This window comes from Glycomyces endophyticus, assembly GCF_039531525.1.
GTDB classification, from domain to species: domain Bacteria; phylum Actinomycetota; class Actinomycetes; order Mycobacteriales; family Micromonosporaceae; genus Glycomyces; species Glycomyces endophyticus.
On sequence record NZ_BAAAQF010000012.1, the window covers coordinates 57,672 to 106,912 of the forward strand.

Below are 49,241 nucleotides of genomic sequence, written 5' to 3' on the forward strand. Positions count from 1 at the left end.
ACCACCGCGACCGCGGCGGCGGTGAGGACCGCGGCCGCGCCCAGCAGGAGGAGGCGGGTGCGTTCGAGGCGGACGCCCAGCGTGCGCGGGGTGTCGTCGTCGAGCGCGAGGAGGTCGATCTCCTTGCGGTGCGCGAGGATCAGCGGCAGCACCACCACGAGCGCGGCGGTGAGCGGGATGAGCCGGTCGGCGGTGCGGCCGTATGTGGTGCCCGACAGCCAGGTCATCGCCTTCGGCGTGTTCCACGGGTCCGAGGCCAGGATGATGAGGGTGATCGCGGCCATGCCGATCGACCAGACGCCGATGCCGATGAGGACCAGCCGGGACGTGTCGAGGCCGCCGCGCCAGGCGAGCGCGTACACCAGCGCGAACGCGCCCAGGCCGCCGACGGCCGCGACGCCCGTGACCGCCCACGCGCCCGACGACGGGGCCCAGGTGATCAGGGAGACCGCGCCGACGCCCGCGCCGGCGGTGACGCCGAGGAGGCCCGGTTCGGCGAGCGGGTTCCGCAGGATGCCCTGCGTCACGGCCCCCGCGCACGCCAGGGCGGCGCCGGCGAGGATCGCGGCGAGGACGCGCGGGTAGCGCTGCTCGATGATCCACGTGTAGCTCGCGCCGGTCTTGCCCGCGATCCAGTTGACGAGGTCGCCGCCGAGGAGCATCGTGTCGCCCGCGAGCATGCCCGCGAACAGCGCCCCGACCGACGCGGCCGCGAGGCCGCCGAGGATGAGCAGGAACGCCAGGCGGCCGCGGTTCGCCGCGCCGTGCAGGATCGCCGGCCGGTCCTCCGAGCCCGCGCTCGTGACCGAGCGCGCCAGCCACACCATGACGCCCGCGCCGAGGATCGTCGTGGTGACGCCGACGGGGATCTCGATGCTCTTGTCGGCGCCCAGGATCGCGCGGACGGCGAGGTCCGAGGCGACGATCACCAGCGCGCCGCACAGGGCGCTGAAGGGGATCAGGGCCCGGTGCGCGAGCAGCGCCGGGAAGCGCCGCGCGATCTGGCGGGCGATGACCGGGGCCGCGAGGCCCACGAAGCCGATCGGGCCCGCCACGGTGACCGCGCACGCAGCCAGCACCAGCGAGCAGATCACGACCGCCGTGCGGGTGCGCCGCACGTGCACGCCGAGGCTCGACGCGGTGTCGTCGCCCAGGCGCAGCAGGTCCAGGCGCGGCGCGACGAGCATCGCCGCGACGATCGCCAGGAGCACCAGTGGCGCGGCCTGCGCCATCGTGTCGAACCCGGCCAGGTTGAGACTGCCCGAGCCCCAGGCGAACAGGCCGGTCGTCTCCTCCTGGAACAGCAGGATCAGCAGCGACACCAGGGAGTTCGCGGCCATCGCCGTCGCCGAGCCGGCGAGGATCAGGCGGGTCGTCGCGGACTCGCCGCCGCCCGCCGACAGCGCGAGCACCAGGCCCGCCGTCAGGAGCGCCCCGGTGAACGCGACGCCGAGCCCCGACAGGAACGGCAGGGTGATCCCGAACGCGGCCACCGCGGTCACGGCCAGGTACGACCCGGCGTTCACCGCGAGCGTGTCGGGACTGGCGAGGGCGTTGCGCGCCACCGACTGGAGCAGCACGCCGGACGCGCCGAGCGCGATCCCGACGAGGACCGCGCCGGCGAGGCGCGGCAGCCGGGCGCCTTCGAGGACGTTCCACACGTGCTGGTCGGCGGTGCCGGCGACCAGCCGCAGCAGGTCGCCGGCGTCCACCTCGGACGTGCCTTGGGTGAGGTGGAGGGCCGCCAGCGCGAGCAGGGCCGCCACCGCGGCGGTGAACACCGCCGCGGTGGGGAGGAGGCGCGGGGCCCTCCGGGCCGCGGCCTCCGGTCGCGCCGGCGGACTCAGGGTGCTCAACTCGCGTAGACCTCGGCGAAGTAGTCGAGGATGGCCTCGGAGGACTTGGGGCCGCCGAAGGTCCAGGTGCCGGCGGGGAGCTCGTAGACCTCGCCGTTCTTGACGAAGGTCAGGTTCTCCCAGATCGCGTTGCCGGCGACGCCGTCGGTGAAGATGTTCGTGCCGTCGGCGTTGTTGTTGATGAACTTCATCTCGGTGTCGGTGTACTGGGCCATGCCCTCGACGTCGGTGCCGCCGAGGCCCCAGGCGCCGTCGGTCTCGCCGGTCCAGGCGTTGGTGAGGCCCACGGCGGTGCCGAGGGACCCGACGAGGGACCCGGCGCCGAAGGGGCGGATGGCGACGGCGTCGCCCTCGATCCAGCCGTCGGCGAACAGGTAGGGGACCGAGCCGGTGCCGGCGGCCTCGATGGCGGCCTTGGTGTCGGCGACCTTGGTCTCGAAACCGGCCCAGAGGGCGTCGGCCTCGTCGGTCTTGCCGAGGAGGGTGGCGATCATGTCGAGGTCGCTCTTCATGCGGCCGACGTTGTCGGTCTCGTTGGAGCCCTCGGTGACCAGGACGGGGACGAACTCCTCGATCGAGGCGATGAGCGCCTCGTCGTCGGTTTCCATGACGACGAGGTCGGCGCCGAGGCCGGCGATGGCGTCGATGGACGGCTCGGAGCGGGTGCCGACGTCGGCGACGGACTCGTCGAGCGGTTCGACGGCGCCGACCCAGGTGTTGTAGCCGGCGAGGTCGGCGACGCCGACGGGGGTGACGCCGAGGCTGCTCACGATTTCGATCTCGGCCCATTCGAGGGCGACGACCTTCTCGGCGGGGGCGTCGAGTTCCACGGTGCGGCCGAGGAAGTCGGTGACCGAGACGGGGTCGGACTCGGTGCCGCCGGAGGACTCGCCCTGCTCGGTGGTGCCGCACGCCGAGGCGGCGAGGACGGCGGCCAGTGCCGCGGGCACGGCGAACGTCTTGAGGTCGGGAATGCGCATCGGGATCCTTCTATTCGGTGGTGGTGCCCGCGAACCTGCGGGTGTGGCGGCCGATGGGCCGGGCCGTGAGCAGGCCGGTCGCGGGGTCGGCGTCGACGCGGATGTCGATGCCGTATGCGGCGGTGAGGTTCTCGGCGGTGAGGACCTCTGCCGGGGTGCCTGCGGCCTTGACGCGGCCTTCGTGGAGGAGGACGGCGCGGTCGGCGACCGCGGCGGCCTGGTCGAGGTCGTGGAGGACGACGCCGACGGCGGTGCCGTGCTCGTCGGCGAGGTCGCGGACGAGGTCGAGGATCTCGACCTGGTACCGCAGGTCGAGGTGGTTGGTGGGCTCGTCGAGGAGGAGGACGGTGGTGTCCTGGGCGAGGCAGGAGGCGAGCCAGACGCGCTGTCGCTCGCCGCCGGAGAGGGCCTCCATGCCGCGTTCGGCCATGTGCTCGACGCGGCAGATCTCCATGGCGCGCATGACCTTCGCGGGGCCTTCGGGGTCGCCGTGGCGCCAGCGGCCGCGGTGGGGGTGGCGGCCGTAGCCGACGACGTCGCAGACGCGGATGCCGCCGGGGACGGGGCGCGACTGGGAGAGGAGGGCGAGGCGCTTGGCGAAGTCCTTGGGGCTCAGGGCGGCCGCCTCGGTGCCGTCGGGGAAGGCGACGGCGCCCTCCTCGGGCTTGTGGAGGCGCGCGAGGGACCGCAGGAGGGTCGACTTCCCGGACCCGTTGGGGCCGAGGAGGGCCGTCACCTCGCCGCCGCGCAGGTCGATGTCGGCGTCGTGGACGACGGTGTCGCCGAAGTAGGCGAGTCGGAGGGCGCGGCCGCTCAAGCCTGCGTCATCTGGCATGTAGGTAAGGCTAACCTACGCCGATCTCGATTGCATCTCGCGAGGTCACAGAGTGGGAACACTCGGTGGAGGTTGCATTCCGCGCGAATCCGTGGCAATGAATCCCGTTCGCGCCCAAACGGTCGCTCATCCGGTGAGGACGCGCACACCACGCGTAAGAGTGAATACCGGCGGGTCGCTCTGGACTCGGACGTGCCGCGTGGGGTCGACTGGTCCTTGGCAGCGTCGTGCCGATGCACCCCGTGTCGGCGCGGGACGCCGGAAAGGACGAACATGACACCGAATGCGAAGGTGGGGCCTTCGAGTGTCGCCACCATCGACGACATCTGGACCGTCGAGCGCGTCAAGTCGCTCGGCGTGATGACGAACGTGGAGACGGCCGCGCAGATCCTGGGGATCGGGCGGACGGTCGCGTACCGGCTGGCGAAGGACGGCGACTTCCCCGTCCAGGTCCTTCGGATCGGCCACAGCTACCGGGTCCCGGTACTCCGACTGCTGGAGGTGCTCGGCGCCGACGGCGACCGGATCGACTGAGCCGCAGGAGGCCCGGTCACAACCGCATAGGCGAACGCGACGCGGCGGCGCAGCCCACGGGGAGGAAGGCTGCGCCGCCGTCTGCGTCCATCATCGCTTCTTGCGCTTGTCCTTGTGCTGGAAATGCACGAAAAGTCTGCCGAAGTTCTTGGAGTCCTTGTCGACCCGGTGGTACAGGGCCTTGATCTCCTTCTGGTCCAGGAACCGCAGGACCTTCTTCTTGAGCTGGCCCGAGCCCTTGCCGGGGATGATCTCGACGAGGTCGATCCGCTTGGCGACGGCTTCGTCGATGACGTCCCGCAGGGCCTTCTCGATCTGGTCGCCCTTGTTGAAGATGTCGTGGAGGTCCAGCACCAGTTTCGCCATGGCCCGAGCCTATGCGCCCTCGGCGGCCGGGGCGTCCGTGCGGCGGATGTCCGGCTCGATGTAGATGAGCTTCGCCTTGGGGACGGCGGCGCGGATGCGCGCCTCGGCGGCGTCGATCTCCGCGGCGACCTGCTCGCCGGTCTCGGTCCGGTCGATGGCGACCTTGGCGGCGACGAGCAGCTCGTCGGGGCCGACGTGCAGGGTCTTGAGGTGGATGAGGGAGCTGGTGCCGTCCTGCTTGATCGCGCCCTCGATGGCCGCGATGTCCTCGTGGGTGGCGGACTCGCCGATGAGCATGGAGCGGATCTCGATCGCCAGGACGATCGCGATGCCGACGAGGAGCACGCCGATCGCCATGGTGCCCAGGGCGTCGAAGACGACGTTGCCGGTGATCCAGGAGAGGCCCACGCCGAAGAGGGCGAGGATGAGGCCGACGAGCGCGCCGATGTCCTCCAGGAGGATCACGGGCAGCTCGGGGGAGCGGGAGCCCTTTATGAACTGGACCCAGGTCTGCTTGCCGCGCACCGCGTTCGACTCCTTCACCGCGGTCCGCAGCGAGAACGACTCGAGGACGATCGCGATGACCAGGACGACGACGGCGACCAGCGGCGTCTTGAGGTCCTCGTGGTGGGAGATCTTGTGGTAGCCCTCGTAGAGGGCGTACACGCCGCCGATGGAGAACAGGACGATCGAGACGATGAACGCGTAGATGTAGCGTTCGCGCCCGTACCCGAACGGGTGCGCCGGGCTCGCGGCCTTGCGCGAGGCCTTCCCGCCGATGAGGAGCAGGACCTGGTTCGAGGCGTCCGCGACCGAGTGCACGCCCTCCGCCAGCATCGACGCGGAGCCGGTGATCCCCGCCGCCACGAACTTGCTGATCGCGATGCCCGTGTTGGCCAAGAGGGCCGCGACGATCGCCTTGGTGCCGCCTTCTGCTGACATGCGCCCGTTCTTCCTTCCGGTAACCGCGCACGCAGCATGCGGCGCAGCACGAGTCTGTCATGGCTCCGCCACCCCGCGGCATGCGCAGGGCTCGCGTCCCATGCCGTCGTGAACGCTACAGGCGCATCGGTGGACGGTGGGGTCCCGCGGGCTCTACCCTTGGATCAGGCGACGCCCCGGAGGTGCAGTACGACCCCGGCCAGGGAGATCGCCCGTACACCGCCAAGGGGACCTCAGCTCCCCGGCAGACCGCCTTCCGAGGCGGCCGGCCCCTGTACGGGTCGAGCCCGTGTCACCTGCGCACGGACCGAGTGGTGGACCGGTTCCGGCAATGACGACCCGCAAGGGTCCTGCCGAGAACCGACTCTGCACCGCTTGGAGCGCCGCCGTGACCACCCTCGACCGCCCCGTCCCCTCCGTCGACGCCCGCGACGCGGCCGCGCCCGAGCGCGCCACGCCGAGGCAGTGGCTCGCCGTGGCCGCCGTCTCCCTCGGCGTCTTCGTCGTCATGACCTCCGAGGTCCTCCCTGTGGGCCTCCTCACCCCCATCAGCGGCGAGCTCGGCGTCTCCGAGGGCACCGCCGGCCTCATGGTCACCGTCCCCGGGCTCGTCGCGGCCGTCGCCGCGCCCCTGAGCATCGTCCTCACCCGCCGGCTCGACCGCCGCCTGGTCCTCATCGGCCTGGCGCTGCTCGTCGCGGGCGCGAACATCGGCGCGGCCACCGCCACGGGCTTCGGCCCGCTGCTGGCCGCCCGCGTCCTCGTCGGCATCGCGATCGGCGCGTTCTGGGCCGTCGCCGGCGGCATCGCGCTGCGCCTGGTCCCCGCCCGGGACGTGCCCCGCGCGACCGCCGCGGTCTACGGCGGCATCGGCGCGGCCACCGTCCTCGGCGTGCCGCTCGGCACGCTCATCGGCGACCACTTCGGCTGGCGCGCCGCCCTGGCGGCCCTCATGGTCCTCGCCCTGGTCGCCATGGCCGCGATCGCGCTGCTCGTGCCGAAGCTCCCGTCGAACACCTCGGTCTCGTTCGCGTCGCTCCCCAAGCTGGTGCGCCGCAACAAGGCCGTGCGCACCGGCCTGGCCCTGACGTGCTTCATCGTCACCGGCCACTTCATCGCCTACACGTTCATCAGCCCGATCCTCCAGGCGAACGGCGTCGCCGCCTCCCAGGTGAGCGGCCTCCTCCTGGCGTTCGGCGCGGCCGCGCTCGTCGCCACGGTCGCCTCGGGCTCCCTCATCGGCAGGCACCTGCGCGGCACGCTCGCCGCCCTCGGCGTCGCGATGGCGCTCGGCATGGCGCTCATGGCGTTCGCGGTCGGCGACCTGTTCTCCGCCACCGCGGTCCTGCTGCTGTGGGGCGCCGGCTACGGCCTGGTCTCCCCGGCCGTCCAGACCTGGTACATGAACGCCGCCGAGCCCGGCGAGGTCGAGATCGCGACCTCGCTGAACACCGTCATGTTCAACCTCTCGATCGCCGCCGGCTCGTTCGCCGGGGGCTTCGTCGTCGACGCGGCGGCGCCCGGCGCCGTCCTGTGGATCGGCGCCGCCCTGCTCGTCCCGGTCGTGGTGATCGCCCTCAGGTCCGCGCGGCGGCCCGCCCGCGCGTGAGGGCCCGGTCCGCCCACTGCGCCAGCGCCGCCAGCACGAACGCGGCTAGGAGCACCGTGGCCGTGTTCAGCGCGGCCCGCTGCCAGCCGAGTTCCGCGGCGTCGAGGAACGGGTACGGGTACCAGCCGGTCCGCGCCCCGCGCGCGAACGTGTACGCGATCCACGCGGCCGGCCACAGGAACGCCAGCCACGCGGTGCGCCCGTCGGCCTGCCCGCGCGGTCCGAACACCAGCCAGCCGAGCAGGAATGCGACCGGGCTGACGTAGTGGAACGCGGCGTTCACGGCCCACGCCACCCCCACCGGGTGCACCAGCGGGGCCAGCACCAGGGCGAAGACGATGCCGGTGATGACGATGCCCAGCAGCGCGTCGAGGTGCAGCACCCGCCACAGCCGCCCGTCGCGGTCCGGCCGCGCCGCCAGGAGCCCGGAGGCGAGCAGCACGAGCACGTTGCTCTGGATCGTGAAGTAGCTGAACAGCCGCACCAGCCGCTCCTGGGTGCCGACCGGGCCCGCGGCCTCGGCCGCGTTCACGTCGGTGCCGCCCTGCACGACCAGGACCGTCTGGATCACCAAGGCCGCCAGGACGATCGCGAAGAGCCCGCCGTGCCAGGCCCGGCTCGCCCGCCGCCGCTTCGCTCTCATGGCCCCTCCCACCCGTCAGCGGGAGCGTAACCGAGCGCGGGCGCCGGGGCCGGGATTCGCCGCGGGAGCACCGCATCGGAGGAGCCCGGCCTCCGAGGAGCGCGGTTCTAGAGCAGCACCGGTTCGCGCCGGAACACCTCGTCGGCGGGGTCGCACGCCGGGACCTGCTTGCGGAACTGGCCCGGCGGGGTCCCGAAGTCGCGCTTGAACGCGGCCGCGAACGCGAACTCCGAGGCGTACCCGACCCGGCGGGCGACCGCCGACAGCGGCGCGTCGGTGTCCGCGAGGAGCCGCGCGGCCAGCGTGAGCCGCCACGACGTCAGGTACCCGAGCGGCGGCTGGCCGACCAGCTCGGTGAACCGCCGCGAGAACGCCGAGCGCGACAGGCCCGCCCGCTCGCCCAGCGACGCCACCGTCCACTGCCGCGCGGGGTCGGCGTGGATCGCCTCCAGCGCGGCCGCGACCGCGTCGTCGCCGAGCGCCACGGCCCAGCCGCCGGAGCGGCAGTCGCCGGTGTGCGGCCCCAGGAGCGCCCGCAGCAGGTACATGAGGACCGCGTCCACCAGGGCCGGGACGAGGACGTCGCCGCCGCGCAGCTCCGAGGCGAGCTCGTTGTCCAGCATGGCGATCGCGTTCGCGAGCTCGGGCCGCGCGGCCGGGTCGGCAGGGACGTGGACGAAGTCCGGGAGCGTCGCGATGAGCGGGTGGGTCCGGTTCGGCGCCATCTCGTACGCCATGCAGAGCATGACGTGCGAGGCGCCGGGGTCGTCGGAGCGGATCACCGCCCCCGACGGCTGCCGGCCCGGCTCGCACGCCGGCCCCGGCGGGGTCGCGGCCGAGTCGGCGACCAGGTGCGGGGCGCCGTGGGGGACCACGAGCAGGTCGCCGGGGCCGAGCGTGAACGTCCGGCCGTCCTCGGCGACCGCGACCGCGGTGCCGCGCACCATGATCTGGAGGCCGCAGCCGTTCGACCGGCCGCCGTGCCGCACCGACCAGGGGGCCGACCGCGCGAAGCGGGCCGCGAAGGGCCGGCCGGTCCGCAGCACCGTCATCACATCGCTGAGCACGTCCATCTCCGAAGCCTAACCGGGGCGGGACGATCGGACATGAAGCGAGGACGCTCGCGGATTGGCGATGTCGGCCCGTCCCTCTACCGTCGACGGTGTCCACCGGAATCCACACCAATGCAACGGAGACCCCCATGTCCGACACCGACACCGCCGCGCCCGCGACGACCGCCCCCGTCTGGCGCGCCCGCCTCATCGCCCTCGTCGCCGCCGCCGTCGCGGCCGGCCTCACCGCCGTGATCGCCGCCGCGCTCGGCGTCGAGATGCAGGCCGCCAACCCCGGGCAGGACCCCATCGAGGTCGGCTTCGTCGCGGGCGCCTTCATGACGCTCATCGCGGGCGGCCTCGGCTGGATCGCCCGCGCGCTCCTCGACCGCTTCGCCCCCCCGCAAGGCCGTGCTGCTGTGGCTCATCGGCGCCGGCGTCGTGTTCGCGGTCGAGATGGTCCCGCCGTTCTACACCGAGGCCACCACCGGCACGCGGATCGTCCTGATCCTCATGCACGTGGTCGTCGCGGCCGTCCTCGTCCCGGTGTTCGGCCGCCGCCGGCCCGACCTCGCGGCCTGAGACGGGTGCGGGCCGGCCGGGGATCCCCGGCCGGCCCGCGTTCTCATCCTCAGCAGTAGAGATTGGCGCCCGTGCCGACCCCGAGGATCGACGTGAAGGACGTGTAGTTGTTGACGCGGCTCTGGACCTGGGCGGGGTTGCCGCCGTTGCACTCGATCGAGCCGTTGATGGACCGGATGGACTCGCCGAAGCCCGCACCGGAGGTCATCGCGGTGTGGCCGGTCATGGAGCCCGGACCGCTCTGGGTGTTCCAGTACCAGAGGGCGGTCTGCCAGGCGACCGTGGCGTTCTGCTCGACCAGCCACGGGTTCGTCAGCAGCGGCAGGCCGAGGGCGGCGCCCGCGGCGTTGTAGTTGAAGTTCCAGCTCAGCTGGATCGGCCCGCGGCCGTAGTACGCGGCCTGGCCGGCCGGGCAGCCGTAGGACTGGCTCCAGTCGCAGTAGTGGGGGTAGTTCGCGGTGTTCTGCTCGACGATGTGCCAGAGCCCGCCGGTCTCGTGCGAGACGTTCGCGAGGAACGCCGCGACCTCCTGCTTCTGGACGGTGGCGCTGCCGGTGTTGCTGAACGCCGGGTAGGACGCGGTCGCGTTCACGAAGCCCTGGTAGGTGTAGAAGGAGTTCCGGTTCGGGAACATCTGGTTGAACTGGGCCTCGGTGACGTCGAGGCCGTTCGGCGTGCCCGGGCCGGGGCCGGTGCCCCCGCCGCACGGCACGGGGTTGCGCCAGACGCCCCACTGGCCGGTGGTGCCGGGCGTCTCGCCCTGCGTCCACCACTGGGCGGTCCAGTTCTGGCCGCCGTGGGAGGCGACGTTGCCCTGGGTGTAGACGGCGCCCGCGCTCCAGGCCGCGGCGCAGGCGGTCTGGGCGCTGGCGGAGGACGCCGAGATCCCGGTCGCGAGCGTCACGGCGAAGACGAACGAGCCGAGCAGTGCGAGCAGCTTCCGGCGGGGTCGACGGAGCATTCGATCACCTCATATCATTAAGAAGCCTTCCTTATAGATAAATGTAACTTTTTCATCGGAACGGCACAAGAGCCTGAAAACGATGTCTTCCTGAACGCCTACCGCTCGGGCGGCCCGAACCGCACCGGCACGCCCGGCGAGTACAGCACGCTCACCGGCGCACCGGACGTCTCCAGCCCCGCCGCGGCCACCAGGTCCTCCTCGCACTCCAGGAGCTCGGCCCGGTGCAGCGGCCACCGCGGATGCGCGTTCGGGATGAACCGCAGCCCGCCCGCCGCCGCCGTGTGCAGCCCCCACCGCGCGGTCAGGAAGTGCTCCAGCGCGCTCGGCTCCGCCAGCGGCGCCCCCGCGCGGACCGCGATGCGGCAGCGGGCGCCCCGCGGCCCCGGCCAGCGCCGCGAGCTCCGGTACGCGACCGTGCCGCCCTCCGCGCGGATCCGCATCCGCGACCACACGTACGGCAGCCGGAACCCGATCCGCGCCGCCAGCACCGGCACCAGCCGCGACGCGTCCAGGGACCGGAACACCACGCCCCGCCGGCCCTCCCCGTCCACCGAGTACAGCCGCACGTTCGTCTCCGGGAACGACCCCAGGTACGGCAGCCCCGGCAGCCCCAGCCACCCGATCCGGTGCATCCGGAACGGCACCAGGCCCACATAGGCCGCGCCGTCGAACAGGTCCGGCACCGTCCCCTCCGGCAGCAGCCGCGCCACCGCCGCCGGATCGACCTCCCAGTGGAGGAACGCCAGCTCCAGCCACGACTGGGTCATCAGCGGCCGGCCGATCCGCCGCGGCGGATCGGGCGTGACGGGCTGCGGAAGCGTCATGCGCCCAGCATCGCAGGCCCCGCTAGGCCGGGACGGCCCCCGTGTCCGGGTCGCGGGCGGTGATGCAGTACTCCAGGCCCGCCGGGTCGCGCATGACCTGCCACCAGTGGTGCCGCCGGACCGCGGTGGCGCCCAACGCGACATGGCGCTCGGTCTCGGCGTCCACGTCCGAGCACGCCAGGTCCACGTGCGCGGCGGTCGACTGCCCGCGCTCGGCGACGTCCAAGCGCTGCAGCAGGAACCGCAGCGGCACGTCCGGAGGCGAGAGCAGCCGCCGGAACTCCGCCGAGCGCGTGCCCGACTGCGGCCAGCCGGTGAGGCGCTGCCAGAACACCAGCTCGTGGTCGAACGCCTGCGGCGGCACGTCGACGCACAGCTGGTCGGTGCGGCTGCGCTGGCCGCCGGGCCAGGACTCGGGGGCGGGGACCTTGGCCTCGCCGTGGTGGTCGACCAGGCAGAACGCGAAGCCGCCGGGGGAGCGGAGGACGGTCAGGCCCGGTTCGGCGAAGACCACGGCCGCGCCGAGCACCTGCGCCCGTTCGGCCTCCGCCTCGACGTCGTCGACGTGCAGGTCGAGGTGGTTGCCGCCCTTGCCGTCCCGCACCCGCTGCACCCGCAGCCAGGGGTCGCCTCCGGGGGGCACCAGGGTCGCGAAGTCGCCCTCCGGGCCGCGGCGCGGTGACAGGGTCGAGCCGGTCGCCTTGAGCCAGAAGGCGATGCCCGTCTCGAAACCGTCGGCGGGGAAGTCCCAGAACGCGGTGGTCCATCGAATCGCCATGCTCCGAGACTAGTACGGATGGCGACGCGGCCTCGCGTTCTCGCCCCTTCGGGCACCCTCCGGTGCTATGGGCGGGGCGGCTGGACCGGGCGTTTTCCCAGTTCCAGGCCCGGGAAGCGGTTAGGTTGAGCGAGTGGACGATTTCAAGAGGGCGGGCAACGCCGTCCACGGCGCGCGGCGCGTGTGGGTGCCGCTGGCCGTGGTCGGCGCGCTGCTCGCGTTGACGGCGGTCGAGGGCCTCCTCGGCCGGGCCCTGCCCGAGGCCGAGGCGCTCGCGCCGGGCACGGTGGTCGAGTTCGGGGCCGACCGGCAGGTCTCGGCGCAGGTCGGCGAGGGCTGGACCCTCGACGAGGCGGCCAGCGACCTGAACACGGGCGTCACGCTGCACAAGGGCGACGTGACGGTGCGGCTCGACCTCGTCTCGTTCGACGCCGGGAAGCCCGACGGCGTCCGGGAGATGTGGGACGGCATGGCGCAGGTGCTGAAGATCGAGCAGTACGCGGGCGAGGACGTGTGGCTCGGCGACCCGATCGCCTTCGACACGAAGTGGATCTCCGGCGCCCTCTACGGGAACCTCCAGGTGGGGACCGACATCGGGACCGCGTTCGTGATGCCCGCCGAGGACGGCGGGCAGGCGGTCGAGGCGAAGATCCTGGGGCCGTTCGACGCCGACCAGGGCGACTGGGCCGAGGCCACGGCGATCATCGACTCGGTGGACTTCGAGGACGAGGAGGCGGACGCATGAGCGCCGTCCACGCCGCGGCCCTGCCGCGCCGCGCGGTCGACTTCCGGTCGGTCGCGTTCTGGTGCATGATCGCCGTGTCCGCCTTCGGGGTGTGGACCCTGAAGCGGAACATGGTGCCGGCGATGCTGGCGTTCCCGGCGAGCGCCGCCCTGAACGTCGCCGTGATGCTGGCGTGCCTGGCCGTCGGCGTGTGGCTGGCGCGGCGCGTCATGCGGCCCGTGCAGGCCCCGCCGTGGTCGGGCACCTGGCTGGCGCTCATGTGGGGCGGCCTGGCCGCGTGCGGGCTCGCGGTCGTCATGAACACCCGCCTGCTCTCGGTGTGGTCGCAGGTCCTCGGCCTGGAGGCGTCCGCGTCCTGGGCGGCCGCCCTGACCGCGCCGCTGAACGAGGAGGCCGTGAAGGTCGCGGGCGTCGTGCTCCTCGCCGCGGTCTCGACCCGCCTGGTGCGCAGCGCCGCTGACGGACTCGTCTACGGCGCCCTCGTCGGCTTCGGGTTCCAGATCGTGGAGAACTTCACCTACGGACTCAACGGGATCGTCCTGGGCGGCGGCGTCGAGCCGTTCGCGGTGTCGTTCCAGACCCTGTGGATCCGGATCGTGCTCACCGGGATCGGCTCGCACTGGGCGATGAGCGCCGTCGCCGGCGCCGGCATCGGCTACCTCGTCAGCGCCTCCGGCCGGTCGGCCGCGCGGCGGGTCTGGGTCGCGGTCGGCTGCATGCTCCTCGCGATGGGCATGCACTTCCTGTTCGACAGCCCGATCCTGGGCGGGATCGCCGGGACGCTCGCCAAACCGCTCATCAACTTCGCCGTCGTCATGGCCGTCTACGTCGTGGTCCGGCGCCGCTTCCGCGCCCGCTGGGCGGAGGTCTCGGCCGAGGAGACCGCGGTCGGGGCCCTCACCGAGGACGAGGCGCGGAGCCTGTCGCGGCGCGGTTCGCGCCGCCGCCACCTGCGCGCGTTCAAAGGCCCGGACCGCACGGCACAAGCGCACGTGCAGGCGCTCCAGCTGGCGCTCCTGGAGGAGCGGATCCCGCGGCGGCTGCCCGCCGGCGCGGCGCGGCCCTGGCGGGAGGCGGTCGCGGCGGCGCGGCCGGTCAGCGGAACGTGAACGACGCGGCGTCGAGCTGCACCGACCTCGGGCACAGGAACGAGCCCTGCACCTTCGTCCCGGTGTAGGGCCCGCCCGCGTAGACGCGCGTGTCGCCCTCGCGGTGGAAGACGACCTTCGACGCCTCGTAGCCGCAGGTGAGCCCGAGCCTGCTGCCGACGATCCGCACGACGTCCGCCGTAGCGGTGCCCGCGGCGTCGTCGAAGGACACCGTCGCGTCCCGGCCCAGGCGGAAGCCGATGCTCCCGGAGCAGTCGAACACGACGTCGTCGGAGTCGATGCGCACCTGCGCGGGCGGCGCGGCCCCGACCGGGACGCCCTCGGCCGCGCAGGCGCCCTTCCGCTCGGCGAGCACGAGGTCGGCGGCGTGGCCGGTCCCCTGGGCCGCGGCGGCGGACGGCAGGAGGAGCGCGGCGGCGGCCGCGGCGATGAGCGGGAGGCGGAGTCGCAAGGGGATCGGTCCTCTCTCGTGCGGCGCGCGGCGCGCGCCCGGAACGAACGGATCGTAACCACCGGATGTCCGGTTCATCCTTGTTTCAAGGGAATCAGGGCCTCGCTCGGCGATACCGAAGGAGGACCCGCCGCGACTTCGGTATCGCGCGCCGCTTCCATTCCCCTCCTTTGGAACTAGTCCTTCAGGATTGCGTTTTCGCAGGTGGGAAGGCATGTTATATGCTGAGTTCATTCTCGTTCAACGGAAAGGCGGCGGCCCGATGCCCACCGAGCACCTTCACGGCGACCGCACCGTCGTCGCCGACCCCGCCTGGGTCGGACCGGCCGTCCTGGCGGCCCTCCCGCTCGTCGGCGCCGGCCTCGGCTGGGGCCTCGTCCTCATCGCCGAGTGGATCACCGGCCTCGCCTGGTTCCCGTTCCAAGGCCTCTTCGAGCTGGTCGCCGACCTGCCCCGGACCGTGCAGATCGTCGGCGGCACCGCGCTCGGCCTCGTCGCCGGACTCGTGCTCGCCCTGTGGGTGGTCTCCGAGATGCTCGCGGTGACCGTCGGCCGCGACGCGGTCGGCCTCAAGCGCGGCGACCTCGACGAGACCGTCCCCCGCGCCGACATCGCCGCGGTCTTCGTCGAGGACAAGCGCCTCGTCGTCCTCGGCCACCGCCGCCAGGAGCTCGCCCAGGTCCCCTTCGACCTCGACCGCGAGGCGCTCGCCGCCGCCCTCCGCCGCCACGGCTACGGCCCCATGCCCGACGGCGACCCGTACCGCGGCGAGCTCAAGCGCTGGGTCCCCGGCGCCGACGGGCTCCCGCCCGGGGCCGACGCCCTGCTCAAGGCCCGCGAACGCGCCCTGGAGAAGTCGAACGAGGGCGACCTGCGGGAGCTGCGCGAGGAACTCGCCGCCATCGACGTCGTCGTGCGCGACCGCGGCAAGAAGCAGTACTGGCGCCTCGCCGACCCCGCCCGGCCGTAGCCGGACCCGGTACCCCGACCCGGTCGATCGCCCGATGCGGCCCCGCCCGCGCGGTGGCACCATCGGAGGCGTCCACCGAAAGGGGCCACCCGTGACCGCGCTGCTCGTCTTCGGCCTGGCGATCCTCCTCGCCGCCGTCGTCCCCGGCCCCGACTTCGCGATGGTCGTGCGCAACACCGTCGTGTCCGGCCGCGGCAGCGGCATGTGGACGGCGGCCGGCATCGGCCTCGGCATCGCCGTCTGGGTCGTCGCGACCTCGATCGGGCTCGCCGCGCTCCTCGCGGCCTCCGCGCTCGCGTTCACCGCCGTCAAGCTCGCCGGCGCCGTCTACCTCGTGTATCTCGGCGTCCGCGCGATCGTCGCCGCGGTCAGGGAGCGCCGCCGCCCCGCCGCCGCGATCGAGCTCGGCCGCGGCATGAGCCGCTGGGCCGCGTTCCGCTCCGGGCTCCTGTGCAACCTCCTCAACCCCAAGGCGGTCGTGCTGTTCACCGCCCTCATGCCGCAGTTCCTCGACACCGGCGACGCGCTCCGCATCGTCGAGCTCGCGGCCGTCGGCATGGCCGTCTGCGCCGGGTTCTACCTCGCGCTCGCCAACCTGATCGGGCTCATGCGGACCTTCCTGGAACGCCCGCGGGTGCGCGCCTGGCTCAACGGCGCGACCGGCGCCGTCATGGTCGCCCTCGGTGTCCGCGTCGCCGCGAACTGACACCTGATCCGCTGCGGCCCATGGCGGGACCGACTCCCGGGGGAGCCCCGCGCCGGGGCCGCGAGGCGATGGGGTGAGATAGCACTGCGGCGGCCAGCCCACCGGACCCGCGCGCTTGCGGGAGTGCGCGGAACCGGCAGACCGGCCGCCGTTCCCGTGCGCGCGCACCGGAATCCGGTGGCGTGAACGCGGCCGCCTCGGCAGAATCGGCCCATGAGCGAATACGAACTCGAATCCGAGATCGCGGCCTACTACGAGCGCGGCGGCGAACGCGACCGCCTCGTCCACAACGCGCGCGGCCGCCTGGAGTTCGCCCGCATGCAGGACCTGCTGCGGCGGCTCCTCCCCGGCGACGGACTCGACGTCCTCGACGTCGGCGGCGCGACCGGCGTCCACGCCTCCTGGCTCGCCGCCGACGGCCACAAGGTGACCCTCGTCGACCCCGTCCCCGGCCAGGTCGCCGTCGCCGCGCTGCTCCCCGGCGTCGACGCGAAGGTCGGCGACGCCCGTGCCCTCCCCTGCGGGGACGGCGAGTTCGACGCGGTGCTGCTCATGGGCCCGCTCTACCACCTGACCGACCGCGCGCAGCGCGTCCAGGCGGTCGCGGAGGCGCGCCGGTGCGCCCGCCCCGGCGGGACCGTCGCCGCCGTGACGATCAACCGCACCGCGGGCTGGTGCGACCACCTGCTGTTCCGGGCCGGCGGCCGCGACAAGGGCATCGGCGCGGAGGCGAGCCTGCGGGTCATGCGCGAAGGGGTGCTCCGCTACACCGACCAGGACATATTCACCACCGCCTACCTGTCCCACCCCGGCGAGGTCGCGTCCGAGTTCGCGGACGCGGGGCTCCCCGAGCCGGCGCAGTACGCCGTCCAGGGCTTCCCCGGATACATTCCCGAGCTGGAGGCGCTCATCGACGACGAGGACGCCCGCGCCCACCTCATGGAGGGGCTGCGGGTCATCGAGCGCGAGCCGTCGCTGATCGGCGCCAGCAACCACCTGCTCACGGTCGCGACCGTCCCCGCCTGACGCCGCGCGGGGCGCCCGCCACCGGCTGGGACGGCGCGCCCCGCCCGCTCGAAGAGGCGATACCCTCGAATCCCATGTGGAACCGAAGTTTTCTCATCCTCCACGGCGTGGAGAACCGCCGCCAGGGCGGCCACTGGCAGAACGAACTCGCCCTCGACCTGCGCGGACGCGGCGAGCAGGTGTTCTACCCCCAGCTCCCGGACACCGACCGGCCCTCGCTGGAGGCCTGGGTCGAGGCCGTCCTCGCCGAACTCGAGCTGATGCGCGGCGAGAAGGTCGTCGTCTGCCACAGCCTCGCCTGCACCACCTGGCTGCACGTCTCGGCCGCCGTGCCCGCCGCCGCCGACCGCCTCCTGCTGGTGAGCCCGCCCGGGCCCGGCGTGTTCGACTGGGACGTGATCGCCGGGTTCGACCCCGCCGCCCTCGACCTCGGCCGCCTGAAGCTCGCCGCCGCGACCCCGCGCCTCGCCTGCTCCGACAACGACCCCTACTGCCCCGAGGGCGCCGAAGCGGTCTTCGGCGGCCCGCTCGGCTGCGACGTCGACCTCCTCCCCGGCGCCGGCCACATCACCTACGACGACGGCTACGGGAACTGGCCCTCCGCCCTCGCCTGGTGCCTCGACCCCGCGGAGCGGTTGGCGCACAACCGCTGACGCCCCGCCCCGGGGGCTTCCCAACCCGGTGCGGCGGTGCCAGACTGGACGGGCACCGCCACCGGACGCAGGGGAGCCGCCATGCGATGGGCCAGGATCGCCGTCATCGGCGCGTTCCTCCTCGCCGCCGGCACCGCTGCCCTCACCGGGAGCATCGCCGGAGCCGGGGACCGCGAGGACCCAGCCGGCCCCGCGACGGCCGCACCATCCGCCGCCCCCGACCTCACCGCGACCGCCGAGATCCGCCGGTCCTTCATGGCCCCCGGCGTCGTCGCGATCGCGGTGACCAACCACGGCGACGCCCCGGTCCGGGTCCGCGGCCTCGAACTGCTCGGCGAGTCCTTCGCGCCCCTCGGCGTCCAGGAGTTCGACGACGAGGTGCCGCCGAGCGAGAACCCCCGCGACCTGTTCGCCTCGTACGGCGAGGCCCGCTGCCCCGACGGCGTCGACTCGGCCGCCGCGCCCGCCGCCGTCGTGCTCGACGTCGAGACCGAGGACGGCGCGGCCCACGAGGTCGTCGCCGCGCTGCCGCACCCCAGCGGCACGCTCGACCGGCTGCTGCGCGAGGCCTGCGCCGCGCAGGCGATCACCGCCGCCACCGCGATCGAGCTCGGCGACCTCACCGAGGCCGCCGACGGCACGCTGGAAGGCGGGCTGACGCTGCGGCCGCTGGACGGGGCCGCGCTCGGCGCGACCGAGGTCCGCGGGAGCGTCCTGTTCACCGTCGAGTCCGCGGCCCTCGCGGCCGGGCCCGTCGCGGGCGCGCCGGGGGAGTCCATCGTGGTCCCGGTCGTCTTCGACGCCTTCCGCTGCGAAGGCCACGCCGTGGGCGACGCCAAGCAGCCCTTCGGCTTCACCGTCTGGGTCGTCATCGACGGCGGCGACCCCATCGCCACCCCGCTCCCCGTCCCCGACCCGCAGCGCGAGGCGCTCTGGGCCATGCTCGACGCGCGCTGCGGCCGCACCGACTGACCAGGGCGGCGAGCAGGCGCCCGCACCGCGCCCCCCTCCGGGACGCGCCCGGCCCGCCCCGGGCGTGGCGGGGATCTCGGGGGCAGAAGTGGAGGAGGCGGACATGGCACATCGGACGTACGCTTGACTTGTGGGTGATCACATCGATACCTCCGGTAACGAAGCGCATAAGATGCGAACCCGCCTCGTCGGCGGCCTGCGCACCAGCGGGGTGCTCCGGAGCGAATCGGTCGAGACCGCCATGCTCGCCGTCCCGCGCCACCGCTTCCTCCCCGAGGCCACGCTCCGCGCCGCCTACGCCGACGACGTCTACGTGACCAAGCGCAACAGCGACGGCGACGCCGTCAGCTCCGCCTCGCAGCCCGCGATCGTGGCCGAGATGCTGGAGCAGCTCGACGTCCGGCCCGGCCACCGCGTCCTGGAGATCGGCGCGGGCACCGGCTACAACGCCGCGCTCCTCGACGCGCTCGCCGGGCCCTCCGGCTCGGTGACCACGGTCGACATCGACGCCGACACGGTCGAGCGCGCCCGCCGGGCCCTCGACGACACCGGCTGCGGCCGGGTGCGCACCGTGCGGGCCGACGGCGAGCTGGGCTGGCCCGACGGCGCCCCGTACGACCGCGTCATCGCCACCGTCGGCACCTGGGACCTGCCCCCGGCCTGGTGGGACCAGCTCGCCGACGGCGGCCGCCTCGTGGCGCCCCTGAGCATCCGCGGCTGCGAGCACTCGGTGGCCTTCGACTACCGCGGCGGCGTCATGCGCAGCCGCTCGATCGTCAGCTGCGGCTTCATGCCCATGCGCGGCCTGGGCTCCCACGAGGGCGCCACCGTCGAGCTCTCCAGCGGCCGCATCCTCACCTTCCACGTGGACAGCGAGGTCGAGGCCGCCGGCGCCGAAGGGGCCCTCGACGGGCGCGGCTCCACGGTCTGGACCTCGGTGCGCCTCAAGGTGAACGAGGACGCCTCCCAGCTGTCGCTCTGGCTCGCCTGCGCTTTCCCCGGATACGGGCGCATGAGCGCGCCGTTCGGCGACCACGGCCTCCAGCGGCTGCTCATGCGCTGGGCCAACCCGGCGGTCGTCGAGGGCGCCGACTTCGCGTACGTCGTGTGCCGGAAGGTCCCCGGCGGCAACGAGATCGGCGTGCGCGGCCACGGCCCGGACGGCGCGGCCCTCGCCTCCCGGGTCGCCGCGCAGGCGAAGCTGTGGGACCGCGAGTGCCGCGACGGCGTGAGCCTGCGGATCACCGCCTACCGCACCGGGTCCGAGGCCGCGGCCGGCCTGCCCGCGGACGGCGCCGCGCCGCGCTTCACCGTCCCGAAGCGCCACACCCGCTTGGCGATCCGCGTCGCGCCGGTGGCCGAGACCGCCGGATAGCGGCCCGCCCGCTCCGGTCCCGCCGCCCGCTCTAGGGTGGATCGGTGATCGCCCCCGGCCCTCGCGACGTCCCTCCGCGACTCCTCCGGCCCCGGGTGACCACGAGTAGTGAATTCGCTTCGACCGGTCGCAGTGGACGCAATGCGCTATCAATGGTCGACGCCCCGAACACCTCCCGACCCCACTCGCCTCCGCCCCGAGTCGGTCGGACGACACATGCATTCTGAGAAAGGACGCCCCCGATGTCCGATCCGACATTCAAGCAGCGGGCTCGCTATTGGTTCGACAACACCATGTCGAAGGGTACGAAAGCGCTCATCGGATGGCTCACCGTCATCACGCTCGCACTCACCGCCATCGGTGCCGCATTCCTCCTGATCGCAGGGCAGGGCAACGGCTTCGGCGGTACTCTGTGGACCTCGTTCATCCACATCCTGGACGCCGGGACGATCACCGGGGACGGCGAGAACGGCCCCTACATGGTGATCATGTTCATCACCACCATCGGCGGTCTCGTCATCCTCTCCTCGCTCGTCGGTGTGCTCACCACCGGTCTCGACGCGAAACTCGAGGACCTCCGCAAAGGCCGCTCGCTCGTCGTCGAGAAGGACCACACCGTCATCCTCGGCTGGTCCGATCAGGTGTTCATCGTCATATCGGAACTGGTGGAGGCCAACGAGAGCGAGAAGCGCGCGGTCATCGCGATCCTCGCCGACCGCGACAAGGTCGAGATGGAGGACGAGGTCCGCGCGAAGCTCCCCGACCTCAAATCCACGCACGTCGTCTGCCGCACCGGCGACCCCGCCGACCCCGACGACATCGCGATCGTCAACCCCGGGCAGGCCAAGAGCGTCATCCTCCTCACCTCCGCCGAGGACGACCCCGACGCGCAGCTCGTGCGCAGCCTCCTCGCGGTCACCCAAGGGGGCCAAGGGGACCTGAAGTGCCATGTCGTGGGCGCGGTCGCCGAGAGCCGGAACCTGCCCGCGGCGCGCCTGGCCGGCGGCCGCGGCGCGCACGTCGTCGACGCGAACGACCTCATGGCCCGCCTCATGGTCCAGACCTGCCGGCAGTCGGGCCTCTCGGTCGTCTACACCGACCTGCTCGACTTCGGCGGCGACGAGATCTACATGGTCGAGGAGCCGAACCTGTTCGGCCGCCCGCTGAGCCAGGCGCTGCACTCGTACCGGACCTCCTCGCTGATCGGCGTCCTCACCAAGGAGGGCCGCTGCATCGTCAACCCGCCCTCGAACGCCGCGCTCCAGCCCGGCGACAAGCTCATCCTCATCGCCTCCGACGACTCCGCGATCCGCCTCGACGGCTCCCGCCCGGTCATCGACGAGTCCGCGATCGTGGCCCGCGCCGAGGCCAAGAACCGGCCCGAGCGCACGCTCATCCTCGGGTGGAACGCCAAGACCCGCATGGTCCTGGAGCAGCTCGACCAGTACGTCGCGCCCGGCTCGGTCACCGACGTCGTCAGCGACCACCCGGACGCGGCCGAGGCGATCCGCAAGATCGGCCCGACGATGCGCGTCCAGGGCCTGAACTTCAAGCAGGACGACACCACCGACCGGCTCCTGCTGGAGTCGCTCAACCCCGGCTCGTACGACCACATCATCGCGCTGTGCTCTGACGACGTCGCCCCGCAGCTCGCGGACTCGCGCACGCTCGTGACGCTGCTCCACCTGCGCGACATGTCCCAGCGCTCCAACACCCGCTTCAAGGTGGTGTCGGAGATGGCCGACGACCGCAACCGCACGCTCGCGCAGGTCACGCAGGCCGACGACTTCATCGTCAGCGACAAGCTCATCAGCCTGCTGCTCACCCAGACCGCCGAGAACCCGCACCTCTCGCACGTGTTCGGGAACCTGTTCAGCCCGGAGGGCTCGGAGATCTACCTCAAGCCCGCCGACCACTACGTGCGCCCGGGCGTGCCGGTCAACTTCTACACGGTCGCGGAGTCGGCGCGCCGCCGCGGCGAGACCGCGATCGGGTACCGGGTCGCCGCCGAGGCGCAGCGGGCGCCGAGCTACGGCGTCCACCTGAATCCGGACAAGTCGGTCCAGATGCTGCTCCAGTCGGGCGACAAGATCATCGTGCTGGCCGAGGACTGAGGGTCTTACGACCTCCGGTGGAGTCCGAATTACTCCCTGAAGCGGAGGTCGGTGTCGGTCGTCCCGGGTAGCTTCGACAGAGTCCGCGACACCCGGCGGACGCAGCGCAGACGCTGCATCTGAAGAAGGAACCAGGATGACCGACACCACCCGGGCGGCTCCGGCCGCCGACACCACCGAGGCCCCGGCGCGGGCCCCGATCGGCCGATTGTGGGTGTACGCCAGGCAGCACCTGCGCCTGCTCATCATCGGCGGCGCGCTCTCCTTCGCCGGCGGGATCGTCGGCCTCGTGCAGCCGCTCATCGCGATGGACGTGATCGACACCCTCGCCGCGAACGAGTCGCTCGCCCGGCCGCTCCTCTACCTCACGGCCGTGGTCGTGGTCGGCGGCGCGCTGACCGCCGTCGGCCCGTACCTCATGCAGATCGCCGGGCAGGACGTCGTCCTGACCGTGCGCAAGGACCTCATCGGGCGGCTCGTGCGCCTCCAGGTGGCCGAGGTCGACCGGCTCAAGCCCGGCGACCTGGTCTCCCGGCTGACCTCCGACACGAACCTCCTGCGCACGGTCGCGAGCACCACCGTCATCGGCGGCGTCACCGACGCCTTCATGATCATCGGCGGCATCGGCCTCATGGCCTGGCTCGACCCGGTCCTGTTCGGCACCACCATGGCGATGGTCGCCATGGTCACGGTCATGATGCTGTTCATCATGCCGCGCATCCAGAACGCCACGGTCGACTCGCAGAAGGCCCTGGGCGACATGGGGTCGCTGCTGGAGCGCATCTTCAGCGCGTTCCGCACCGTCAAGGCCTCCGGTGCGGAGGACCACGAGATCGCCCGCCTCGAAGGGGCGGCCACCACCGCCCGCGACAAGGGCGTGAAGGCCTCGCTGTGGGAGGCCCTCGCGGGCGTCGCCGCGTTCATGCCGGTGAACATCGCCTTCCTGCTGGTCCTCGGCGTCGGCGGCGCGCGTGTCGCCTCCGGGGCCATGGAGGTCGGCACCCTCATCGGCTTCCTGCTGCTGCTGTTCTACCTGATGGGCCCGATCAGCGGCCTCGTCGCTTCGCTCTCCCAGCTCCAGACCGGCCTCGCCGCGATCCACCGCGTCGAAGAGGTCGCGAACCTCGACTCCGAAGCGCCCCAGGGCGAACCGCGCACCGCGGCCTCGGCCGGGCCCGCGCGGGTGACGTTCGACGACGTGACCTTCCGGTACGCCGAGGACCTGCCCTACGTGCACCACGGCGTCACGTTCGCGTCGAGCGGGCGCGGCCTCACCGCCCTCGTCGGGCCCTCCGGCGCGGGCAAGACCACGGTGTTCTCGCTGATCGAGCGGTTCTACCCGGCGACCACCGGCAGCGTCGCGGTCGACGGCGTCGACGTGCGCGACTGGCCGCTCGAGGACCTCCGCGGCATCATCGGCTACGTCGAGCAGGACGCGCCGGTGCTGGACGGCTCGCTCCGCGAGAACCTCGTGATGGCGGCCCAGGACGCCACGGAGTCGGAGATCGAGGAGGTCGTGAAGACCGCGCGCCTGACCGAGCTGGTCGAGAAGCTGCCCGACGGCCTCGAATCGCGCATCGGCTACCGCGGCACCACGCTCTCGGGCGGCGAGCGCCAGCGCGTCGCGATCGCGCGGGCGCTGCTGCGCAAGCCGCGCCTGCTGCTCCTCGACGAGGCGACCTCGCAGCTCGACGCCGCGAACGAGGCCTCGCTGAAGCAGGTCATGCTCGACGCGGCCGAGCGCACCAACGTGCTCGTCGTGGCCCACCGGCTGTCGACGGTGACCAGCGCCGACCAGATCGTGGTCTTCGACGCCGGCGTCGTCCGCGCGGTCGGCACCCATGCCGAACTGGTGGAGAAGGACGACCTCTACCGCGACCTGGCCGCCTCGCAGCTGCTCACGGCCGCATAGCGATCGACGTACGACAGGGCCGGGCCGCGAAGCGGCCCGGCCCTGCGACGTGTGCGCGGGGGATCGATATCCGCGGGCTTCTTGACGTTCGGCGGCGAATGTATGAAGATGTGATAGAAAGCGGTTCCTATCGCTTTTCAAGGCTGAACAGAGTGGTTCTCCCTGTACAGGCGTCTCATGTGGCGCTGAGATCAGAAACCGGTTCCAGAATCATCGGAACGGTACCGCCGAACCGCTCCGCTCGGCCCGGGCCGCCGCCCCGGTGACCGGACCGATGGTCGCGGTGGCGCATGCCGGGGTGGCCGCCACCGCCGGAGCGGCGGCCCGCGAGCATCTCCCCGAACCGGCCCGCCCGTCGGTCCCGTTGCAGCGCATGCGACCGACTCCCCGGACCGGGATGCGGCGGTGTCGCGCGAGCACCCGCCCGCACCCGGGCGCGGCGGCGCCCCCTGAACGCCGCGGCGCGGCGCACCGGTGCGCGCTGTCGGTCCCCGTTTCGGACGTCGGCGCGTCGTAGGGTGAATCGCCCGATTTCAGCCAGGCTTCAAGTGCCGTTCAGCTGACTTTCAACCCTGAGGCGGCGCGAATACGGGTGCGCACGGTTGGCTGAGGGTTACCCGGGCCCATCGGGCCCTCCCCCCGAGAAAGGCGGACGCACATGTCCCGCAAGGGCGCCCTCCTTCGATGCGCGGCGGCGATCGCCGCCGCCGGCGCGCTGGTCGGCCTGATCGCCGCCCCGGCCGCCGCCAAGCCGCACCACCCCGGCCACGGCCACCACGACGACCCCATCGTCATCGCCCACCGCGGCGCGAGCGGCTACCTGCCCGAGCACACGCTCGAGGCGTACGCGCTGGCCGTCGAGCTCGGCGCCGACGTCATCGAGCCGGACCTGGTGCTCACCAAGGACGGCGAGCTGCTGGCCCGCCACGAGCCGGTCCTGGACGAGACCACCGACATCGCCCAGCACCCCGAGTTCGCGGACCGGAAGACCACTAAGCTCATCGACGGCGTGCCCGTCACCGGCTTCTTCGCCGACGACTTCACCCTCGCCGAGCTCAAGACCCTCCGCGCCGAGGAGCGCCTGCCGAGCGTGCGCCCGCAGAGCGCCGCGCACGACGGCGAGTTCGAGCTCGTGACCTACGACGAGGTCCTCGACTACGTGGACGACCTCGACCGCAAGGTGATCACCTACCCCGAGATGAAGCACCCGTCCTACTACGAGGACAAGGGTCAGAGCATCGAGGACGCGCTCGCCGACCTGCTGGAGGAGCGCCGCCTCGACCGGAAGCGCTCGCCGGTGTGGATCCAGTCGTTCGAGTACCAGAGCCTGCTCAACATCGCCGAGCGCGTGGACAACCGCATCGGGCTCAACATCGACGGCCAGGGCGAGATCCCCGACGCCCAGCTGGACGAGTACGCCGACACCCTGGACACGGTGAGCCTCAACAAGAACCGCATCATCCCGCGCGACGCGAACGGCTTCCTGCTGGAGCCGACCGACGTGGTCGAGCGCGCGCACGACCGCGGTCTGGACGTGCACGTGTGGACCTTCCGCAACGAGAACCAGTTCCTGCCCGCCGACTTCCGCACCGGCGGTGGCGGCGCGGCGTGGGGCGACTTCGCGGCGGAGTACGAGCTGTTCTACTCGCTCGGCGTCGACGCCGTCTTCAGTGACTACCCGGACAAGGCGCTCGCAGCCCGCGACTGCTGACGACCGGGTCGCGAACCCAGGATTCGCAACCGAGAAAGAAGGGCCGCCCTGCCGCCGGGGCGGCCCTTCCTCGTGCAGGAGGACGGGTCCGCGCGATTCGGGTGGGGGGCCGTCCCCCGAGGTCGGGTGTGTCCGATCTGGACCGCCCCCGGTCTCAAGGGTGCCTTCGGGGTGCGACATCGCGGGGCGTCGGCTCCGATGCGCGGGGCCGGGCTGGTCTCCAGGGTCGGGCTGGTCTCCGGGGTCGGGCCGGCCCCCGGGGCCGGGTGTGTCCGATCTGGACCGCCCCCGGCTTCAAGGATGCCCGGAGGGTCTGACGAGGCGGGGCCGGGCGGCGGGGGATTCGGTCTTGACCGGGGGCGGTGGATCAACTAGTTTCGATATGTGAACGAGTATTCGCATGGCGAACACTCGGTGCCGTCACCTCACTCCTCCTCGGAAGGCACCCTCATGAAACGTCGATCCGCGCTGTCAGCCCTCGCGCTCGCACCCGTCGCCGCCGCGGCCGCCGCCTGCGGCGGGGAGGAGGACGACGGAGGAGGCGGCGTCGACGCCGTCTCGGTCGGGGTGATCCCGATCGTCGACGTCGCGCCCATCTACCTCGGCGTCCAACAGGGCTTCTTCGAGGCCCGCGACATCGAGGTCGAGCTGACCGCCGCCCAGGGCGGCGCCGCGATCGTGCCCGGCGTGGCCGCCGAGGAGTTCGACTTCGGGTTCTCCAACATCACCTCGCTGCTCCTCGCCCAGTCCTCGGGCCTGCCGATCCAGATCGTCGCCAACGGCGTCGCCTCCACCGGCGTCGAAGGCGAGGACTTCGGCGCCGTCATGGTCGCCGCCGACAGCCCGATCCAGACCGCCGCCGACCTCGCCGCCGCCACCGTCGCGGTCAACACCCTCAATAACATCGGCGACACGACCATCCGCGAGTCCGTGCGCCTCGCCGGCGGCGACCCCAGCGGCATCGGGTTCACCGAGGTCGGCTTCCCCGACATGCCCGCGCAGCTCAGCGTCGGAAACGTCGACGCCGCCTGGGTCGTGGAGCCCTTCAAGTCCATCATCGAGGCCGAGGGCGGCCGGCCCGTCGCCTGGAACTACGTGGACGCCGCCCCCGACCTCACCGTCGCCGCCTACTTCGCCACCACGAGACTCGTGCAGGAGCGACCGGACCTCGTGCAGCGGTTCGCCGACGCCATCGCCGAATCCCTCCAGTACGCCACGGACAACCCCGAGGCCGTCCGCGATATCCTGGGCACTTACACCGACATCAGCCCCGAGATCCGCGCGGCCCTGACCCTGCCGGCCTTTCCCGCAGCCGTCAACCGGGACTCCGTGGAACGCCTCGCCGAACTCGGCGAAGCCGACGGCATCTTCGAGAATCCCCCGGACGTGGACGCGCTCCTGCCATGAGTCCACAGCGTTCCCAAGACGCTGAAGCCATGGGCGTCAAGCGAATCCACTCTCCCAGACCCCGGCCGCGTCCAGTCCCACCGCTGCTCCTCGGCGCGGCCGGGGTCGCCGCGGCCCTGCTCGCCGGACAGCTCCTCCCGCTCACGCCCCTGGTGAACCCCCGCTACTTCCCGACGACCGGCGCCGTCCTCGGCGCCCTCGCCGACGACCTCGCGCGCGCCGAGTTCTGGCGGGCCCTCGCCGACACGCTCATCGCCTGGGCCGCAGGCCTCGCCATCGCCGTCGCCGCGGGCGCCGCCCTCGGCATCCTCATCGGGTCGCTCCCGCCCGTGCGCGCCGCCACCGCCTCCACCATCGAGTTCCTCCGCCCGATCCCCTCGGTCGCCCTGGTGCCCCTGGCGGTCCTGCTGTTCGGCACCCGCCTGCCCTCCACGCTCCTGCTCGTCGTCTACGCCGCGTTCTGGCAGGTCCTCGTGCAGGTCCTCGCCGGCGTCCGCGACGTCGACCCCGTCGCCGCCGACACCGCGAAGAGCCTGCGCCTCACCGCCTGGCAGCGCCTGACCCGCCTCGCCTGGCCGACCGCCCTGCCCTACCTCATGACCGGCGTCCGCCTCGCCGCCACCGTCGCGCTCGTCCTCGCCGTCACCGCCGAACTCGTCATCGGCTCGCCCGGCCTCGGCCGCGAGATCGCCGTCGCCCAGACCTCCGGCGCCGCCGAGCGCATGTACGCGCTCATCCTCGTCGCCGGCGCCCTCGGCGTCCTCGTCAACCTCGGCGTGCGCGCCCTCGAACGCCGGGTCCTCGCCTGGCACCCGGCCGTGCGGGGAGGCTCCCAGTGGTGACCGTGCTCCGCAGGACGCTCCTGGCGCTCGGCCTGCCCGCCTTCCTCTTCGCCGCCTGGTGGATCGCCTCCGCCGGGTCCACCAGCTTCTACTTCCCGCCGCTGTCGGCGATCGTCGCCGAGTTCGGCGAGACGTGGACCGCTGAGCGCTGGCGCGACGACGTCCTCCCCAGCATCGCCCGCCTCGGCGCCGGATACGCCGCCTCCTGCGCCGCCGGCGTCGGCCTCGGGCTCCTCATCGGACGGACGCGCTGGCTGTTCCACCTCACCGAGCCCGTCCTCGAGTTCGCGCGCGCCGTGCCCCCGCCGGTGCTCGTGCCCGTCATCATGCTGTTCGCCGGGATCGGCGACGGCATGAAGACCGCCGTGATCGTCTCCGGCTGCGTATGGCCGATTCTGCTCAACACCGTCGCCGGCGTCCGCTCCGTCGAACCGGTCCAGCTCGACACCGCCGCCGCGTACCGCCTGGGCCGCACCAGGACCCTCCTCGCGGTGGTCCTGCCCGGCGCGAGCCCCCGCATCGTCACCGGCATGCGGCAGGCCCTCGCGATCGGCGTGATCCTCATGGTCATCAGCGAGATGTTCGCCGCCCAGTCCGGCCTCGGCTTCGCGATCGTCCAGTTCCAGCGCAGCTACGCGATCCCCGCGATGTGGAGCGGCATCCTGCTCCTGGGCGGCCTCGGCGCGGCCCTCGCCGCGCTGTTCGCCCTGTTCGACCGTGCCGTCCTGCACTGGTACCACCATCAGCGAACCGAGGAGGCCTGAGTGCTCGAAGTCGCCGGGATCGGCAAGGACTACCGCGTCGACGGCCGCGTGCACACCGCCGTCGACTCCCTCAGCTTCCAAGTGGCCGAAGGGGAGCTGGTCTGCGTCGTCGGCCCCTCCGGATGCGGCAAGACCACGCTCCTGCGCATGTGCGCCGGGCTCCTCGCCCCCACCCGCGGCCGCGCCCTCGTCGACGGCCGCGAGGTCGACGGCCCGCCCGAGGACACCGCCGTCGTCTTCCAGGAGTACGGCCGCAGCCTCTTCCCGTGGATGCGCGTCGGCGCCAACGTCGAACTCCCGCTCAAGCGCCTGCACCTCACCCGCGCCGAACGCCGCGACCGCGTCGCCGAAGCCCTCCGCCTCGTCGACCTCGAAGGGAAGGAACGGGTCTGGCCCTGGCAGCTCTCCGGCGGCATGCAGCAGCGCGTCGCCATCGCCCGCGCCGTCGCCTTCCGCCCCCGCCTCCTGCTCATGGACGAGCCCTTCGCCGCCGTCGACGCCCAGACCCGCGCCGACCTCGAAGACCTCATCCGCGACCTGTGGTCCCGCCTCGGCATCACCGTCGTCTTCATCACCCACGACATCGACGAGTCCGTCTACCTCGGCCAGCGCGTCCTCGTCCTCTCCTCCCCGCCCACCACGCTCCGCGCCGAGATCCACATCGACCTCGGCCCCGACCGCGACCAGCTCGAGACCCGCTCCGGCCCCGCGTTCGCGAAGCTCCGCGGCGCCGTGTGGCGGGAGATCCAGGCCGCCAAGCGGGGCGGCGCGTGAGGAGGCACCGGTGAAGACCAGCGTGGCGATCATCGGCGCCGGACCCGCGGGGCTCCTCCTCGCGCACCTCCTGGCCTCCCAGGGGATCGACGTCGTCGTCGTGGAGCGCCGCAGCCGCGCCCACTGCGAGTCGCGGGTGCGCGCCGGCGTCCTCGAGCAGGGCACCGTCGACACCCTCACCGCCGCCGGCGTGGGGGAGCGGATGCGCGCCGAAGGCCATGTCCACCACGGGATCGAGCTGCGCTTCGGCGGCGAGGGCCACCGGATCGCCTTCGACGAGCTCGTGCCCGGGCGGGCCATCACCGTCTACGGCCAGCAGGAGGTCGTCAAGGACCTCGTCGCCGCGAACCTCGCCGCGGGCGTCGACCTCCGCTTCGAGGTCGAGGACGTCGCGATCGGCGGCCTCGACACCGACCCCTGGCTCGCCTTCGGCGGCGAGCGCCTCGACTGCGACTTCATCGCCGGATGCGACGGCTTCCACGGGATCTCGCGCGAAGCGGTCGCCCCGCACCTCGCCGTCTTCGAGAAGACCTACCCGTTCGCGTGGCTCGGCATCCTCGCCGACGTCGCGCCCTCGGCCCCCGAGCTCGTCTACGCCGCCTCCGAGCGCGGCTTCTCCCTGCACTCCATGCGCAGCGACACCGTCAGCCGCTTCTACCTCCAGGTCCCGCCCGAGACCGCCCCCGAGGACTGGAGCGAGGACGCGATCTGGGCCGAGCTCAAGGCCCGCCACGAGACCGTCCCCGGCTTCACCCTCGCCACCGGGCCGATCACCGCCGTCGACGTGGCCGCGATGCGCTCGTTCGTGGCCGAGCCCATGCGCTTCGGCCGCCTGCTCCTCGCGGGGGACGCCGCGCACATCGTGCCGCCCACCGGCGCGAAGGGCCTCAACCTCGCCGTCGCCGACGTGCGGGTCCTCGCCCGCGCCCTGGGGGAGCACTACCGGACCGGCGCCGACGGGCTCCTCGACGCGTACTCGGCGACCTGCCTGAAGCGGGTCTGGCGCGCGCAGCACTTCTCGTGGTGGATGACGACGCTCCTGCACCGCTTCGACGGCGCGGACGCCTACGACCGGCGGCTCCAGCGATCGCACCTGGAGTTCACGGCGCGCTCGAAGGCGCAGGCGACCGCGCTGGCCGAGAACTACGTGGGGCTGCCCTACGAGGACTGACCGGGCAGCGCCAGTTCGAAGTGGACGGTCTGGAACGGCTCGCCGCCGTCGCCCGCCTCGTTGACGGCGGAGCGCTCGTCGAACAGGACCCGGCCGCGCCGCGACCAGAACTCGACCGCGCCCGGCGTGCGCGCGTCGGTGTGCAGGTACACGCCCGTGTACCGGTCGCGCGAGGCCGCGAACGCCAGGCACGCGTCGACGAGCGCGCCCGCGAGGCCGCGGCGGCGGTGCTCGGGCCGCACGTACACGCGGTACAGGCTCGCGGTGCGGCCCTCCTCGAAGCGGGCCGCGACCTCGGGCGGGTGCGGCGGGGATGTCGGGGTCTGCCCGCGCACGCCGGCGGTCGCGACGACCGCGCCGCCCTGCTCGGCGATGAGGAGCGTGTTGTCCTCGGGCGCCAGGTAGAACGCCTCGAGGTCGATGATGTCGGAGTGCCACTGCGGCAGGTAGCCGTGCCCGAAGTCCCGGTAGACGGTGTCGAGCATCACTGAGCGGGCCTGGGCGAGGTCTGACGGTTCCGCTTGGCGCAGAACGTAACCCGATACACCTCTGACGTCACTCGCGGTTGCGGTACTCGACATGTGTGCCATTATTGCACTCGATTTGCAATAAGCAGGACATCGCGACGAGAGACGAGGCCCACTCCCATGCCGCTGCCCGAGAAGGCCCTGTCCCGGCGCGCCCTGCTCGCCGCCACCGCCCCGCTCGGCCTGGCCTTCGCCGCCTCCGGCTGCTTCGCCGCCGACGAAGGGGGCGCCGGCCGACTCGTCCTCGCCAACGCCCTCACCCCCGCCGCCGGCCTCTCGCCCCACTCCGAGGACGCGTTCCTCCTCGCCCGCTGGTCCGTCGCCGAGACCCTCCTCGGCCTCGACGACGACGGACTGCCCGTCGCCTTCCTCGCCACCGACTGGGCCCAGGCCGAGGACGGCTCCTGGGACCTGACCCTCCGCGACGGCGTGCGCTTCCACGACGGCACCGCCCTCGACGCGGCCGCCGCGGCCGCGGCGCTCACCGCCGCCGCGAACGCCGCCGCCGCGCCCCGCGTCATCGACGGCATCGGCCTCACCGCCGAGGCCACCGGCGACCTCACCCTCCGCGTCGCCACCGCCGCCCCCGACCCCGTCCTCCCGCAGCGCCTCTCCAGTCCCCAGCTCGCGATCCTCGCGCCCGCCGCCTACACCGGGGAGACCGTCGACCCCGTCGGCCACGCCACCGGGCCGTACGCGATCGCCGAGTCCACCTCCACCGGCGTCGAACTCGAACGCCACGACGACTACTGGGGCGAGCCCGCCGCCATGGCCGGCTACCGCGCCGACTACGTCCCCGACGCCGCCACCCGCGTCGCCGCGCTCCGCTCCGGCGAGGCCCACGTCATCGAGGCCGTCCCCTACGCCCAGATCGCGAACCTCGACGACTCCCGGCTCCAGGACGCCCCCACCGGCCGCACCGTCAGCCTCTACCTGAACACCGGCGGCGGCCCCCTCGCCGACCCCGCGCTCCGCGCCGCCGTCGCCGCCGCGATCGACCCCGCCCCGATCGTCGACGACATCTACGAAGGCCGCGCCGACGCCCCCGAAGGCCTCTTCGGCCCCGCCCTCGCCTGGGCCGCCGACCACCGGCCCCACACCCTCCCCGCGGCCGCCGCCCCCGGCGGCGAGACCCTCACCCTCGCCACCTACTCCAACCGCGCCGAGCTCCCCGAGGCCCTCACCGTCCTCGCCTCCCAGCTGGAGGCCGCCGGGTTCGCCGTCGCCACCGAGGTCCGCGAGTACAACGACATCGAGCCCGACATGCTCGCCGGGGCCTTCGACCTCTTCCTCATGTCCCGCTCCGTCGTCCAGGACTCCGGCGACGCCTACACCTACCTCGACTCCGACTTCACCGGCGACGGCGGCTTCAACGTTTCCCAGCTGCGCGACCCCGCCGTCGACGCGGCCGTCGCCGCGATCGCCTCGGCCGCCGACCGCCAGAGCGCCGTCCTCGACGCCGAAGCGGTCGTCCTCGCCACCGTCGCCGTCATCCCCGTCGCCCACGAGCGCCTCGTCACCGGCGTCGCGACCGGCGTCACCGACGTCGCCAGCGACCCCCGCGAACGCCGCATCATCACCGCCGCCACGAGCCTCGGATAGCCCCGTGAACGGTCCTCGCCGGGACGCCGACCGCGACGACGGGACGCGCGCCCAAGCGGCCGCCCCGGACCGCCGCACCGCCACGGACCTGCCGGGCGACTCGGACCGGCCGTTCGCCGCGAATCGGCCCGGCCTCCCTGCCCGGCCCCGCGACCTGGATTTGTCCGGCACCGTGGACCACCCCGTCGCAGTGCGCCGCCCCGCCGCCCCGGACCGGCCGTAGATGGCGCTGCTCCGGGGGCTCCTGACGCGGGTCGCGGTCCTCGCGGCCGTGCTCGCCGCGATCGGCCTCATGCCCTGGCTCGCCCGCCGCGACCCCGCCCTCACCGTCCTGCGCGCCCGGTACCCCGGCCGCGAGGCGACCGACACCGCCCTCGACGCGATCCGCGCCGACCTCGGCCTCGACGCCGGACCACTCGCGATCCTCCGCGACCGGGCCGCCGGCCTCGCCCGCGGCGACCTCGGCACCTCCTGGGTCAGCGGCGAACCCGTCGCCGCCACCGTCCTCCCCGCCTTCGGCACGTCCCTGACCGTCATGGGCGCGGCCCTCGCCGTCGTCCTCGCCATCGCCTGCGCCGCCGCCGCACCCGCGCTCCGCCGCGGCGCCGACGGCCGGGCGGTCGGCACCGGCGGCATCGCCGTCGCCGGACTCGCCGCCCTCCCCGAGTTCCTCGTCGCCGCCCTCGGCGTCGCCGTGTTCGCCGCCTGGCTCGGCCTCCTCCCCGCCTACGGCTTCAGTGGACCGCAGCACCTCGTCCTCCCCGCCCTCGCCATGGGCCTCTCCGGCGGCGGCGTCCTCGCCCGCCTCGGCCGCGACGCCATCGGCCAGGTCGCCGCCGAAGACTGGGTCCGCCAATGGCGCACCGCCGGGTACACCCGCCGCCGCATCGCCCGCGGCCTCCTGCGCCGCGCCCTCCCGCCCCTGCTCCCGCAGTTCGCGATCATCGCCGTCTCCATCACCGGCGCCGCCGTCGCCGTCGAGACCGTCTTCGCCGTCCCCGGCCTCGGCCGCGCCGCCCTCGACGCCGCCGACGCCCAAGACCTCCCCGTCCTCCAGGCCTGCACCGCGCTCCTCGTCGGCCTCGGCTTCGCCGCCGGGCTCGCCGCCCGCGCCGCCGCCCACCGCCTCGCCGGACCCGACGGCACCACCGCCCCCGCCGTGCCGCCCGTCCGCGGCTCCCGCCGCGCCGGCGCCCTCTGGATCGCCTGCACCGCAGGGCCCCTGCTCATCGCCGTCGCCTACGGCCTCGCCCGCTCCGGCGCCGTCGCCACCGGCTCCCGCCTCGAAGCACCCGCCGCCGCGCACTGGCTCGGCACCGACGAACTCGGCCGCGACGTCCTCGCCCGCCTCGGCCAAGGAGCACAGTGGACGATCGGTGCGGCGGTCGCCGCCTGCGCCCTCTCCTACCTCCTCGCGCTGGCCCTCGGCTTCGTCCCGCGCCTCGCGCACCCCCTCGCCGAAGCCTGCAACTCGTTCCCCGTCGCCATCGCCGGGATGCTCGTCGTCGTGCTCCTCGGCCGCGGCCCGTGGGGCGCCGTCCTCGCGGTCGTCGCCGTCTCCTGGCCCCCGCTCGCCGCGCACGCCGCCGAACTCGCCGCCCGCGCCCGCACCGCCGGGCACCTCGAAGCCCGCCTCGCCCTCGGCGCCGGCCGCTGGTGGGTGCTGCGCCGCCACACCCTCCCGCTCGTCGCCGGACCGCTCGCCTCCCACGCCGGACTCCGCCTGCCCGGCATGGCACTCGGCATCGCCTCGCTCGGCTTCCTCGGCCTCGGCGCCGGCCCCGACTCGCCCGAATGGGGCGCGAGCCTCGCCCGCTCCCTGCCCTACCTTGAACGCGCGCCCCTCGCCGCCCTCGCCCCGGCCGCCGCCATGATCGCCATGACCCTCGCCGCCATGGCCGCCGTCTCCCTGCCCCGCGCCCGGCGGCGCTGACGGCGCCGACGAAGGCCCCGCCGCGGCGGGGCCCTCGATCACACCGCTACTCCCAGGGACGCGGCGAGTGGACCGCCACCACCGTGCCTCCCGGCGCCGCGACGCCCGCGACCCGCAGGCCCGGCACGTCCATCGGCTCGGCCGCCACCGAGCCGCTCAGCTCCTTCGCCCGCGCGCACACCGCGTCGGCGTCCTCCACCGCGACCATGACGCTCCACTGCGGCGGCAGGCCCTTCTCGAACCCCTCCGCCGCATGGCAGCCGCCGAACTCCGCGCCGCCCGAGCCCGGGCTCAGCGCCGCGTACGGCCGCTCGTTCGCCGGGTCCTCCCACGGCGGGGTCACCGCGTTCCAGCCCAGCAGGTCCGCGTAGAAGCGCATCGCGTCGGCCGGGGCGCCGTCGAAGTGGTACTCCGCCCAGGACACCGACCCCGGCTCGCCCCACACACCGAAGCCGTTCGCCGGGTCGATGGCCTCCATGATCCCGAACGCCGCCCCGTTCGGGTCGTTCACCATCGCGAAGCGGAGCATCCCCGGCACCTCCTCGGGCCCGTGGACCACGGTCCCGCCCAGGCGCGACGCCAGTGCGGCGGAGGCCGCCGCGTCGGCGACGGCGAAGTACAGGTTCCAGCTGCGCGAGGGGTCCGTGCCCGGCGGGCACGGCGCGATGCCCATGACCGGGCGCCCGCCGAGCGAGAACGTCGTGAACTCGCCGAACTCCTCGCCGGCGTTCTCGGAGTCCCAGCCGAACAGGCCCTCGTAGAACGCGGTGTCGGCCGCGAGTTCGGTGGTCATGGAGTCCGACCAGATCGGTGCTCCCAGTGGAATCGGTGCCATGGCTCGCTGCTCCTTCGCAGGGTCGGTCGTGACCCTGCCACCGTCGCACAGGGGTGCGACACGCGAGCGCGAAACGGCGGGACCGGGCACGGCCCGCCCGCGGACACCGGCGGTCGCGGCGCCTACTCCCGCGTCGACATGACCGTGAAGAACGCCCCCGTCGGCGACGCCAGCACCGCCATCCGCCCGCCCGGGTCGTCCACCGGCGCCACCGCGACCGACCCGCCCAGGTCCACCGCTTTCGCCGCCGTCAGGTCCACCGAGTCCGTCCCGAAGCACACCGCCCAGTGCGGCTTCATCTTCAGCTCCGGCCCCAGCGCCATCCGCGCGCCCCCGAACTCCACCCGGTGGCCCGTGATCGCATGCCCCTCATGGGTCCACAGCCCCACGTACGGCGCGTCCCGCGCCGGCTCCGCGCCCTCCGGGTCCTTCAGCGACCAGTTCAGCAGCTCCGAGTAGAACTGCATCGCCTCCACCGGCGCCCCGTCGTACACGTACTCGAACCACACGACCGCGCCCGGCTCGTTCCGGGCCGTGAACCCCACCTTGTCGCTCAGCGGCTCGAACAGCCCGAACGCCCCGCCGTCGGGGTCCTTCAGCGCCGCGTACACCAGGTCGTCCCCGACCCGGATCGGGTTGCTCGTGATCACCGCCCCCAGCTTCTCCGCCTCCGCCACCGCCCGGACGCAGTCGCCCGCGTGGAACGCCACGCCCCACGACGAGCCCGGCTCGCCCGACGGGCGCTCGGCGATCCCCGCCACCGCCCGCGCCTCGGACACCGTGGAGCCCAGGCACAGCTCCGTGTAGTGCCCGAACTGCTCGCCCGAGTCGAACGCGGCCCAGTTGAACAGGCGCATGTAGAAGTCCACGTCCCCGGACAGGTCCGGGGTCACGGCGTCGGCCCAGATCGGGGCGCCCAGGGGAATCGAGGTCGGCATGGCGGCGGTCCTCCAGTCGAGGTCGGTGGCGTCCAGCCTCCCAAACCGGTGCGGCACTGGCAAGGGGCGGCGGCCGGGGGGATGCCCCCGGCCNGGCCGCCGCCCCCGAAACCGGCGCTACAGCCCCCCGGGCCCGGACGGGCCCCGGCCTTGGCGCTGCTCGCGCAGCAGGTCGCGGATCTCCTCGAGCACCACCACCTCGCGGGCGAGCTCCTCCACGACCGCCTCCTCCGGCGGCGCGAACCGCTCGCGGAGCTTGTTCATCGGCAGCACGATCACGAAGTACACGGCGAGCGCCGTCAGGAAGAACACCAGCAGCCCGTTGATGAACACGCCGTACGGGAACTCGACGCCGTTGACCGTGAAGCTGCCGCCGACGTCGCCCCCGCCCGTCACCAGGGTGATGAGCGGGTTGAGGAACGCGTCGCCGAACGACGCCACGAGCGCGGTCATCGCGGCGCCCATGACCACCGCGACGGCCAGTTCGACCACGTTGCCGCGCATCAGGAACTCTTTGAAGCCTTTGATCATGCCCCCGAGTCTCGCATCCGATTCCCACCGATTCGCGCCGTGGTCCGCGGTGTCGCTGTGACCGACGAGATACCACCCGTCCGGGAACATTCCGCCCCGCCCCGGCGGTTGGACCGTGCACCGAAGCACTGAGAGAAGGCATCACCATGAGCGACATCGTCATCGGCGGCGACCTGACCGTGAACCGCCTGGGCTACGGCGCCATGCGCCTCAGCGGCGACCCCGGCATCTTCACGCCGCCGAAGGACCGCGCCGCCGCGATAGCGGTCCTGCGCCGCGCCGTCGAGCTCGGCGTGAACTTCATCGACACCGCCGACTCGTACGCCCTGGGCGACAACGAGAAACTCATCGCCGAGGCGCTCCGGCCCTACGCCGACGGCCTCGTCGTCGCCACCAAGGGCGGCAACACCCGCCCCTCGCCCGAGGAGTGGGTCCCGTTCGGGCAGCCCGCCTACATCCGCCAGCAGGTCGAACTCAGCCTGCGCCGCCTCGGCGTCGAGACGATCGACCTCTACCAGCTCCACCGCCTCGACCCCGCCCTCCCGATCGCCGACCAGATCGCCACGGTCGCCGACCTCCAGCGGCAGGGCAAGATCCGCCACATCGGCCTCTCCGAGGTCACCGTGGCGCAGCTGCAGGAGGCCGAGGCCGTCGCCCCGATCGCGAGCGTCCAGAACCTCTACAACCTCGTCAACCGCCAGAGCGAGGCCGTCCTCGAGTACACGGCCGAGCGCGGCATCGCCTTCATCCCGTGGTTCCCGATCGCCGCCGGCGAGCACGCCGGCCCCGACGGGCCCGTCGGCAAGATCGCCGCCGAGGTCGGCGCGACCCCCGCCCAGACCGCGCTCGCGTGGCTCCTGCGCCGCTCCGGCAACATCGTGCCGATCCCCGGCACCAGCTCGATCGCGCACCTGGAGGAGAACGTCGCCGCCCGCGAGGTCGTCCTCACCGACGCCCAGTACTCGGTCCTCGACGGCCTCGCCTCCCAGTAGGCCGCGACACCGGCCCGCGCCGCACGGCGCGGGCCGGCGGGCCCGGACCGCCCGCCCCGCTCAGGGGTTGAGCGGGGCGATCCGGAACCGCTCGAACTCGGCCGTCGGGCCGCGCTCGTTGCCGAACGCGATCGTGTTGCGCCCCGCCGCGAGGTCCACGATCATCGGGTACGTCCAGAAGTCGTTCCAGGTCCAGGTCCCGCGCATCGGATACCGGCCGGCGGGCTTCCCGTTGACCACCAGGTCGCAGTGGCGCGTGACGATGTCCACATTGTACTGATGTCCCTCGGCGCGCTCCCCGTTCGCGTAGCTGACGATGAGCGCGTGCGGGCCCGCGGCGGCCTCGAACGCGATGGCCGCGCCCGCGCCGCGCCCGTTCCAGCCGATCACGTGGCCGCGGTGCGCGAAGTCGTTGACGATGAGGCACGAGCCGCCCGAGCGCACCGCCTCGGCGGCGTCGACCTCCACGAACCCGGGCCCCTCGGCCGGCTCGACGCCGAGGCGCGCCGCCGCCGCCCGCAGCCGGTTGATCCCGGCGTGCAGGAACACCGGCCGCGACAGGTCCACCGGGACGCACTGGTTCTGCGGCCCCAGCAGCACGCCGCGGTCGGCGCCGGTGATCCGGTGGTACCGGTCCTCGGCGGCGTACACGTCGAACACGGGGTCCTCGCCGTCGTCGGCGTCCCGGCGCGCGAACGCGCCGTCGTAGGAGCCCCGCTCGGGGCGGTCCTCGGTCAGGACGATCTTGTCGAGCGCGACCTCGCCGCGCGCCGTCCCGATCGCGCCGGACTTCGACAGCTCCACGGTGTTCTCGCCCGCGCGCAAGCGCACCGGGACGTGCACGATCGAGCGGTGCTGCCAGTTCATCGTCGACGGGTACTCCACGAACCGCTCGGCCCCGTTGACGGCCAGGACCTGCTGCGCGGGCTGCGGCTCGGTGGCCTCGGCCCCGCGGCCGTACATGTGGGAGTAGAAGACCGCCAGGTCGTACCCGCCGGCGGCGGGGACCTCGACGGTGAAGGTCACGGCCGAGTCGTTCATGTTCAGGCCGCTCACGTCGTGCTCGCCGGAGGCGGCGAACCCGTCGCCCTCGCCCGGGTGGCCCTGCCTGGCGACCTCGCCGGAGGTGATCCGCGCGTGCTCGGCCTCCCAGGAGCCCCGCCACGGCGGCGCCTCCAGCGCCGGAGCCGTCCCCGGGGCGATCGCGATCCAGTACGCGGCCATCCGGTCCGCTTGCGGCACATGCACTTCGAGGCGATCCGGCGGTCCGGTGACCCGGCTCAGCGCGACCGGCGGCCCCGCGGCCCCCTCGTACCCGGTCCAGTCGATCCGGTGCACTGTGGCGGTCACCTCCGGGCCCCACAGCTCCGGGTCGAGGCCCTCCAGCGCGACCGTGAAGTCCCCGCCGCACCCGCCCGCGAGGACCTGCGCGGTCCGCCGCGCGGCGTCCAGGCTCGCGATGCCCTGCAGCGTGTCCGGGGTGTCGGGCTGCGGCGGCGTGACCCGCACCGTCGTGCCGGTCATCCCCGAGTAGGCCTTGAGGAGCCACCACGCCCCGCTCGGCACGTTCGTCTGCGGCGCCGCGCCCGAGTAGCCGCCGGCCGCGGTCCAGAACGCCATGTCCGCGTGGACCTTCGCGTCCTCGAACAGCGCCGCCCACTGCACCAGCTGCCCCGGCACCGACAGGTCCCGGTTGTTCGCGTACTCGTCGATGTTCACCGGCCGCGGCTCGATGCCCAGCGACCGCTCCAGCTCCCGGTACTCGGCGTGGTGCCCGCGGAAGTCCGCCAGGGACTTCGGCGACAGCTCGTGCCAGGCGGTCCACTCCGGGAGCGTCCCGGTGTCGCGGGCGCGGCGCAGGAAGTGGCGCAGGAACCGGCCGTGGAAGTACGCCTCGTTCGGGCCCGCGATCGGCACCCCGGGCGCGAGGCGGCGCAGCAGCCGCACCGTGGTGGTCCAGTCGGCCATGAACCGGTCGAACCGCGCGGGCGTGTCCTCCTTGAGCGCGTACCAGATCCAGTCCGGCTCGTTGAACGGCACGAACACCAGGCGGCCCTCGTTCGCCTCGGTGAGCATCGGCGGCACGATCGCGCACAGCCGCTCGTGGTAGAGGTCGATGCCCACGTCCTCGTACGGCCAGGACGCGAACAGGTCCTGGAGGTACACGAACGCCACGCCCGCGGTGCCGCGCGGCCTCCCGTTGCGCCGCAGGACCGCGACCGCGCTGGAGGCGTCCCCGCCGGGGTGCTGCGCGCCGCCGTCGGGCTTGACCGCGAGCGTGGTCAGGTCGAGCGCGTCGAGGAGCTCGTCGCCGGGCACGCCGTCCTCGGCGACGCCGTACAGCGACCCGGTCGCGCCGTGCAGCACCGGGCCGGTGGGGGTCGCGAAGTCGGCGACCAGCCGCGGGTTCGTCTGGGGTACAGGGCCGGAGGGCCCCGCCGGCGGAGCGGTGGGGTCGGGGTTCATGGCTTCGGGCCTTTCGGGGTGCTGCAAGGGTCGCCTCCGCAGGTCAGGAGGAGGGCGGCCCCGAGGTCTCGCGGACGATGAGCTCGGGCTCGGGCCAGCCCGGGACGGGACGCGGGATCGAGCCGTCCACGCGGTGGCGCAGCAGCTCGAACGCGCCGCGCCCGACGCTCTCGAAGTCCTGGTTCACGGTGGTCAGCGCGGGGGTCGTGTACGCCGAGAACGGGGTGTTGTCGAAGCCGACGACCGACAGGTCGCCGGGGACCGAGCGGCCCGCCAGGTGCGCGGCGCGCATCGTGGCGAGCGCGAGGTGGTCGTTGCCGCAGAGGATCGCGGTGACCTCCGGGTCGGCCACGAGCGGCTGCACGGCCTTGAACGCCTCGGCGATGGTCCAGCCCGAGGGCACCGGCTCGGGGACGGTCCGGCCGGCCTCGCGGAGCACGCGCGCCCAGCCCTCGGCGCGGTGCGCCTTGCCCCCGCCGAACGTCCCGGTGGAGGTCGGGATCGCCAGGTGGTGCACGGTCGCGTGCCCCAGGTCCAGGAGGTACCTGGTGGCCTCGGCGGCGGCCTTGCCGTCGTCCATGCCCACCAGCCACGGCGAGGCCGCGAGCTCGTCGGCCGTGTACGGGCCGATCGCGACCATCGCGTGCGGCTGCTGGTCGAGCAGGACCTGCTTGGCGCGCATGCCGGGCTCGTCGTGGGCCATGATGATCGTCGGCTCGCCCGCGCGCGGCAGGCGGGCGATGATGTCGGCGTCGGAGTGGGTGTCGGCGGGGTCGAGCACGGAGATCTGGACGCTCCAGTCGAGCGCCCGCGCGGCCTTCTCGATGCCGCGCAGCGCGGCCTCGGGCCCGTACAGGGAGGTGTCGGCGGTGAGGACGGTGACCGATTCGGCGGCGCCGCCCGCGAGGCTGCGGGCCAGGCGGTTGGGGCGGTACCCCAGCTCCGCGATGGCCTCCAGGACCTTGTCGCGGGTGGCGGCGGCCACGCGCGGAGAGCCGTTGACGACCCGGGAGACCGTCTGGTGCGAGACGCCTGCCAGCCGCGCCACGTCCCAGATACTGGCTGCCTTCTTCGGTTGCGCCATCGCTGCCGTCGCTTTCCATGTTCGTTCGCACGCACGCCATTCCGGGGCGCGCGGGCGCCCCGGTTCAATACGACGATACGCCGCCCGGTGTGAACGTTCACCTAACTGATGGTCCAATGACATTAGAGCACAGTTCCGTAACGGAGCGGTCATGCCGAAGTAACGGTTCATTCGAACTCATCAATCCCCTCAAAAGCCGCATCGGCCCCACCCGCGCCTCCGGCCACGGCTAAAACCACCCCTGTGAGCGTGAGTTCACACACTCGAAATCTTTGGCGACAGCTTCTTAACACGCAGGCCCGGGTCGCGTAACACGTCACGGTGAAGCTGGCTTCACTCCGGTAGGTAGGAGATTCACGCGCCGGTCGCAAGGCCGGCGCGTGACCACTCTCCTGAGCACCGTCGCTCCCCTCGACGCCGGACCACTTACTGAAGCCCGCAGTTCTACCTATCTCTGGAGAGAGGAGGCGGCCATGCCCGAGTTCGACAGCGGCTCCAACGCCTGGATTCTTACCTCAGCCGCCCTTGTTCTGCTCATGACCCCCGGCCTGGCCCTGTTCTACGGCGGTCTGACCCGCGCCAAGTCCGTCATCAACATGATGATGAAGTGCCTGGTCGCCATCGGCGTCGTCTCGATCGCCTGGACCGTCGTCGGCGAGTCCATCGCCGTCGGCGACCTGACCGGCGAGCACCCCCTTTGGGGCGACGTCTCCAGCTCCTTCCTCCTCGGCTACACCACCGACCTCGAGGGCTACACCGGCGGCGTCTCGAACGCCGCGGTCGCCGCCTTCGGCATGATGTTCGCGATCATCACCGTCGCCCTCATCGCCGGCGCCGTGGCCGACCGCATGAAGTTCTCCGCCTGGGTCATCTTCGCGACCGTGTGGGTCATCGTGGTCTACGCCCCCGTGGCCTACTGGGTCTGGGGCTCGGGCTGGATCGAGGACTGGGGCGTGCTCGACTTCGCCGGCGGCACCGCGGTCCACGCCAACGCCGGCGCGGCGGGCCTCGCCCTGGCCCTCGTCGTCGGCCGCCGCATCGGCTGGAAGGACGGCAACTTCGCGCCGCACAACCTGCCCCTCGTGGTGATCGGCACCGGCCTCCTGTGGTTCGGCTGGTTCGGCTTCAACGCCGGCTCCGCCTTCGCCTCCAACGGCACCGCCGGCCTGGCCCTGCTCAACACCCAGGTCGCCACCGCCGCCGCGATCCTCGCCTGGCTCCTGGTCGACCGCATCCGCGGCGTCAAGCCCTCCGTCCTCGGCGCCTGCTCCGGCGTCATCGCGGGCCTCGTCGCCATCACCCCGGCCGCCGGGTACGTCAGCCCGATCGGCGCCATCGCCCTCGGCGCCGTCGCCGGCGTCATCTGCCCGCTCGCCATCGGCCTCAAGCACAAGCTCGGCTACGACGACGCCCTCGACGTGGTCGGCCTGCACATGGTCGCCGGCATCTGGGGCTCCATCTCCGTCGGCCTGTTCGCGGTCGCCGAGGTCGCCGGCACCGACGGCGTCTTCTACGGCGGCGACGTCGCCTTCCTCGGCAAGCAGGTCGCCGCGGTCCTCGCCGTGGTCGCCTACTCCTTCATCGCCTCCCTCATCATCGGCCTGATCCTGAAGTTCACCATCGGGGTCCGGATCAGCGAAGAGGAAGAGCTGGCCGGCATCGACTCCGCCCAGCACGGCGAGGCCGGCTACGACCTGCCCGTCAACGGCAACACCGGCACCGGCGTCCCGGAGACCAACGCCGCCGCGACCGAGAAGGTCAACGCGTAGGACTTCACGTCACCGCTGAGGACGGCCGCCCCGCCACGGGGCGGCCGTCCTGTTTTCGCGCCCCGCCGCACGCCCCGTTAAGCTCGTAGTAGTCCAGCCAACCCACCGAGAGGTCCAGCCGTGTTCGACGCATTGTCAGATCGACTGTCGGGAATCTTCGAGTCGATCCGCGGCAAGGGCCGCCTGACCGATGCCGACATCGACGCCACCGCCCGCGAGATCCGCCTCGCCCTCCTCGAGGCCGACGTGGCCCTCCCGGTGGTCAAGACCTTCATCGCCCAGATCAAGGAGCGCTGCAAGGGCGCCGAGGTCTCCAAGGCCCTCAACCCCGCCCAGCAGATCATCAAGGTCGTCAACGAGGAGCTCATCGCCATCCTCGGCGGCGAGACCCGCCGCATCGCCTACGCCAAGCAGCCCCCCACGGTCATCATGCTCGCCGGCCTCCAGGGCGCCGGCAAGACCACGCTCGCCGGGAAGCTCGCCAAATGGCTCAAGGGCGACGGCCACTCCCCGCTCCTGGTCGCCGCCGACCTCCAGCGGCCCAACGCCGTCGGCCAGCTCCAGGTCCTCGCCGACCGCGCCGGCGTCGCCGTCTACGCCCCCGAGCCCGGCTCCGGCACCGGCGACCCCGTCAAGGTCGCCACCGACTCCATCGCCGAGGCCAAGCAGCGCGGCCACGACGTCGTCATCGTCGACACCGCCGGCCGCCTCGGCGTCGACGAGGAGATGATGCAGCAGGCCCGCGACATCCGGGCCGCCGTCAACCCCGACGAGGTCCTCTTCGTCATCGACGCCATGATCGGCCAGGACGCCGTCAACACCGCCGAGGCGTTCCGCGACGGCGTCGGCATCACCGGCGTCGTCCTCTCCAAGCTCGACGGCGACGCCCGCGGCGGCGCGGCCCTCTCGGTCCGCCACGTCACCGGCCGCCCCATCCTCTTCGCGTCCACCGGCGAGAAGCTCGAGGACTTCGACGTCTTCCACCCCGACCGGATGTCCTCGCGCATCCTCGGCATGGGCGACGTCCTCACCCTCATCGAGCAGGCCGAGGCCGTCTTCGAGGACAAGCAGAAAGAGGAGTACACCGAGAAGCTCCTCAAGGGCGAGGACTTCACCCTCGAGGACTTCCTCGACCAGATGCAGGCCATCCGCAAGATGGGCCCCATCGGCAACCTGCTCAAGATGATGCCCGGCATGGGCCAGATGAAGCAGCAGATCGACTCGATCGACGACAAGCAGATCGACCGCACCACCGCGATCATCCGCTCCATGACCCCCGCCGAGCGCCGCGACTCCGCGCTCATCAACGGCTCCCGCCGCCTGCGCATCGCCAACGGCTCCGGCGTCACCGTCTCCGAGGTGAACCAGCTCCTCGCCCGGTTCAAGGAGGCGCAGAAGATGATGCGCCAGATGAGCGGCGCGATGGGCGTCCCCACCGGGAAGGCCACCAAGTCGCCCTACACCAAGCGCAAGGGCAAGAAGGGCGTCAAGAAGAAGACGGTCCGCCGCGGCGGCCCCGCCTCCCAGCAGCGCGCCCCCCAGCTGCCCCAGGGCGGCGTCCCCGGCCAGATGCCGGACCTCGGCCAGTTCAACCCGGCCGACCTGCCCGACATCGACCTGGAGCAGTTCTTCAAGGACCAGGGCAAGGACAAGTAGCCCGGTCCGCGCGGACCAGGACGAGGAGTCCGAGCCCGGCGAGGACCCCGGTCGGTCGCGACCGGGGTCCTCGCCGCGTCCGCCGCCGTGCGCGGCCCCGCCGACACGACCGGTCCGAGCGCGCCCCGCATCCCGCCCCTGCGCCCCGGCCGCATCTCCCACCCGCTTCGGGCGCGGCGCTGGACATCGCGACCCGTCCGGGTGATACTTCGGGGCGATGACTGCACTCGAACCGCTCTCGCCGCTCCACCTCCGCGTCGTCTGGCTGCCGTACGACACGGTCGTCGACCTCTACGTCGACGGCGACCGCATCACGTTCGACCCCGTCCCCGGGGCCGTCACGGTCGCGACCTCCGGGTACGCGCTCCCCGGCCTCGTGGACGCCCACTGCCACATCGGCATCCGCCGCGGCGCCGCGCCGATCGAGAGCCTCGACGAGGCCCGCGCGCTGGCCCGCGCCGACCGCGACGCCGGGGTCCTCGCGATCCGCGACGCCGGATCGCCCTACCCGTACCCCGAGCTCGTCGGCGAGGACGGCCTCCCGCGCCTGATCCGGGCCGGGCACCACATCGCCGCCTCCCGGCGCTACCTGCGCGGCATCGGCCTCGAATGCGAGCCCGACGAGGCCGTCGGCGCGCTCGCGCGCCAGGCGAAGCTCGGCGACGGCTGGGTGAAACTCGTGGGGGACTGGATCGACCGCGACAAGGGCGACCTCGCCCCCTCGTTCGAGCCCGAGATCCTCACCGCCGCGATCCGCGCCGCCCAGGCCGAGGGCGCGCGCGTCGCGGTCCACACCTTCTCCGAAGAGGCCGTCGCCTGCGTCGTCGCCGCCGGCGCCGACTCCGTCGAGCACGGCACGGGCCTCTCGACGGACCTGCTCGACACCATGGCCGCCAAGGGGATCTCCCTGGTGCCCACCATGATCAACATCGAGACCTTCGACGACATCGCGGCCGGCGCGGACGCGAAGTTCCCGCGCTACGCCGACCACATGCGCCGCCTCAAGCAGGGCTTCCCCGACGTCGTGCGCGCCGCCTGGGAGGCCGGCGTCAAGGTCCGCCTCGGCACCGACGCGGGCGGCGGCATCGACCACGGCCTCGCGGCCGAGGAGATGCGACTGCTCCACGAGCAGGCCGGCATCCCGGCCGCCGACGTGGTCGCCGCGGCCTCCTGGGAGGCCCGCGAATGGCTCGGCCTCGCCCCCGATCTGGGCGACGTCGTCGTCTACGACCGCGACCCCCGAACGGACGTATCGGCGGCCCGCGAACCCGCGCTGATCGTGCTCCGCGGCCGCCTCCTGCGCCCCTGAACCTGCCCTTTCGCCCTGTTTCGCGAAGCGGCCTCGTCACACCTCCGTTGCGCGGGTCGGCTATCGTGAACCTCCCCGCGCCGTTTCCGCCCGAGCAGAGAGTGCAGCGATGACCTATCCTCCGACTCCGGACCAGTCCGGCCAGGGCGGCTTCCAGTACGACCCGTACGGCAGCCAGCCCGGTTCCCAGCCCCAGCAGCCCGGCTACAGCCCGCAGCCGCAGCAGCCGGGCTACGGCCAGCCCCAGCAGCCCGGTTACGGGGCCGCCCCGCAGCTGCCGCCCGCAGCGCCCGGCTACCCGCCCCAGTACGGCGCCCCGGGCCCGTACGGCCCGCAGCTGCCCAAGGGCCAGGCCATCGCCTCGATGGTGCTCGGCATCATCGCCGCCGCGTTCCTGTGCATCCCCTACGCCGGCGGGTTCATCGCCCTCGTCTGCGGCATCATCGCCGCGATCCTCGGCGGCATCGCCCTGAAGAAGGTCAACCAGGGCGTCGCCGGCGGCAAGGGCCAGGCGATCACCGGCCTCGTGCTCGGCATCATCGTCTGCGCCATCGGCATCTTCGCGATCATCGCGCTCGCCGCCGGCATGGCCATGCTCGGCACCGCCGGGACCGCCACGTACTACTAGGACCTGCGCGAAAGGCGGCCGGGGCATCGCCCGGGCCGCCTTTCGTCTGCGCGGTGCGCGGCCGGTCCGCGGCGGCCGCCGTGCTCACATCACGACCGTGCTCACATCACGACCAGACAGAACGGGTGCCCGATCGGGTCCGCGAAGACCCGGTAGCGCTCGCCGCCGCCGTCGAGGCGCCGCGCGCCGATCGCCAGGACCGCCGCCTCGCCCGAGTCGAGGTCGTCGACCCGCACGTCGAAGTGCATCTGCTGCGGGGCCTCCTGCGTCGGCCAGGTGGGGGCCCTGAAGCCCTCGACCTGCTGGAAGGCCACGCCGGGCCGGTCGGGCGCGTCGCCGATGACGACCCAGTCGCCGTCGTCCTGGACCCGGACCATGCCGAGCAGCTCCTCGTAGAACGAGGCGAGTGACGAGGGGTCGGGGCAGTCGATGATGAGGCCGTGCCAGGTTCCGATCATCCGGCCAGTGTCCCAGCCGGGTGCGACACCGGGACCCCGATCAGGTGACGTCGTCGAAGCTGGCCGCGCGGCCGCGCGTGCGCTCGGCGGGCGCCTCGCCGGCGTCGTCCGCGGCGTCGGTCCCGTTGGAGGAGCCGTTCGTGCCGCGCGTGATCGCGCCGCGGTTGACGCTGCGGCGGGTCGTCTCGACGTCGCGGGTCGCGTCGGTGAGGCCGTCCTTGAGCGGCTTGGTGCCGTCCTGGAGGTCGCGCATCGTGGACTTGAGGGGGTTCGTGAGCATCTCCTGGTCCTCTTCGGTCAGGATGTGCTTGCGCACGAACGTCTTCGGGTTCAGGTCCTCGGGCTTGATGTCGGTGCCGATCTCCCGGCTCAGGTCGGCCGCGGCGTTCGACGCCATGTTCCGGGCCTTGGAGATGAAGCGGCGGAGGTTCGCGAGGGCCTTCGGCAGCTTATCGGGGCCCCAAAGGAAGATCGCGATGAGGATGATCACGAGGAACTCGGTTCCGCCCAAGCCTCCGAACACGCTGACCCTCCGATGACCGACTGTGACTGCTGATACCTGAAAAACCTCCGCCTAGCGTACCCCCACGTCAGTCCCCGGCCGCTTCTAGAGTGACCTGCGCGCTGTGCTCCTCGCCATCGCGCTCGTACACGAGCGTGACCGTCGTGCCCGGCGCGAGCTTGCGGATGAGCGCGATCAGCTGGGTGTTCTCGGTGACCGTGACGCCGTCGAAGCTGGTCACGACGTCGCCGTCCTCCATCCCGGCCGCATCCGCGGGCGATCCGGCCACGATCTTGCTCAAGGTCACGCCGACGCCCAGTTCGGAGGCCCCGAGCTCGGCTCCGAGCACGGTGTGGGAGGCGCTGCCGGTCGCGACGATCTCGTCGGCGATGCGCTTCGCCTGGTTGATCGGGATCGCGAAGCCGATGCCGATGTTCCCGGCCTCGCCCTCGGCGGCGGTCGAGGCGATCGCCGTGTTGATGCCGATGACCTGGCCCGCGATGTCGGTGAGCGGCCCGCCCGAGTTGCCGGGGTTGATCGCCGCGTCGGTCTGGATCGCGGCCATGACGGACTCGACCTCGCCGTTGTTGTTCTCGGTGAGCACCGGCCGGTCGATCGCCGAGACGATGCCCTCGGTGACCGTGGACGACAGCCCCAGCGGCGCGCCCACGGCGAGCACGGGGTCGCCCACGGCGACCTTGTCCGAGTCGGCCAGGACCATCGGCGGGTGGTCGCCGCCGTCGATCCGCAGGACCGCCACGTCCGAGTCGGGGTCGGAGCCGATGACGGCCGCGGTGGTCACCGAGCCGTCGCTGAACAGGACCTGGAGGCTCTCGGCCGGCTCGGAGCCGCCGCCGACGACGACGTGGTGGTTGGTCAGCAGATACCCGTCGTCGGAGACGATGAAGCCCGAGCCGTTGCCGCCGTCGGCGGTGAGGACCGTGACGACCGACGGCATGATCTGCTCGACGACGCCGGCGACCGAGGACAGGTCGCGCTGCGTCTCGGGGTCGGCGCCGGTGATCCCGCCGCCGCCGTCGCCGCGGGTGGCCCAGATGCCGATGGCCGCGCCGAGCGTCCCCGCGATGAGCGCGGTGACGGCCGAGACCGCGACGACGAGTCCGAGCCCGGTCCGCGCGGCCGCCGCGGGCCGCTCAGGCAGCGGCTCGGCGGGCGTCCCCACCGGAGCCGGGCGGGTCTCGATCACGGCGCGGCTGCCCGGGTCGCGCCACGGGTCGCTCGGGGCCGCGGGGTTCCACCACGCGGACCGCGCGGCGTCGGCGGACGCGGGCTGCGCGGGGCCCCGGCCCGCTGCGGGGCCCGCGGCGAACGCCGCGTTCGGCC

The 49,241-nt window shown here is 72.9% G+C and carries 46 protein-coding genes and 1 pseudogene (1 of these 47 only partly in view); 27 read left to right on the forward strand and 20 right to left on the reverse strand.

What is annotated here, in order from left to right; translation table 11 throughout:
* The 3 genes in view from ABD419_RS16655 to ABD419_RS16665 are tightly spaced (at most 10 nt apart) and all read right to left on the reverse strand, a layout consistent with a single transcriptional unit that may run on beyond the window.
* On the reverse strand, positions 1-1,847 hold the 5' portion of the coding sequence (locus ABD419_RS16655; RefSeq protein ID WP_425556093.1) for an iron ABC transporter permease. It extends 241 nt beyond the left edge of the window; the window shows 1,847 of its 2,088 coding nt (coding positions 1-1,847); the start codon lies at positions 1,845-1,847; its stop codon lies off the left edge, out of view.
* Between the two features lie 5 nt (positions 1,848-1,852).
* Positions 1,853-2,836: an ABC transporter substrate-binding protein gene (locus tag ABD419_RS16660; protein ID WP_344488364.1), complete on the reverse strand. Its 984-nt coding sequence runs from the start codon at positions 2,834-2,836 to the stop codon at positions 1,853-1,855.
* Positions 2,837-2,846: 10 nt separating this feature from the next.
* Positions 2,847-3,671, reverse strand: a complete 825-nt coding sequence (locus ABD419_RS16665) for an ABC transporter ATP-binding protein (protein ID WP_344488366.1) — start codon at positions 3,669-3,671, stop codon at positions 2,847-2,849.
* A gap of 273 nt (positions 3,672-3,944) precedes the next feature.
* Between ABD419_RS16665 and ABD419_RS16670 the strand changes: the two genes are divergently transcribed.
* Positions 3,945-4,205, forward strand: a complete 261-nt coding sequence (locus ABD419_RS16670) for a helix-turn-helix domain-containing protein (protein ID WP_091053485.1) — start codon at positions 3,945-3,947, stop codon at positions 4,203-4,205.
* Between the two features lie 90 nt (positions 4,206-4,295).
* Here the strand turns inward: ABD419_RS16670 and ABD419_RS16675 are convergent, their stop codons facing one another.
* Positions 4,296-4,571 (reverse strand): Smr/MutS family protein, encoded by a 276-nt coding sequence (locus ABD419_RS16675; protein ID WP_344488369.1) that lies wholly within the window; start codon positions 4,569-4,571, stop codon positions 4,296-4,298.
* A gap of 9 nt (positions 4,572-4,580) precedes the next feature.
* Complete coding sequence (locus ABD419_RS16680) at positions 4,581-5,513, reverse strand: cation diffusion facilitator family transporter (protein ID WP_344488371.1); 933 nt, start codon at positions 5,511-5,513, stop codon at positions 4,581-4,583.
* 388 nt (positions 5,514-5,901) lie between these two features.
* On the opposite strand from ABD419_RS16680, the gene ABD419_RS16685 reads away from it, so the two are divergent.
* On the forward strand, positions 5,902-7,122 hold the full coding sequence (locus tag ABD419_RS16685) for an MFS transporter (RefSeq protein WP_344488373.1): 1,221 nt from the start codon (positions 5,902-5,904) through the stop codon (positions 7,120-7,122).
* On the opposite strand, the gene ABD419_RS16690 is transcribed toward ABD419_RS16685, so the two are convergent.
* Positions 7,091-7,765, reverse strand: a complete 675-nt coding sequence (locus ABD419_RS16690; RefSeq protein ID WP_344488375.1) for a Pr6Pr family membrane protein — start codon at positions 7,763-7,765, stop codon at positions 7,091-7,093. The genes ABD419_RS16685 and ABD419_RS16690 overlap by 32 nt on opposite strands.
* Before the next feature lie 107 nt (positions 7,766-7,872).
* Positions 7,873-8,838, reverse strand: coding sequence for an AraC family transcriptional regulator (locus tag ABD419_RS16695; protein WP_344488377.1), 966 nt, complete (start codon positions 8,836-8,838; stop codon positions 7,873-7,875).
* A 128-nt stretch (positions 8,839-8,966) separates the two neighbouring features.
* Here ABD419_RS16695 and ABD419_RS24985 point away from each other — a divergent pair.
* Positions 8,967-9,399 (forward strand): annotated as a pseudogene (locus ABD419_RS24985) (DUF6069 family protein).
* 49 nt (positions 9,400-9,448) lie between these two features.
* On the opposite strand, the gene ABD419_RS16705 reads toward ABD419_RS24985, so the two are convergent.
* The 3 genes from ABD419_RS16705 to ABD419_RS16715 form a co-directional block, all read right to left on the reverse strand.
* A complete protein-coding gene (locus ABD419_RS16705; RefSeq protein WP_344488381.1) occupies positions 9,449-10,360 on the reverse strand; it encodes a glycoside hydrolase family 19 protein in 912 nt (303 codons plus the stop codon).
* A 98-nt stretch (positions 10,361-10,458) separates the two neighbouring features.
* Positions 10,459-11,187 carry a YqjF family protein gene (locus tag ABD419_RS16710; protein ID WP_344488383.1) on the reverse strand — a complete coding sequence of 243 codons (729 nt, stop codon included), beginning with the start codon at positions 11,185-11,187 and terminating at the stop codon, positions 10,459-10,461.
* Positions 11,188-11,209: 22 nt separating this feature from the next.
* Entirely contained in the window at positions 11,210-11,965 is a 756-nt protein-coding gene (locus tag ABD419_RS16715) for a VOC family protein (RefSeq protein ID WP_344488385.1), read from the reverse strand.
* 133 nt (positions 11,966-12,098) lie between these two features.
* Here ABD419_RS16715 and ABD419_RS16720 point away from each other — a divergent pair, with 133 nt between their 5' ends.
* Entirely contained in the window at positions 12,099-12,710 is a 612-nt protein-coding gene (locus tag ABD419_RS16720) for a hypothetical protein (RefSeq protein ID WP_344488387.1), read from the forward strand.
* Entirely contained in the window at positions 12,707-13,819 is a 1,113-nt protein-coding gene (locus ABD419_RS16725) for a PrsW family intramembrane metalloprotease (protein ID WP_344488389.1), read from the forward strand. The genes ABD419_RS16720 and ABD419_RS16725 overlap by 4 nt, the downstream gene beginning before the upstream one ends.
* Here the strand turns inward: ABD419_RS16725 and ABD419_RS16730 are convergent.
* Complete coding sequence (locus tag ABD419_RS16730; RefSeq protein ID WP_344488391.1) at positions 13,806-14,270, reverse strand: hypothetical protein; 465 nt, start codon at positions 14,268-14,270, stop codon at positions 13,806-13,808. The two genes, ABD419_RS16725 and ABD419_RS16730, sit on opposite strands and share 14 nt — an antisense overlap.
* Positions 14,271-14,532: 262 nt before the next feature.
* Here ABD419_RS16730 and ABD419_RS16735 point away from each other — a divergent pair, with 262 nt between their 5' ends.
* From ABD419_RS16735 to ABD419_RS16800, 14 genes are all read left to right on the forward strand, one after another.
* Positions 14,533-15,240, forward strand: coding sequence for a YqeB family protein (locus tag ABD419_RS16735; protein ID WP_344488393.1), 708 nt, complete (start codon positions 14,533-14,535; stop codon positions 15,238-15,240).
* Between the two features lie 91 nt (positions 15,241-15,331).
* A complete protein-coding gene (locus ABD419_RS16740; RefSeq protein WP_344488395.1) occupies positions 15,332-15,946 on the forward strand; it encodes a LysE family translocator in 615 nt (204 codons plus the stop codon).
* 213 nt (positions 15,947-16,159) lie between these two features.
* Positions 16,160-16,972 carry a class I SAM-dependent methyltransferase gene (locus tag ABD419_RS16745; RefSeq protein ID WP_344488397.1) on the forward strand — a complete coding sequence of 271 codons (813 nt, stop codon included), beginning with the start codon at positions 16,160-16,162 and terminating at the stop codon, positions 16,970-16,972.
* 74 nt (positions 16,973-17,046) lie between these two features.
* Positions 17,047-17,625: an RBBP9/YdeN family alpha/beta hydrolase gene (locus ABD419_RS16750; protein ID WP_344488399.1), complete on the forward strand. Its 579-nt coding sequence runs from the start codon at positions 17,047-17,049 to the stop codon at positions 17,623-17,625.
* Positions 17,626-17,706: 81 nt separating this feature from the next.
* Positions 17,707-18,597 carry a hypothetical protein gene (locus tag ABD419_RS16755; protein WP_344488400.1) on the forward strand — a complete coding sequence of 297 codons (891 nt, stop codon included), beginning with the start codon at positions 17,707-17,709 and terminating at the stop codon, positions 18,595-18,597.
* A gap of 172 nt (positions 18,598-18,769) precedes the next feature.
* On the forward strand, positions 18,770-19,972 hold the full coding sequence (gene fxlM, locus ABD419_RS16760) for a methyltransferase, FxLD system (protein ID WP_344488401.1): 1,203 nt from the start codon (positions 18,770-18,772) through the stop codon (positions 19,970-19,972).
* Between the two features lie 242 nt (positions 19,973-20,214).
* The gene (locus ABD419_RS16765; protein ID WP_344488403.1) at positions 20,215-22,086 is read left to right on the forward strand and encodes a CASTOR/POLLUX-related putative ion channel; all 1,872 of its coding nucleotides are present in this window, start codon (positions 20,215-20,217) and stop codon (positions 22,084-22,086) included.
* A gap of 136 nt (positions 22,087-22,222) precedes the next feature.
* Positions 22,223-23,998 (forward strand): ABC transporter ATP-binding protein, encoded by a 1,776-nt coding sequence (locus ABD419_RS16770; protein ID WP_344488405.1) that lies wholly within the window; start codon positions 22,223-22,225, stop codon positions 23,996-23,998.
* 658 nt (positions 23,999-24,656) lie between these two features.
* On the forward strand, positions 24,657-25,709 hold the full coding sequence (locus ABD419_RS16775) for a glycerophosphodiester phosphodiesterase family protein (RefSeq protein ID WP_344488407.1): 1,053 nt from the start codon (positions 24,657-24,659) through the stop codon (positions 25,707-25,709).
* 450 nt (positions 25,710-26,159) lie between these two features.
* Positions 26,160-27,116, forward strand: coding sequence for an ABC transporter substrate-binding protein (locus tag ABD419_RS16780; protein ID WP_344488409.1), 957 nt, complete (start codon positions 26,160-26,162; stop codon positions 27,114-27,116).
* A 29-nt stretch (positions 27,117-27,145) separates the two neighbouring features.
* Positions 27,146-27,958 carry an ABC transporter permease gene (locus ABD419_RS16785; protein WP_344488411.1) on the forward strand — a complete coding sequence of 271 codons (813 nt, stop codon included), beginning with the start codon at positions 27,146-27,148 and terminating at the stop codon, positions 27,956-27,958.
* The gene (locus ABD419_RS16790) at positions 27,952-28,722 is read left to right on the forward strand and encodes an ABC transporter permease (RefSeq protein ID WP_344488413.1); all 771 of its coding nucleotides are present in this window, start codon (positions 27,952-27,954) and stop codon (positions 28,720-28,722) included. The genes ABD419_RS16785 and ABD419_RS16790 overlap by 7 nt, the downstream gene beginning before the upstream one ends.
* The gene (locus tag ABD419_RS16795; protein WP_344488415.1) at positions 28,723-29,496 is read left to right on the forward strand and encodes an ABC transporter ATP-binding protein; all 774 of its coding nucleotides are present in this window, start codon (positions 28,723-28,725) and stop codon (positions 29,494-29,496) included.
* 10 nt (positions 29,497-29,506) lie between these two features.
* Positions 29,507-30,667: a 4-hydroxybenzoate 3-monooxygenase gene (locus tag ABD419_RS16800; protein ID WP_344488417.1), complete on the forward strand. Its 1,161-nt coding sequence runs from the start codon at positions 29,507-29,509 to the stop codon at positions 30,665-30,667.
* On the opposite strand, the gene ABD419_RS16805 is transcribed toward ABD419_RS16800, so the two are convergent.
* Positions 30,655-31,152: a GNAT family N-acetyltransferase gene (locus tag ABD419_RS16805; RefSeq protein ID WP_344488456.1), complete on the reverse strand. Its 498-nt coding sequence runs from the start codon at positions 31,150-31,152 to the stop codon at positions 30,655-30,657. The two genes, ABD419_RS16800 and ABD419_RS16805, sit on opposite strands and share 13 nt — an antisense overlap.
* 162 nt (positions 31,153-31,314) lie before the next feature.
* On the opposite strand from ABD419_RS16805, the gene ABD419_RS16810 reads away from it, so the two are divergent.
* The 3 genes from ABD419_RS16810 to ABD419_RS16820 are packed head-to-tail and all read left to right on the forward strand — an operon-like array spanning position 31,315 to position 34,729.
* The gene (locus tag ABD419_RS16810; RefSeq protein ID WP_344488419.1) at positions 31,315-32,796 is read left to right on the forward strand and encodes an ABC transporter substrate-binding protein; all 1,482 of its coding nucleotides are present in this window, start codon (positions 31,315-31,317) and stop codon (positions 32,794-32,796) included.
* Positions 32,797-32,800: 4 nt separating this feature from the next.
* Positions 32,801-33,019: a hypothetical protein gene (locus ABD419_RS16815; protein WP_344488421.1), complete on the forward strand. Its 219-nt coding sequence runs from the start codon at positions 32,801-32,803 to the stop codon at positions 33,017-33,019.
* The gene (locus ABD419_RS16820) at positions 33,020-34,729 is read left to right on the forward strand and encodes an ABC transporter permease subunit (protein WP_344488422.1); all 1,710 of its coding nucleotides are present in this window, start codon (positions 33,020-33,022) and stop codon (positions 34,727-34,729) included.
* Positions 34,730-34,775: 46 nt separating this feature from the next.
* Here the strand turns inward: ABD419_RS16820 and ABD419_RS16825 are convergent, their stop codons facing one another.
* The 3 genes from ABD419_RS16825 to mscL all read right to left on the reverse strand — a co-directional run bounded on the left by ABD419_RS16825 (position 34,776) and on the right by mscL (position 37,033).
* A complete protein-coding gene (locus ABD419_RS16825; protein ID WP_344488424.1) occupies positions 34,776-35,564 on the reverse strand; it encodes a VOC family protein in 789 nt (262 codons plus the stop codon).
* Positions 35,565-35,686: 122 nt separating this feature from the next.
* Positions 35,687-36,502, reverse strand: coding sequence for a VOC family protein (locus tag ABD419_RS16830; RefSeq protein ID WP_344488426.1), 816 nt, complete (start codon positions 36,500-36,502; stop codon positions 35,687-35,689).
* Positions 36,503-36,619: 117 nt separating this feature from the next.
* Positions 36,620-37,033, reverse strand: a complete 414-nt coding sequence (gene mscL / locus ABD419_RS16835; RefSeq protein ID WP_344488428.1) for a large conductance mechanosensitive channel protein MscL — start codon at positions 37,031-37,033, stop codon at positions 36,620-36,622.
* A 146-nt stretch (positions 37,034-37,179) separates the two neighbouring features.
* Between mscL and ABD419_RS16840 the strand changes: the two genes are divergently transcribed.
* Positions 37,180-38,025 (forward strand): aldo/keto reductase, encoded by an 846-nt coding sequence (locus tag ABD419_RS16840; protein ID WP_344488430.1) that lies wholly within the window; start codon positions 37,180-37,182, stop codon positions 38,023-38,025.
* Positions 38,026-38,085: 60 nt separating this feature from the next.
* On the opposite strand, the gene ABD419_RS16845 is transcribed toward ABD419_RS16840, so the two are convergent.
* Positions 38,086-40,491, reverse strand: a complete 2,406-nt coding sequence (locus ABD419_RS16845) for a carbohydrate-binding protein (protein WP_344488432.1) — start codon at positions 40,489-40,491, stop codon at positions 38,086-38,088.
* A gap of 43 nt (positions 40,492-40,534) precedes the next feature.
* Positions 40,535-41,539: a LacI family DNA-binding transcriptional regulator gene (locus ABD419_RS16850; RefSeq protein WP_344488434.1), complete on the reverse strand. Its 1,005-nt coding sequence runs from the start codon at positions 41,537-41,539 to the stop codon at positions 40,535-40,537.
* A gap of 509 nt (positions 41,540-42,048) precedes the next feature.
* On the opposite strand from ABD419_RS16850, the gene ABD419_RS16855 reads away from it, so the two are divergent.
* The 4 genes from ABD419_RS16855 (at position 42,049) to ABD419_RS16870 (ending at position 46,937) form a co-directional block, all read left to right on the forward strand.
* A complete protein-coding gene (locus ABD419_RS16855; protein ID WP_344488437.1) occupies positions 42,049-43,344 on the forward strand; it encodes an ammonium transporter in 1,296 nt (431 codons plus the stop codon).
* 120 nt (positions 43,345-43,464) lie between these two features.
* Positions 43,465-45,000 (forward strand): signal recognition particle protein, encoded by a 1,536-nt coding sequence (gene ffh / locus ABD419_RS16860; RefSeq protein WP_344488439.1) that lies wholly within the window; start codon positions 43,465-43,467, stop codon positions 44,998-45,000.
* Positions 45,001-45,217: 217 nt separating this feature from the next.
* Positions 45,218-46,309 (forward strand): amidohydrolase family protein, encoded by a 1,092-nt coding sequence (locus tag ABD419_RS16865; protein ID WP_344488442.1) that lies wholly within the window; start codon positions 45,218-45,220, stop codon positions 46,307-46,309.
* A gap of 109 nt (positions 46,310-46,418) precedes the next feature.
* Complete coding sequence (locus ABD419_RS16870; RefSeq protein WP_344488444.1) at positions 46,419-46,937, forward strand: DUF4190 domain-containing protein; 519 nt, start codon at positions 46,419-46,421, stop codon at positions 46,935-46,937.
* A 101-nt stretch (positions 46,938-47,038) separates the two neighbouring features.
* On the opposite strand, the gene ABD419_RS16875 is transcribed toward ABD419_RS16870, so the two are convergent.
* From ABD419_RS16875 to ABD419_RS16885, 3 genes are all read right to left on the reverse strand, one after another.
* A complete protein-coding gene (locus ABD419_RS16875) occupies positions 47,039-47,395 on the reverse strand; it encodes a VOC family protein (protein ID WP_344488446.1) in 357 nt (118 codons plus the stop codon).
* A 40-nt stretch (positions 47,396-47,435) separates the two neighbouring features.
* Entirely contained in the window at positions 47,436-47,906 is a 471-nt protein-coding gene (locus ABD419_RS16880) for a twin-arginine translocase TatA/TatE family subunit (protein WP_344488448.1), read from the reverse strand.
* 79 nt (positions 47,907-47,985) lie between these two features.
* On the reverse strand, positions 47,986-49,241 hold a 1,256-nt coding region (locus tag ABD419_RS16885; RefSeq protein WP_344488450.1), incomplete at its 5' end, for a S1C family serine protease.

Coding starts and splice junctions, on each gene's coding strand:
- ABD419_RS16660 (WP_344488364.1), bottom strand. CDS start 2,836: ATGCGCATTCCCGACCTCAAGACGTTCGCCGTGCCCGCGGCACTGGCC.
- ABD419_RS16665 (WP_344488366.1), bottom strand. CDS start 3,671: ATGCCAGATGACGCAGGCTTGAGCGGCCGCGCCCTCCGACTCGCCTAC.
- ABD419_RS16670 (WP_091053485.1), top strand. CDS start 3,945: ATGACACCGAATGCGAAGGTGGGGCCTTCGAGTGTCGCCACCATCGAC.
- ABD419_RS16675 (WP_344488369.1), bottom strand. CDS start 4,571: ATGGCGAAACTGGTGCTGGACCTCCACGACATCTTCAACAAGGGCGAC.
- ABD419_RS16680 (WP_344488371.1), bottom strand. CDS start 5,513: ATGTCAGCAGAAGGCGGCACCAAGGCGATCGTCGCGGCCCTCTTGGCC.
- ABD419_RS16690 (WP_344488375.1), bottom strand. CDS start 7,765: ATGAGAGCGAAGCGGCGGCGGGCGAGCCGGGCCTGGCACGGCGGGCTC.
- ABD419_RS16695 (WP_344488377.1), bottom strand. CDS start 8,838: ATGGACGTGCTCAGCGATGTGATGACGGTGCTGCGGACCGGCCGGCCC.
- ABD419_RS16705 (WP_344488381.1), bottom strand. CDS start 10,360: ATGCTCCGTCGACCCCGCCGGAAGCTGCTCGCACTGCTCGGCTCGTTC.
- ABD419_RS16710 (WP_344488383.1), bottom strand. CDS start 11,187: ATGACGCTTCCGCAGCCCGTCACGCCCGATCCGCCGCGGCGGATCGGC.
- ABD419_RS16715 (WP_344488385.1), bottom strand. CDS start 11,965: ATGGCGATTCGATGGACCACCGCGTTCTGGGACTTCCCCGCCGACGGT.
- ABD419_RS16725 (WP_344488389.1), top strand. CDS start 12,707: ATGAGCGCCGTCCACGCCGCGGCCCTGCCGCGCCGCGCGGTCGACTTC.
- ABD419_RS16735 (WP_344488393.1), top strand. CDS start 14,533: ATGCCCACCGAGCACCTTCACGGCGACCGCACCGTCGTCGCCGACCCC.
- ABD419_RS16745 (WP_344488397.1), top strand. CDS start 16,160: ATGAGCGAATACGAACTCGAATCCGAGATCGCGGCCTACTACGAGCGC.
- ABD419_RS16750 (WP_344488399.1), top strand. CDS start 17,047: ATGTGGAACCGAAGTTTTCTCATCCTCCACGGCGTGGAGAACCGCCGC.
- ABD419_RS16755 (WP_344488400.1), top strand. CDS start 17,707: ATGCGATGGGCCAGGATCGCCGTCATCGGCGCGTTCCTCCTCGCCGCC.
- fxlM (WP_344488401.1), top strand. CDS start 18,770: ATGCGAACCCGCCTCGTCGGCGGCCTGCGCACCAGCGGGGTGCTCCGG.
- ABD419_RS16765 (WP_344488403.1), top strand. CDS start 20,215: ATGTCCGATCCGACATTCAAGCAGCGGGCTCGCTATTGGTTCGACAAC.
- ABD419_RS16770 (WP_344488405.1), top strand. CDS start 22,223: ATGACCGACACCACCCGGGCGGCTCCGGCCGCCGACACCACCGAGGCC.
- ABD419_RS16775 (WP_344488407.1), top strand. CDS start 24,657: ATGTCCCGCAAGGGCGCCCTCCTTCGATGCGCGGCGGCGATCGCCGCC.
- ABD419_RS16780 (WP_344488409.1), top strand. CDS start 26,160: ATGAAACGTCGATCCGCGCTGTCAGCCCTCGCGCTCGCACCCGTCGCC.
- ABD419_RS16785 (WP_344488411.1), top strand. CDS start 27,146: ATGGGCGTCAAGCGAATCCACTCTCCCAGACCCCGGCCGCGTCCAGTC.
- ABD419_RS16805 (WP_344488456.1), bottom strand. CDS start 31,152: ATGCTCGACACCGTCTACCGGGACTTCGGGCACGGCTACCTGCCGCAG.
- ABD419_RS16810 (WP_344488419.1), top strand. CDS start 31,315: ATGCCGCTGCCCGAGAAGGCCCTGTCCCGGCGCGCCCTGCTCGCCGCC.
- ABD419_RS16820 (WP_344488422.1), top strand. CDS start 33,020: ATGGCGCTGCTCCGGGGGCTCCTGACGCGGGTCGCGGTCCTCGCGGCC.
- ABD419_RS16825 (WP_344488424.1), bottom strand. CDS start 35,564: ATGGCACCGATTCCACTGGGAGCACCGATCTGGTCGGACTCCATGACC.
- ABD419_RS16830 (WP_344488426.1), bottom strand. CDS start 36,502: ATGCCGACCTCGATTCCCCTGGGCGCCCCGATCTGGGCCGACGCCGTG.
- mscL (WP_344488428.1), bottom strand. CDS start 37,033: ATGATCAAAGGCTTCAAAGAGTTCCTGATGCGCGGCAACGTGGTCGAA.
- ABD419_RS16840 (WP_344488430.1), top strand. CDS start 37,180: ATGAGCGACATCGTCATCGGCGGCGACCTGACCGTGAACCGCCTGGGC.
- ABD419_RS16845 (WP_344488432.1), bottom strand. CDS start 40,491: ATGAACCCCGACCCCACCGCTCCGCCGGCGGGGCCCTCCGGCCCTGTA.
- ABD419_RS16855 (WP_344488437.1), top strand. CDS start 42,049: ATGCCCGAGTTCGACAGCGGCTCCAACGCCTGGATTCTTACCTCAGCC.
- ABD419_RS16865 (WP_344488442.1), top strand. CDS start 45,218: ATGACTGCACTCGAACCGCTCTCGCCGCTCCACCTCCGCGTCGTCTGG.
- ABD419_RS16870 (WP_344488444.1), top strand. CDS start 46,419: ATGACCTATCCTCCGACTCCGGACCAGTCCGGCCAGGGCGGCTTCCAG.
- ABD419_RS16875 (WP_344488446.1), bottom strand. CDS start 47,395: ATGATCGGAACCTGGCACGGCCTCATCATCGACTGCCCCGACCCCTCG.